Source organism: Streptomyces sp. NPDC052109 (assembly GCF_040680195.1).
Classification (GTDB): domain Bacteria; phylum Actinomycetota; class Actinomycetes; order Streptomycetales; family Streptomycetaceae; genus Streptomyces.
In genome coordinates, this window is the sequence record NZ_JBFAWF010000041.1 from 1 (window position 1) to 41,202 (window position 41,202).

Annotated in this window: 23 protein-coding genes; 17 read left to right on the plus strand and 6 right to left on the minus strand. The window is 73.8% G+C overall.

Annotated features, from left to right (window positions below; translation table 11 throughout):
- The coding region (locus AB0L59_RS40745) for an alpha/beta fold hydrolase (protein ID WP_365592852.1) at positions 1-2,613 on the plus strand (2,613 nt) is incomplete at its 5' end.
- Positions 2,614-2,678: 65 nt separating this feature from the next.
- Here AB0L59_RS40745 and AB0L59_RS40750 read toward each other — a convergent pair.
- Positions 2,679-2,933: a hypothetical protein gene (locus tag AB0L59_RS40750; RefSeq protein ID WP_365592855.1), complete on the minus strand. Its 255-nt coding sequence runs from the start codon at positions 2,931-2,933 to the stop codon at positions 2,679-2,681.
- A 288-nt stretch (positions 2,934-3,221) separates the two neighbouring features.
- On the opposite strand from AB0L59_RS40750, the gene AB0L59_RS40755 reads away from it, so the two are divergent.
- The 6 genes from AB0L59_RS40755 (at position 3,222) to AB0L59_RS40780 (ending at position 10,275) form a co-directional block, all read left to right on the plus strand.
- Positions 3,222-4,025, plus strand: a complete 804-nt coding sequence (locus AB0L59_RS40755) for an ABC transporter ATP-binding protein (protein WP_365592858.1) — start codon at positions 3,222-3,224, stop codon at positions 4,023-4,025.
- Positions 4,025-6,535: an FtsX-like permease family protein gene (locus AB0L59_RS40760; RefSeq protein ID WP_365592860.1), complete on the plus strand. Its 2,511-nt coding sequence runs from the start codon at positions 4,025-4,027 to the stop codon at positions 6,533-6,535. Before AB0L59_RS40755 ends, AB0L59_RS40760 begins: the two co-directional genes overlap by 1 nt.
- Positions 6,536-6,621: 86 nt before the next feature.
- The gene (locus tag AB0L59_RS40765) at positions 6,622-7,920 is read left to right on the plus strand and encodes a sensor domain-containing protein (protein WP_365592862.1); all 1,299 of its coding nucleotides are present in this window, start codon (positions 6,622-6,624) and stop codon (positions 7,918-7,920) included.
- On the plus strand, positions 7,884-8,528 hold the full coding sequence (locus AB0L59_RS40770) for a response regulator transcription factor (protein ID WP_365592865.1): 645 nt from the start codon (positions 7,884-7,886) through the stop codon (positions 8,526-8,528). The genes AB0L59_RS40765 and AB0L59_RS40770 overlap by 37 nt, the downstream gene beginning before the upstream one ends.
- 119 nt (positions 8,529-8,647) lie before the next feature.
- Entirely contained in the window at positions 8,648-9,403 is a 756-nt protein-coding gene (locus AB0L59_RS40775) for an alpha/beta fold hydrolase (protein WP_365592868.1), read from the plus strand.
- A complete protein-coding gene (locus AB0L59_RS40780) occupies positions 9,400-10,275 on the plus strand; it encodes an SDR family oxidoreductase (RefSeq protein WP_365592869.1) in 876 nt (291 codons plus the stop codon). Before AB0L59_RS40775 ends, AB0L59_RS40780 begins: the two co-directional genes overlap by 4 nt.
- A gap of 184 nt (positions 10,276-10,459) precedes the next feature.
- Here AB0L59_RS40780 and AB0L59_RS40785 read toward each other — a convergent pair whose 3' ends face one another.
- The 5 genes from AB0L59_RS40785 to AB0L59_RS40805 form a co-directional block, all read right to left on the minus strand.
- Positions 10,460-11,668, minus strand: a complete 1,209-nt coding sequence (locus AB0L59_RS40785; RefSeq protein WP_365592872.1) for an FAD-dependent oxidoreductase — start codon at positions 11,666-11,668, stop codon at positions 10,460-10,462.
- A 13-nt stretch (positions 11,669-11,681) separates the two neighbouring features.
- Positions 11,682-12,440, minus strand: coding sequence for a methylmalonyl-CoA mutase family protein (locus AB0L59_RS40790; protein ID WP_365592901.1), 759 nt, complete (start codon positions 12,438-12,440; stop codon positions 11,682-11,684).
- A gap of 66 nt (positions 12,441-12,506) precedes the next feature.
- On the minus strand, positions 12,507-12,698 hold the full coding sequence (locus tag AB0L59_RS40795; protein ID WP_365592875.1) for a ferredoxin: 192 nt from the start codon (positions 12,696-12,698) through the stop codon (positions 12,507-12,509).
- A 25-nt stretch (positions 12,699-12,723) separates the two neighbouring features.
- Positions 12,724-13,959 (minus strand): cytochrome P450, encoded by a 1,236-nt coding sequence (locus tag AB0L59_RS40800; protein WP_365592878.1) that lies wholly within the window; start codon positions 13,957-13,959, stop codon positions 12,724-12,726.
- A gap of 44 nt (positions 13,960-14,003) precedes the next feature.
- Positions 14,004-15,236, minus strand: coding sequence for a cytochrome P450 (locus AB0L59_RS40805; RefSeq protein WP_365592904.1), 1,233 nt, complete (start codon positions 15,234-15,236; stop codon positions 14,004-14,006).
- 750 nt (positions 15,237-15,986) lie between these two features.
- On the opposite strand from AB0L59_RS40805, the gene AB0L59_RS40810 reads away from it, so the two are divergent.
- The 10 genes from AB0L59_RS40810 to AB0L59_RS40855 all read left to right on the plus strand — a co-directional run.
- Positions 15,987-16,883, plus strand: a complete 897-nt coding sequence (locus tag AB0L59_RS40810; RefSeq protein WP_365592880.1) for a proline iminopeptidase-family hydrolase — start codon at positions 15,987-15,989, stop codon at positions 16,881-16,883.
- 55 nt (positions 16,884-16,938) lie between these two features.
- A complete protein-coding gene (locus tag AB0L59_RS40815) occupies positions 16,939-17,871 on the plus strand; it encodes an acyltransferase domain-containing protein (RefSeq protein ID WP_365592882.1) in 933 nt (310 codons plus the stop codon).
- A gap of 25 nt (positions 17,872-17,896) precedes the next feature.
- The gene (locus AB0L59_RS40820) at positions 17,897-18,148 is read left to right on the plus strand and encodes a phosphopantetheine-binding protein (RefSeq protein ID WP_365592884.1); all 252 of its coding nucleotides are present in this window, start codon (positions 17,897-17,899) and stop codon (positions 18,146-18,148) included.
- Between the two features lie 26 nt (positions 18,149-18,174).
- The gene (locus tag AB0L59_RS40825) at positions 18,175-19,737 is read left to right on the plus strand and encodes an amino acid adenylation domain-containing protein (protein WP_365592906.1); all 1,563 of its coding nucleotides are present in this window, start codon (positions 18,175-18,177) and stop codon (positions 19,735-19,737) included.
- Entirely contained in the window at positions 19,734-21,260 is a 1,527-nt protein-coding gene (locus AB0L59_RS40830) for an AMP-binding protein (protein ID WP_365592886.1), read from the plus strand. The genes AB0L59_RS40825 and AB0L59_RS40830 overlap by 4 nt, the downstream gene beginning before the upstream one ends.
- Positions 21,257-22,495 (plus strand): type III PLP-dependent enzyme, encoded by a 1,239-nt coding sequence (locus AB0L59_RS40835; RefSeq protein ID WP_365592889.1) that lies wholly within the window; start codon positions 21,257-21,259, stop codon positions 22,493-22,495. Before AB0L59_RS40830 ends, AB0L59_RS40835 begins: the two co-directional genes overlap by 4 nt.
- Complete coding sequence (locus AB0L59_RS40840; protein WP_365592891.1) at positions 22,495-22,947, plus strand: cobalamin-dependent protein; 453 nt, start codon at positions 22,495-22,497, stop codon at positions 22,945-22,947. Before AB0L59_RS40835 ends, AB0L59_RS40840 begins: the two co-directional genes overlap by 1 nt.
- The gene (locus tag AB0L59_RS40845) at positions 22,944-24,224 is read left to right on the plus strand and encodes a methylaspartate mutase (RefSeq protein WP_365592893.1); all 1,281 of its coding nucleotides are present in this window, start codon (positions 22,944-22,946) and stop codon (positions 24,222-24,224) included. Before AB0L59_RS40840 ends, AB0L59_RS40845 begins: the two co-directional genes overlap by 4 nt.
- Positions 24,225-24,315: 91 nt before the next feature.
- Positions 24,316-35,082, plus strand: a complete 10,767-nt coding sequence (locus AB0L59_RS40850; protein WP_365592896.1) for a type I polyketide synthase — start codon at positions 24,316-24,318, stop codon at positions 35,080-35,082.
- 112 nt (positions 35,083-35,194) lie between these two features.
- Positions 35,195-41,202: type I polyketide synthase (locus tag AB0L59_RS40855; protein ID WP_365592898.1), on the plus strand; the 6,008-nt coding region annotated here is incomplete at its 3' end.

Genomic DNA, 41,202 nt, shown 5'->3' on the forward strand with positions numbered 1-41,202 from the left:
CCGGTGTCGGACCGTCCGCGCCGGGCCGGTGTGTCGTCCTTCGGTATCAGCGGCACCAACGTGCACACGATCATCGAAGAGGCACCGGCAGAGGACCGGCCCCCGGCGGACACCGAGCCGGACGCCCCGGCCGTCGTATGGGCCCTGTCCGCCCGTTCCGCACAGGCCCTTCCCGCACAGGCCGAGCGTCTGCACGCCTTCCTCGCGGACCGGCCCGAGCTGCCCCCGACGGCCGTGGCCCGGGCCCTCGGCACCCGGCGCACCGCGTTCGACCACCGCGCGGCCGTCACCGGCACCGACCGGGAGCAGCTCCTGGCCGCACTGCACGCCCTCGCCATCGGTACAGCCGCCGCCACGGCCGCCACCGGAAGGGCCCGGACGGGGACCCGTACGGCGTTCCTGTTCACCGGCCAGGGCGCCCAACGCCTCGGTATGGGCCTCGAACTACGTGCTCGCTACCGGGAGTTCGCCGACGCCTTCGACGCGATCGACGCCCGTGTCGGCCTGGACCTGGCCGGGCTGCTGGCGGGTGACGACGCCGACGCCGTCCATCGCACCCAGTACGCGCAGACGGCACTGTTCGCCTTCGAAGTGGCCCTGTTCCGCCTGCTGGAGTCCTTCGGCGTGCGGCCCGACATCCTGGCCGGGCACTCCGTCGGGGAGCTGGCCGCCGCGCACGTGGCGGGCGTCCTCGACCTGGACGACGCCTGCACCCTGGTCGCCGCCCGCGGCCGTCTCATGCAGGCGCTGCCGGAGGGCGGCGCGATGGTCGCCGTCCAGGCCGGCGAGGACGAGGTGCGGCCGCTGCTGGACGGCCGGGTCGGGCTCGCCGCCGTCAACGGGCCGTCCTCCGTGGTCCTTTCGGGGGAGGAGGAAGCGGTGCTCGCCGCGGCGGAGGGCTTCGCGAAGACCAAGCGGCTCGCCGTCTCGCACGCCTTCCACTCGCCCCTGATGGACGGCATGCTCGACGCGTTCCGGGCCGTGGCCGACAAGTTGACCTTCCGCGCGCCACGCGTCCCGCTGGTGTCCACCCTCACCGGACGCCCCGCCGACCCCGAGCAACTGCGCGACCCCGGCTACTGGGTGCGGCACGTGCGGGAGACGGTACGTTTCGCCGACGCCGTCTCCTCCCTCACCGCAGCGGGCGCCGGGCGGTTCGTCGAACTCGGCCCCGACGCGGTCCTGACCGGGCTCGCCCGCGAGTGCCCGGATGCCGACGGTGCCGTCTTCGTCGCCCTCGGCAGGCGCCACGGCGGCGAGCCGGCGGCCCTGATGTCCGGCCTGGCCCGCCTGTACACCGACGGTCTCGCCCCCGACTGGGCGGCGCTCTTCCCCGGCACGGCCCGCGCCGAACTGCCCTCCTACGCCTTCCGGCACGAACGGTACTGGCTGAACGCGGACGTGGCCTTCACGGCCGGACCGCTCGCCGAGGCCGCGCCCGCCCACGGACCCACCGACGCCGAGCCGTTGCGTCAGCGGCTGGCCGGTGTCACGCCGGCCGAGCAGGAGGTGCTGCTGACCGACGTGGTCCGGGCGCAGACCGCGAGCATCCTCGGGCACCCGGGGCCGGAGGCCATCGAGCCCGACGCCGTGTTCCTGGAGATCGGCATGGACTCCGTCTCCGCCGCCGAACTCCGCGGCGCCCTCGCCGGTGCCCTGGGCACCGACGTGCCGGCCGGTGCCGTCTTCGACCACCGCACCCCGGCCGCTCTCGCCGTAGCCCTGCGCGGACACCTGGCGGGCGGCGGGCCGGCCCCGGCCCAGGGCGCCGGAGATCTCGAATCGGTCAGCGGGCTGGTGCGGCGTGCCGCGGCCGACGGACGGATGCCGCAGGCCATCGAACTGCTGCGCACCGTGGCCGGGATCCTTCCCGGCTTCGCCTCCCTGGCCGAACTCGGGGACATCACCGACCCGGTACGGCTGGCCACCGGTGACGCCACCCCGCGGCTCGTCTGCCTGCCCTCCCCGATGGCGCTCGGCGGCGCCCACCAGTACGCCCGCTTCGCCCGGCACTTCCAGGGCCGACGTGACGTGCTGGTGCCGGCGATGCCCGGCTTCGGCCCAGGTGAGGCCCTGCCGCGTTCCGTGGAGGCCGTGGTGGAGGTGGTCGTCGAGGGCATCCGCCGGGCCTGCCCGGACGGGCGGCCGTACGTCCTCGTCGGCTACTCCTCCGGCGGCCAGTTCGCCCACGCGGCGGCCGAGATCATGGAGAAGGCGGGACAGCCGGCCTCGGGCGTGGTGCTGCTGGACACCTATCTGCCCGGCGACGACGGCAAGGACGACCTGTGGCGGCAGATGTTCGACGGCATGCTGGACCGCGAATCCGCCCTGGGCGGCTTCGGGACCGCCCGCCTCGCCGCCATGAGCCGCTACAGCGACCTGATCCAGCACTGCCTGCCGGGCGCCCTGACGGCGCCGGTGCTGTTCGTGCGGCCCGAGGAGTCCTTCGCGACCGGCACGGCCACCGACGACTGGCGGGCCATGTGGCCCGCCGAGCACGAACCGGTCGACGTGCCCGGCACCCACTTCACGATCCTCGAGGATTGCGCGGAGGCCACGGCCGGGGCGGTCGAGGCGTGGCTGGAGGCCACGGGCGCCACAGGGACTCGCTGAACCCGGGCGGGGCCGAAGGCGATCGGGCGAGGGCGGCCGAAAGGCTTCCCTCGCCCCGCATTTCCTCACTCGCCGGCCTCGCGGAAATGCGCCAACCACGCGTGGATATCGCAACGGATACTGTCCGGATCGACACCTAATTGCAGCGCGATTTCGTCCGCCGCCAATTCCGGCTGCCAGTGGCTGCGCTGGAGCGCCAGCCACATCGTCGTGCCACGTGGGCCGCAACGGTGTCGCCTCCCCGTACGCAGGCAGAACAGCTCCAGATAACCGTCGGGCCGGACCTGCGCGGTCAGCTCCTGGTCAGGCCTCGTGGCCATGGCACTTCCCATCGTTCGTGGATTCTTGGGACGGAATCGAAGGTACCCGCAGACGCGCGCCGGGACACGGGTGGCAACCGGCTCTTTCAAAGAGCAGTCACGTATTCGGACAGGGTGGTGACACCGCTGCACAAAGCTGACGAACGCCCGCCGATACCTGGCGTACCGAGGTAGAGAAACCTCTACCTCGAACCGGCCGGAGAATGCCAATGTGCGGCGGCCGCAGCGTTCCTAATCTGGTCCACAGACACCGCGTGAGAAGCGCGATATCTCGTAGGGGAGCCCGCAGTGCACACTTCACAGGACCTCCGCCGGGCGGAGGCGGTACGGCTGGACGCCGTGTCGAAGACCTATGGCCGGGGAGACAGCCAGGTGGCCGCGCTCCGCGGGCTCACCATGAGCTTCGCCGACGGCACCTTCACCGCCGTGATGGGCCCGTCCGGATCGGGCAAGAGCACCTTCCTGCACTGCGCCGCGGGACTGGTCCAGCCCACCTCCGGCAAGGTCACCGTCGGTGGCACCGACCTCGCCGGCCTGGACGACACCCAGCTGACCAAGCTGCGCCGGGACCGGATCGGCTTCATCTTCCAGTCCTTCAACCTGCTGCCCGCGCTGACGGTCATGCAGAACATCACGCTGCCGCTGCAACTGGCCGGACAGCGCCCCGACAAGGGCCTGATCCGCAATGTCGTCCAGCGCGTGGGCCTGGCCGAGCGGCTCGGCCACCTGCCGTCGCAGCTGTCCGGCGGTCAGCAGCAGCGCGTCGCCATCGCCCGGGCACTGGTGACCCGGCCCGCCGTGGTCTTCGCCGACGAACCCACCGGTGCCCTCGACACCCGTACCGCGGCGTCCGTGCTCGCCCTGCTGCGCGAGTCCGTCGACACCGCCCGCCAGACGCTGGTCATGGTCACCCACGACCCGGTCGCCGCCTCCTACGCCGACCGTGTGGTCTTCCTCGCCGACGGCCGCCTGGCCGGCGAACTGCACCGGCCGACCGCCGACGCCGTGGCCGCCCGGATGACCAGGCTCGGCGCCTGGGAGGACGACACGCAGCGGCAGACGTCGCCGCTCTCCCCCGGGGGGCGTTACTGATGTGGCGCCTGGCACTGCGCACCCTGAAGTTCCGCAGGACGAGCTTCGTCGCGACCTTCCTCGCCATGTTCCTCGGCGCCGCCATCGTCATCGGCTGCGGCGGCCTGATGGAGACCGGCGTCCGGATGGCGGCCGACCCGCAGCGCCTCGGCGGCGCCCCGGTCGTCGTCACCGGTGACCAGACCTACGACTCCACCGCCCTGACCGAACGGCACCGCATCGACCCCGGTCTGGTCGGCACGGTGGCCAAGGCCGACGGTGTGCGCACGGCCGTCGGAGACGTGTCGGTGCCGGCCACCGTCCTCAAGGACGGCAAGCCGTTGACCGGCAAGTCCGACTCCTTCGGCCACGGCTGGGCGAGCGCCCGGCTGACCCCCTATACCCTCGCCGCCGGTGGATCCCCCGCCGCCGGCGGCGAGGTCGTCCTCGACTCGGGGCTGGCGCGCCGCGCCGGCGCCCGTCCCGGGTCCACGGTCGACATCGTCGTCCAGGGCACCACCCGGCAGTTCCGGGTGAGCGGCGTCGCCGAGCAGCGCGGCGACCACAACCCGCACGCCGCCGTCTTTTTTACGGACGACGAGGCGCGCACCCTGGCCGGCGGCCGCATCGACTCCATCGGCGTCCTGCCCGCGCCCGGCAGCAGCGTCGGCGCCGTCGCGGACGCGGTGCGCTCGGCGGTGGGTGACCGCGCCGAGGTGCTCACCGGCGAACAGCGTGGGCTCGCCGAGCTGCCCGGCACCCTCCCCAGCAAGCGCACCGTCGTCATCCTCGCGGCGGTCTTCGGCTCGTCGGTCGTGCTGATCGTCATGTTCGGCGTCGCCTCCACGCTCGGCCTCTCCCTCCAGCAACGGGCGCGCGAGATGGCCCTGCTGCGGGCGGTCGGATCCACTCCGCAGCAGTTGCGCCGGATGATCCTCAGCGAGACCGCCGTGCTGTCGGTGGGATCCGTGCTCCTCGCCCTGCTGCCCGGATGGGCCATCGGGCGGATGCTGTTCGGGGTACTGACCTCCAGCGGCGTGGTGTCCTCGGAGATCGTCTACCACGCCGGCTGGATCCCGATGGCCGTCGGAGCGATCGTCACCGTCCTGGCAGCGGCCGGCGCCACCCGCTTCGCCGGACGCAAGGCCGCCCGCACCGAACCGGTCGCCGCACTGGCCGAAGCCACCGCCGGCACCCGCTGGTTCAGCGTGCCCCGGTTGCTGCTCGCGCTGTTCTTCCTCGCCAACGGCATCGGCCTGGCGATCGCCACCGCCACCGTGATGGACGACGGCCCCACCCTCGCCAGCACCGCCGGGCCCGCCTCCGTGCTGTTCTGCGTCGGCCTCGCCCTGCTCGCCCCCGGCATCACCAAGGTCATGGTGGCACTGCTGCGGCTGCCGGTGCGCGCCTTCTCCGGCCTGTCCGGGCAGCTCGCGCTGCGCAACGCCGCCACAGCCGGCGTCCGCATGGCGGGCGCCGTCGCGCCGATCGTCCTGCTCATCGGCATCGCCACCGGCACCCTGTACATGCAGTCCACCGAGGACCACGTCTCGCGGACCTCCTACGACCGGAACATCCTCGCCGACTACGTACTGGACTCCACGACGGGCGGGTTCGCCCCCGGCGTCGTCGACCGGGTGCGCACCACGCCCGGCGTGGCCGCGGCCTCCGAACTCGTCATCACCCGCGGCTTCGTGGACCGACCGGACGGCCCGGCCGACGCCGACCTGCGCGGGGTCTCCGCCGAGGGCGTGCGCCAGAGCCTGGACCTGCCCGTCGTCGCCGGCTCGCTCGGCGACCTGCGCGGCAACACGGTGGCCCTGTCCGACAAGAAGGCCCGTGAGTACGGCGTGAAGGTCGGCGACCGGCTGCCGATGCACCTCGGCGACGGCACCGCCGTACGCCCCACCGTCGTGGCCCTCTACACCGACAACCCCAAACAGGAGTACCTCACGCTGCCCGCGGCCACCCTCGCCCCGCACACCGGTGACGGCCTGCCGCACCAGATCCTGGTCCGCACCGCGCCCGGCAGCGGCACCGGGGCCCACGACCGGCTCGCCGCACTGGCCGCCCGGGTGCCCGGCACCGAACTGGACGTCAGCTCCTCGCTGGCCGGCCGGAACAACCAGATCCAGCAGATCCTGGTGTCCGCCAACTACACCATCGTCGCCATGATCGTGGGCTACGCCGCCATCACCGTCGTCAACACCCTGGTGTCGGTCACCCGGAAACGACGCGCGGAGTTCGGGCTCCAGCGGCTCACGGGGGCCACCCGCCGCCAGGTGCTCGCCATGCTGACCGTCGAGGGCGTGCTGATCGGCGTCATCGCCACCGTCCTCGGCACCATCGCCTCGGCGACGACCATCGTCCCCTACAGCCTCGTCAAGAGCGGCTCCTACCTGCCCTCCGGATCCATCGGCATCTACCTCGCCATCGTCGGCGGGTCCCTGCTGCTCGTGTTCGGCGCCACCCTGCTGCCCTCCTGGCGCGGTATGCGCACCCCCGCCGTGGACACGGTGAAGGCCGCGTGAGCCACCCCCTGACCGGGCCGTCCCCGCCATCCCCGGGCGGGGGCGGCCCCTCCATGACCGGCACCGAGGGATGGGAACATGAGGGCATGAAGACTGTGCCGGTCATGTGGCGCGCTCGACTCGGCCGCGCCACCCTGGACACCCTGGTCGGCGTGGCGATCGCCGCCGGAGCCCTGCTGTCGATCGTCCTCTTCGTCACCACCACCTACTTCATCGGCATCGCCGTGATCGGCATCGGCTTTCTCGCGCTGCCCTACTGCACCCGGGCCGTGCGCTGGCTGGCCGACCTCAACCGGCGCGCGGCCGCCCACTCCGGCGTCCCGGTGGAGCGGCCCTACCGGCCCGAGCCGGAGGAGATCGAGAAGGACATCGTCGGCTGGATGCGCCGCTGCAAGTGGATCCTCACCGACCCCGCGACCTGGCGGGACCTGCTGTGGCTGCTGCTCAACTGCGTGGTCGGCCTGATCGGTTTCGTCCCGGCCGGCCTGCTCTATTACGCGGGGGAGGGGCTGTTCCTGGCCTGCGGCCTGTGGCAGCCCATCGCGGACGGCGGAAAGGGCCGCTGGTACGCCTTCGTCACCGTCGACAGCTGGGGGGCCGCGCTGACCGCGGGGCTGCTGGCGCTCGTGGTGCTCACCGGCTGGGTGTTCCTCGGCCCGCTGGTCCTCAAGGGATACGCCTACTTCGTCCGGCTCCTGCTGGGCCCGACCCGGCAGTCCCAACTGGCCTCCCGCGTCCAGCACCTGTCGGAGACCCGCTCCGGCGCCCTCGACATCCAAGCCGCCGAACTGCGCCGCATCGAACGCGATCTGCACGACGGGGCACAGGCCCGGCTGGTCAGCCTGGGCCTCCAACTCGGCGCCGTCGACCGGAAGATGGCCCAGGACCCCGAGGAGGCCCGGCGGATGCTGCGCGAGGCGCGCAGCTCATCGGTGCAGGCCCTGAGCGAACTGCGCGACCTGGTCCGCGGCATCCACCCGCCGGTCCTCGCCGAACGGGGCCTCGCCGACGCGCTGCGCGCCCTGGGCCTGGCCAGCCCCTTGCACGTCACGGTGGTGGCGGACCTGCCCGACACACTGCCCGACCCGGTCGAGTCCGCCGTCTACTTCGCTGTATCGGAGCTGCTCACCAACGCCCTCAAACACGCCGACGCCCAGCGCATGGAGGTGCTCGCCTGGTGCGCGGACGGCACCCTGCACGCCCGCGTCGCCGACGACGGCCGGGGCGGCGCCGAGGCTTCGGCCGGGAGTGGTCTGGAGGGCATCCGACGGCGGCTGGCATCCTTTGACGGGATCCTGGAGATCAACAGCCCCCCGGGCGGTCCGACCGTGATGAAGCTGGAGCTACCGTGCGTGTTGTCCTCGCCGAAGACCTCTTCCTCCTGAGGCAGGGGATCATCCAACTGCTGGAGGCGTACGGGTTCGAGGTGGTCGCGGCCGTCGACAACGGCACGGACCTCGCCGCCGCGATCGCCGAGCACCGCCCCGACGTCGCCATCGTCGACGTACGGCTGCCGCCCACCTTCACCACCGAGGGCCTGCAGGCCGCCCTGCGCGCCCGCCGTGAGCAGCCCGGCCTGCCGATCCTCGTCCTGTCCCAGCACGTCGAGCAGATGTACGCCCGGGAACTGCTGGCCGACGGCACCGGCGGCATCGGCTATCTGCTCAAGGACAGCGTGCTGGACGACGAGCAGTTCATCGACGCCGTACGACGGGTCGCGGCCGGCGGTACGGCCATGGACCCGGCCGTGGTCGCCCAGTTGATGACCAGTCACTCCCGTGACGAGCCGCTGGCAGCGCTCACCGGGCGGGAACGCGAGGTGCTGGAGCTGATGGCCGAGGGCTGCTCGAACACGGCGATCGCCCAGCGCCTCACCATCACCGAGGGCGCGGCCGCCAAGCACATCTCCAACATCTTCACCAAACTGGTGCTGCCCCCGTCGAGCGACAGCAACCGCCGCGTGCTCGCGGTGCTCGCCTACCTCAACGCCTGAGCCGTACACCGTCGTTGGGGCCGATAGGGGTGGGCCGGCGGGCAGCCCGCGTGTGAGACTGCCGGGGCCTGCTGCGCGAAGTGCGCCGCGGTCACCGCCAGGAAGGAAACGCCCGCCCCATGACCACGCTCGCCGAGCAGGACCGCCTCTGGATACGCCGCTACCACCCCCGTCCGGACGCGGCGGCCAGGTTGGTGTGCCTGCCGCACGCGGGGGGCTCGGCGTCCTTCTACCGCCCGGTGTCGGCGGGCATGCCGGATTCGGTGGACGTGCTCGCCGTGCAGTACCCGGGGCGACAGGACCGGCGTCACGAGCCGTGCGCCACGAGCATCCAGGAACTGGCCGACCGTGTCACTCCCGTCCTGCTGCCCTGGACGGATCGCCCGCTGCTCTTCTTCGGCCACAGCATGGGCGCGACCCTCGGCTTCGAGGTCGCCCGCCGGCTGGAACGCGACCACGGCGTCGTCCTGCACGCGCTGTTCGCCTCGGCCCGCAGGGCCCCCTCCTGCCCGCGTGACGAAGCCGTCCACCTGCGTGACGACGACGGACTCATCGAGGAGATGCGGCAGTTGAGCGGAACCGACTCGGCGATCCTCGACGACGTCGAACTGATCCGCATGGCCCTGCCCGCGATCCGTGCCGACTACCGTGCCGCCGAGACCTACGTCCACGAGGCCGGCCCGAACCTGAACTGCCCCGTCGTCGGCCTGGTCGGCGACGACGACCCCAAGGTCACGGTGGACGAGGCACGCGCCTGGGCACGCCACACCGACGCGTCGTTCGACTTCCACGTGTTCCGGGGCGGGCACTTCTACCTGACCTACCATCAGAAGAGCGTAATGGACCTGCTGGTACAACAGGCGGCGCGGTCATGACGGCCGTTCTCGTCACCGGTTGCAGCAGCGGCATCGGCCTGGAGACGGCGCTGGCCTTCGCGCGGCGCGGCGACCGGGTGCACGCCTGTGTGCGCACCCCCGCCACCGCGCAGGAACTGCTCCGCCGAGCCCGCGCCGAGGACCTCACCCTCGACGTCCCCGAGCTGGACGTCACCGACGAAGCCTCGGTCACCGCTGCCGTCACCGCCGTGCAGGACCGGCACGGACCGGTCGACGTCCTCGTCAACAACGCCGGCATCGACCGGACCGGCCCCGTCGAGACCATGCCGCTCGACCAGGCGCGCCTGCTGATGGAGACCAACTTCTGGGGACCGCTGCGCATGTCCCGCGCCGTGCTGCCGGGGATGCGCGCCCGGGGCGGCGGCGTCATCGTCAACGTCTCCTCCCTCGCGGGCCGTACGTTCGCCGTTCCGCACGGCGGCGTGTACGCGGCGAGCAAGGCCGCCCTGGGCTCGCTCAGCGAGGCCCTCCACGCGGAGGTCCGGCCCTTCGGCATCCGCGTGGTGTGCCTGGAACCGGGCAGCTACGCCTCCGCCGTCCGGCGCGCGTCCGCGGCGGCCCCGGCCGGCCGTCCGTCCGGGACGGGCCCGTACACCGCCGACCACGCCTGGCTGACCGGATTCCTCGCGCGTGTGGCGGAGGGCGCCGCCGACTGCGCCGAGGCGGCCGAGGCGATCGTCGCAGCCGCAGACGACCCGGGTACCCCGTTGCACACACCGGTCGGCAAGGACGCGGAAGCGGCACTGCGGTTCCTGGCGGGCGTCACCTACGAGCAGTGGCTGCCACGCTTCCTCGACCAGGCCCAGTCCCTCGCGGGCCCCCGCCCCGCTCCGCCCGCCACGGGCGGCTGAGCGGCGGTCCGACCCCGACGATCCGTCCGTCCTGCGACGGGCGGGGCCGGCGCCCGGCCTTCACGATCAGGGCCGGCGACGTCACCGAATCTGCCGCCCCACGCGAGCGGAGCGGGGCACAGCCCGCATCCCCGTCCCACCCTGCGGATCCGGCCGTCCCAGTACACGGCCGGACCCGCCAGGTCTAGGTGTATTGCCCTGCCAGGGCGGCCTCCCACGACGTGCGGGTGGCGACCAGGGAGCGCCATGCGCGCACGGTCCGGGGTGGTACTCCCGCGGCGAGCACGCCGGTGATCCGGTCGCCGGTGCGGTATGCGACGAGCAGGCGCCGGACGGTGGCGTCGCTGTCGAGGACGAGCGCTTCGTCGTGGCCGCGCAGGTACCCGTGGGCCTGGACCTTGGTGTCGTACTGGTCGGACCAGAAGTACGGCACCGGTGCGAACGGCCGCCGCTCACCGCCGCGTACGAGATCGCGGGCGACGGCCATGCCCTGCTCGGCGGCGTTGGTGCGGTGCTCGATCCGCATCGCCGTGCCGAACAGCGGGTTGTACCAGCGGGCCACGTCACCGACCCCGTACACACCGGGCGCGGCGACACAATACTCGTCGCACACCAGCCCGTCCGCGACGGTGAGGCCGCTGCCGGCGAGCCATTCGGAGTTGGGGACGCAGCCGATGGCCACGAGCACGTCGTCGGCCGGTACGACGGTCGTCCCGGCGGCGTCGGCCAGCCGGACGCCGGTCACGCTGCCGCCGGTGCTCAGGACCCCGGTGACCTCGGCTCCCGTGCGCACGCCGACCCCGTGGTCCCGGTGGAGCCCCGTCAGGAACCGTCCGGCCTGCTCCCCGACGGCCGCGGCCAGCGGCACCGGAGCCGACTCCACCAGCGTCACCCCGACGCCCAGACCGCGGGCCACGGCGGCGACCTCCGTGCCGAGGAACCCGGCGCCGACGACCACCAGGCGGCGGCCGGGGAGCAGGCGGGCCCGCAGGGTCAGCGCGTCCTGGAGCGTCCGCAGCGTGTGCACCCCGGTGACACCGCCGGTGCCGGGCAGGCGCCGGGGCCGGACGCCGGTGGCGACGACCAGGTTGTCGTACTCGATCTCGGCGCCGTCGGCCAGCAGGACCGATCGGGCGACCGGATCGAGCGCGGTCGCCGCAACGCCGAGGCGCAACTCCACCGCCAGCGCTGTGAGTTCGGACCGCGAGCGCAGGGCGAGCCGGTGCGGTTCCCAGGCCCCGCTCAGCAGGTGCTTGGACAACGGTGGGCGGTCGTAGGGTGGCTCGGCCTCGTCGCCGACGAGTGTGATCGCGCCCTCGTATCCGGCCCGGCGAAGCGCCTCGACGGTGGTCAGGCCGCCTGCCGACGCTCCGACGACGACGACCCGGTTCACGACTCGGTCTCCATCAGGGTTCCTCCGGGTAGGTGCCCCATGTGTCCCGCAGGGCCGCGCAGATCTCTCCGATCGTCGCGCCGGCCGCGAGAGCCTCTTTCATGGGATACAGCACGTTGTCCTGTCCTGCCGCTGCGCTCCGCACGGCGGCGATGCGACGGTCCACCCGCTCCTGGTCACGCCAGGCGCGGAGTTTGGCGAGGCGCTCGATCTGCCCGGCCTCGATCTGCCGCTGCCGGGAGCCCCGGCAGACGCCCGCCCCGGCCATGGGACGGCCGGCGGGGGCACTCGTGTTCCAACTGCCCGGCTCGACCCTGCAGTAGGTGGACACGTCGCTGGTCAGCCGTAGCGACGGGCCGGGCGGGAACCTGTCCGTGTCTCCTGTGACGCGGCTGCCGGGCATGTCGTTCCGGATCGTCCCGGTGAGCCTGTCGGCCGGGATGCCGCGCTCCTCGGCCACCAGCCGGCACAGCAGCAGCAGGGGCGCGGCCGCGGCGTCGGCCGTCATCGACACGGACACCCGGTCGAGCGGGATGCCGGCCAACAGGACCCGCATGTCGTCGAGGGAGTCGACGGCCACGCCGGTCCTGCCGACCTCACCGCGCGCGGGCGGCGCGTCCGAGTCGTGGCCCAGCCGGGTGGGCAGATCGAAGGCGAGAGACAGGGCGACGGCACCCCGGGCGATCAGCCGGCGCAAGCGGGCGTTGGCCTCCTTCGCCGTGCCGGACCCGGTGTCGTGTGCCGTGCCGGACCCGGTGTCGTGCCGGCTCAGGGGCCGGGGCCCGGCACAGCGGACGGCGTACGGCGCGGGGGAGCGCCGCCTGTCCGGCACCGCTCTTCAGCCGTCGACGCGGAGGGAGCGCGACGGGCACAGGTCGGCCGCCTGGAGGACGCCTTCGCGCAGCTCCTCGCCGGGCTCGTCGCGGAGGACGATCACCAGGCCGTCGTCGTCCTGGTCGAACACCTCCGGGCTGAGCATGGCGCACTGGCCGGAACCCACGCACCGGTCGCGGTCGGTGGTGACACGCATGAGAGGTCTCCGATCGGGTCGGCCGTCACCAGGTGACGGGGAGTGCGTAGACGCCGTAGACCATGGCGTCGTCCTTGAACCGCAGGGCGTCCGGTTCGACCGCGAGCCGCAGGCCGGGGATGCGGCGCAGCAGCGTGCCGTAGACGGTCTCCAGCTCCACCCGGGCGAGGTTGGCGCCGATGCACTGGTGGATGCCGTAGCCGAAGGCCAGGTGGCTGCGGGCCTCCTTGCGGTGGATGTCGAGGGTGTCCGGGTCGGGGAAGACGGACGCGTCGTGGTCGGCGGCGTTGTTCAGGGCGAGGATGCCCTCGCCGGCCCGGATGGTGACATCGCCGACCTCGATGTCCTCGAGCGCGACCCGCGCCGTGCCGGAATCGGAGATGGAGAAGACGCGGAGCAACTCCTCGATGGCGTTGGGGAGGAGAGCGGGATCGGCCCGCAGTTCGGCCATCTGGTCCGGGTGCCGCAGCAGGGCCAGCACACCGAGGGCGATCATGTTGGCGGTCGTCTCATGGCCACCCACCAGCATCAGTCGCGCCATGGTCACCACGTCGACGTGGTCGGCGACCTGCTCGGTGCGGTTCTTCTCCAGGAAGCGGCTGATCAGGTCGTCGCCCGGCTCGCTCTCCTTGAGGGTGACGAGCTTGTCGAGGTACATGTCCAGGGCCTGCACCGCCGCCCCGTACTCGGCCGGGCTCAGATCGTGGTTCATCATCGCCGCCGACCACTCCTCGAACTGGGCGTGGTCCTCGTACGGCACCCCGAGCAACTCGCAGATCACCAGCGATGGCACCGGCAGCGCGACCGCGGTGACCAGGTCCACGGGGCCGCCCGCGGCCAGCATCGCGTCGACGCGCTCGTCGACGATCTCCTGGATGCGCGGGCGCAGCTCCTTCACCCGGCGTGCGGTGAACTCCGGTATGAGCATGCGCCGCTGTGCGGTGTGCTCCGGCGGGTCCATGTTCAGCAGCATCAGCCGGACCTGTGCCAGCATCTCCTCGGGGATGTGGAACTGGTGGGGGTAGCCCGGCAGTTTCAGGTTGGAGCTCACCCGGCCGTCGCCCAGCACCTGCCGGACGTGTTCGTGCCGGGTGACCAGCCAGGTCGGCTTGCCGTTCACCTTCAGAGCGGCGCGCGAGACCGGGGCGTCGGCGCGCAGCTCGGCGTACTCGCGCGGCTCGCTGAACGGGCAGGTGCGCCGCATCGGGAACTGCGGGAGCGGCGACCCCGTTTCGGGCGCGGCGTCGGCGGACTGGGTCATGGCTGCCTTTCGGTGACGGGGTGGGGTGGGTGTGCGGAGGTCTGTCACCAGGTGACGGGCAGCTCGTACAGGCCGTAGACCATGGCGTCGTCCTTGAACCGGAGCTCGTCGACCGGCGTGGCCAGACGCAACGTCGGAATGCGCCGGAACAGGGTCGTGTAGACGACGTCCAGCTCCATGCGCGCCAGGTTCTGGCCGATGCACTGGTGGACGCCGTAGCCGAACGCGAGGTGGCTGCGGGCCTCGCGCCGGACGTCGAGGCGGTCGGGGTCGGGGAAGACCCGCTCGTCGTGGTTGGCCGCGTTGTTCAGGGGGAGGATGCCCTCGCCGGCCCGGATGGTGACTCCGCCCAGCTCGATGTCCTCCATGGCGACCCGCGCGGTGCCAGCGTCGGAGATGGAGAAGAAGCGCAGCAGCTCCTCCACCGCCTTCGGCATGAGCTCCGGCTCCTCGCGGACGGCGGCGAGCTGGTCGGGGTGCTCCAGCAGGGCCAGCACACCCAACGCGATCATGTTGGCGGTGGTCTCGTGCCCCGTGACCAGCATCAGTTTGGACATGCTGACGATGTCGGAGTGCTCCACCGCCGGCGCCGACCGGTTGAACTCGATGAGCCGGCTGATCATGTCGTCGCCCGGCTCGCTCTCCTTGGCGGTGACCAGGCCGTCCACGTACGCGTCGAGCTCGTAGTGCGCACGGCCCCGGTCCTCGTCGCTGATGTCGTGGTTCATGATGGCCCACGCCCACTCCTCGAACCGGCCGTGGTCCTCGTACGGGACGCCGAGCAGTTCGCAGATGACGAAGGACGGCACCGGCAGCGCGAGCGCGGTGACCAGGTCGACCGGGGCACCCGTGCCCTTGGCGAGCATCTGGTCGATCTGCTGGTCCACGATCTGCTGCACCCGCATGCGCAGCTCACGCATCCGGCGGACGCTGAACTCCGGTGCGAGCATGCGGCGTTGGACCGTGTGGTCGGGCGGGTCCATGGACAGGAAGGTCAGCGGCACCGACTGGAGCGTCTCCTCCGGCACCGGAACCTGCAGCGGGTACCCGGGCAGCTTCAGGTTCGCGCTGACCCGCGCGTCGCCCAGCAGCTTCTTGTACAGGTCGTGCCGGGTGATCAGCCAGGTCCGCTTGCCGTCGACCTTCAACCGCGCCCGGGAGACCGGCTCGGTCTCGCGCAGCTCGGCGTAGGCGGCCGGCGGGCTGAAGGGACAGGCCCGCCGCATCGGGAACTCCGGCAGCGCGGCCTCGTCGGCCGGTTCGGCAGGTGCAGTCATCATGTCCTCTTCGCACGGGGTGAACGGAAGTGCCGGCATCGGAGCGGGTCCGGGCTCGGCGCCGGTGCGGCGCTGTCGGCCGTCTCCCGCACGCTAGGCAGCCACGGTCCGGGGCCCCAACCCCTAGGCGCCCCTAGGGCCTGTCGTCGAACTCCCGTCGTCCGCCCGGAGGGCGGGACTCGCGGTGCCACGGGGGGCGGGGTCGGCCGACCGGCGTACGCCCCGACCGGCCGGCCGACGCGAGGGGCTCCGACACCGAGTGGGCTCCTGCCCGTCCGGCCGGGCGCGAGCACATCGTTCCCGAGCGCGCTGCCGTTGGGGGCCGCCGGCCCACTGGCTCGTCCGGGCCCGGCGGTCCGCGGTGCGGGCGCGTCAGTTGCCGAGCGCACCCGGACGTGTGTTGCGCGGCGGTGAGAGGAGGGCCACGAGCCGGCTCGGGGCGCACTCGTCCCAGCCCCCCGCTGGACGGCCGCAGTTCTTCCGTGAAGAGCGCCACACCCGGATCGAAGAGGCCGGTCCGCGCCGGGACGTGGTCGTCGTGCGGGCACCCCTGTTCGGCACCCCTGGCACCGCCTAGGGGCGGCTAGGGGTCTGGTGGCGGGGTGGCGGCGGTTAGCGTCGGCTGCGGACCACGGCAGAGGCACGGACGGCGCAAGGCACGGTTCGCCCATCGCCCCGGCTCTCCCGGTCCCGGCCGGCGGCACTGCCCCGGCCGCCGCCGCGTCCCGCAGCCGAGCAGAGGTGATCAGCGTGTCTCCGGATCCCAGCGCGAAGGGCACAGTCCCCTTCGGGGAGTACCGGACCTGGTACCGGGTGACCGGTGAACTCGGCGCGGGACGGCCGGCGGTCGTCGCGGTGCACGGCGGACCCGGCAGCACCCACGACTACCTGCTGCCGCTGGCCCGCCTCGCCGAGGACGGCTGGCCCGTCGTCCACTACGACCAGCTGGGCAACGGCGGCTCGACCCATCTGCCTGACAAGGGCGCCGAGTTCTGGACCGTCGAGCTGTTCGAACAGGAACTGACCAACCTCATCCAGCAGTTGGGAATCGCCGACGACTACGTGCTGTTCGGCCAGTCCTGGGGCGGCCCACTGTGTGCCCGGCACGCCATGACCGCCCCGCCCGGACTGCGCGGACTGGTCGTCGCCAACGCCCCGGCCTCGTACCCGATCTGGCTGCAGGAGATGGCGCGACTGCGCGCCGAACTGCCACCTGGGGTGGAGGAGACCCTGCGGCGGCACGAGGCGGACGGCACCTACGACAGCGAGGCGTACCAGGCCGCGATGCGGGTCTTCTACGACCGACATGTGTGCCGGGTGACGCCCTGGCCCCGCGACTTCCTTTCGTCCTTCATGGAGATCTACAACGACCCGACCGTCTACTACGCCATGAACGGACCCAATGAGTTCCATGTCATCGGCTCCCTCAAGGACTGGTCGATCGTCGACGAACTGCACCGGATCAGCACCCCGACCCTGCTGATCAGCGGCCGCCACGACGAGGCCACCCCGAAGGTCGTCCAGCCGTACCAGGACCACATCCCCGGGGCCCGGTGGGAGATCTTCGAGGAGTCGAGCCACCTACCGCACCTGGAGGAACCGGAGCGGTTCCTCGCGGTGATGACCGACTTCCTCAAAGGCCTGTGACGGCCCAGAAGCCCGTGACGCTCACGAACCCGTGAAAGGGGGCGGGGATCCCGCCATGGCACACGACACCGCTCTCGTCTTCCCCGGCATGGGACCCGTCCCGTTCGCCGAGGTGGGCAGGTTCATGGTGGCCAACCCCCACGCCCGGGACCTGGTGGCCGTCGCCGACGAGGCCCTCGGCTACTCGCTCGTCGACGCCTTCCGGACCTCCGCCGGCGACTACACCGAGGCCGCCCAGGTCGCCTTCTTCGTCAACTGTCTGGCCTGCGCCCACTGGGCCCGGGACCACCTCGGCGTGGAGCCCGACATCGTCGCCGGACCCAGCTTCGGCGAGAAGGCGGCCTTGGCCTACACGGGCGCCCTCCGGCTGTCCGACGCGATCCGCCTCACCGCCGAGATCGCCCGCTGTCTGGAGGAGTACTTCGCCGAGGAGCACCGGGACATCGTCACCCTGTCCTTCGTCCGCGCCCCGCGCGACGGCCTCGACACGATCCTCGCCGAGCTGGACGAGGCGGGGGAGTGGCACGAGATCTCCTGCCACATCGACGACGGTTTCTACATGATCTCCCTGTCCGAACGCCGCGTGCCGTGGATGGAGGAGCGGCTGCGCGCCGTCGGGAGCCTGCCGCTGTACACCATGCGGCCGCCCATGCACGCCTCGGCGTTCCGGTCGCTGCGCGAGAAGGCCGCGCGCGAGGTGGTGTCCCGCTACTCCTTCGCCGACCCCAAGCTGCCCGTCGTCGCCGACCAGGACGGCAGGCTGCTGCACACCGGCGAGGAACTGCGCACCATGCTGCTCGACGGCTTCGACCACCCGATGAACTGGCCGAGCGTCACCACGGCCCTCAAGGACGCCGGCGCCCGCCGCATGTGCGTGGCCGGCCCGGACAGCCTCTTCGGCCGGGTCCCCTGCACGACCCGCCACTTCGACGTCGTCGCCGCACAGCCGCGGCTGGCGATGACCCCCCGGCGCTCGCGCGCCACCTGACCCGACCGACTCGTTGGAGGCCCCCATGTGGGACGACCAGTTCGAACAGATACTCCGCCCCTTCCTGCCCTTCCTTCCGCCGCAGGAGGAGCTGACCCCGGATGCCGAGCTGAAGGACCTCGGCCTGGACTCGCTCGGCACCGTCCAGCTGCTGGGCACGCTGGAGGAGGCCTACCAGCTCCGCTTCCGTGACAGCGCGCTGACCATGGACACCTTCCGCACCCCCGGCGTGCTGTGGGACACCATGCAGAGCATGCTGCCCAGCGCCGCGAGCTGACAGGACGGCCCTTCGTGGATCCCACCATGGACGGCACGCTGTCCGGCCGGTTCGCGCGCGGCCTGGCCCTCGCCCCGGACCGGCCCGCGCTGCGCGCCGACGGCGTCGACACCACCTACCGCGAACTGCACGAACGCGCTCTGGTCCTGGCCGGCTCCCTGCTGGCCGGGCTCCCCGACGAGCCGCCCGCCGTCGGCGTGCTGGCCGGCAAGGGACCCACGGCGTACACCGCCCTGCTCGCCGGCCTGTACAGCGGCGTCACGGTCGTACCGCTGCAGCCGGCCTTCCCGGCGTCCCGCACCCGGCAGATGATCGAGGCCGCCGGGGTCGGGGCGCTGCTCGCCGACGACGACGCCCTGCCCGCCCTGACCGCGCTGCACGCCTCCGGCCCCACCCTGCCGACGCTGTTCGCGCCCGGCGGGCAGCCCATGCCGTCGCTCGCCGTCGACGCGGACAGCGCCCTGAAGGCGCCCCTGCCGGCCCGGCCCTCCGACATCGCCTACGTGCTGTTCACCTCCGGCTCCACCGGCCGGCCCAAGGGCGTGCCGGTCACCCACGCGAACACCGCGCACTACTTCCACCTGCTCGACGAGCGCTACGACTTCGGTCCGCACGACGTCTTCTCGCAGACCTTCGACCTCAACTTCGACTGCGCGATGTTCGACCTGTTCTGCGCCTGGGGCGCCGGCGCCGCGGTCGTACCGGTCCCGCCACGGGCGTACGCGCACCTGCCGGAGTTCGTGGCCGAGCAGGGCATGACCGTGTGGTTCTCCACGCCCAGCGCGATCACCCTGGTGCGCCGCACCGGCGGGCTCGAGCCGGGCGCGCTGCCGTCGCTTCGGTGGAGCTTCTTCGCGGGGGAGGCGCTCAGCTGCAAGGACGCCGAGGACTGGGAAGCCGCCGCGCCGGGCGCGACGCTGGAGAACCTGTACGGTCCGACGGAACTCACCATCACCATCACCGCCCAGCGCTGGACGCCGGGGCGGTACCTCAACGACATGGTGCCCATCGGCGCCGTACACCCGGGACACGCGACCCTGCTCCTGGACGCCGAGGGTACGCCCACGGCCGACGACGAGGGCGAACTGTGCATCGCCGGGCCGCAGTTGACCCCCGGATATCTGGACCCGGCCGACGACTCCGGACGGTTCCTGGACCAGGACGGCCGCCGGTTCTACCGCACCGGTGACCGGGTCCGGCGAGCCGCCGACGGCGGCTGGCTCTACCTGGGCAGGCAGGACGCGCAGGTCCAGGTGCACGGGGTGCGGGTGGAACTGGCCGAGGTGGACGCCGCCGCCCGCACCTGCCCGGGCGTCGAGGACGCCGTGACCGTGGCGGTGGCCGTGGACGGCACGGTGGAACTGGCGGTCTTCCACACCGGCGAGCCCGTGCCGCCCGCCGGGCTCGCCCGCCACCTGCGGGAGCTGCTGCCGGCCGCGATCGTCCCCCGCGCCTACCACCACCTGGACGCGCTCCCGCTCAACTCCAACCGCAAGACCGACCGCAGGAAGCTCGCCTCCCGGGCCACGGCCATGCGGCAGTCCGCCGGGGCGGGACGCACACACGAAAGGCGGCAGGAGTCGCAGTGAACGGTCAACCGACAGTGCGGGCGCGAACCGGCGCCCGGGTGCACGACCTCCTCGACGAGGCCACCGCCGAGCGCCCCGACGCCCCGGCGGTCACCGACGGCGCGGGCCGCTGGACGTACCGCGAACTCCTCGCCCACAGCCACGCCGTCGACGCCTGGTTGGAGGAGCGCGGCATCGGGCACGGCCACCGGGTGCTCGTCCAGCTGCCCAGCACCCGGGAACTCGTCGCGCTGATGTACGGCACCGCGCGCCGCGGCGCCGTACTGGTCCCGGTGAACACCGGCATGAAGGACTACCACCTGCGGGCGGTCGTCGAAAACGCCGAGCCCTCGCTGGTCGTCGTCGCCGACCCCGCCGTGGACCGGATCGCCGCCGTCGCAGAGGGCGTCGCGGTCCGCGGCCTGGGCGAGGTGTGGCGGGAGATCACCGCCCTACGAGGGCGCGAGGCCCGTTCCGGAGGTGCCGCCGTGGGCTCCGAGGACATCGCCGTCCTCGTCTACACCTCCGGCTCGACCGCCGCCCCGAAGGCCGTGATCTGCCCGCACGGCCGGATGGTCTTCGCCACCGAGGCCATCAACCTGGAACTCGGCTACCGCCCCGACGACGTGGTGTTCTGCCGCTTCCCCATCTCCTGGGACTACGGCCTGTACAAGGTGCTGCTCACCGCCGCCGGCCGCAGCGAACTCGTGCTCGCCGACGGCGAGTCCGACCTGGTGCTGCTGCGCCGCATCCGGGAGACCGGCGCCACCGTCGTCCCGATCGTGCCCTCGCTGGCCACCATGATCTGCGCCCTCGCCGAGCGCGAACCGAGCCGCGAGTCCCGGGTGCGGCTGTTCACCAACACCGGTGCCGCGCTGGCCAAGTCCACGGCCGACGGGCTGCGCACGGCGTTCCCCGGCGCGGAGGTGATCATCCAGTTCGGCCAGACCGAGTGCAAGCGCGTGTCCGTGCTGCCGCCCGCGTACCAGGACGCCAAGCCCGACTCGGTCGGCCGCCCGCTGCCCGGCACCCGCGCCTTCGCCGTCGACGACGACGGCAATCCGCTGCCGCCCTGGCAGACCGGCGAGATCGTCGTCGAGGGACCGCACGTCATGCCCGGCTACTGGCGTGCACCCGAACAGACCGCACGCGCCTTCCGCCCCGCCCCCGGCGGCGGACTCAGGCTGCACACCGGCGACTTCGGCCACGTCGACGAGGACGGCTTCCTGTACTACGAGGGCCGCCGCGACGACATGTTCAAGCACAAGGGCGTGCGCATGAGCACCACCGAGATCGAGGCCGCCGCCACCGACGTCCCCGGCGTGCGCGCCGCCGCCGTCCTGCCGCCCGCCCCCGGCCGCGACCTCGCGGTGTTCGCCGAGGGCGACATCGACCCGCACGCCCTGCTGAAGGAACTCTCGCTGCGGCTGGAACCCGCCAAGGTGCCCGGTGTGAGCCGCGTCGTCGACGAGCTGCCGCTGACCCCGCACGGCAAGCACGACCGCAAGCAGCTCGCCCGCCTCCTGGAAGGAACCACCCCGTGACCGCCCCCACCGAGCTCGCCGAGCGCTTCGGTACCCCGTCCTACGTCTACGACCTGGACCGGGTGGCGGCGGCCCGCGACGACCTGTTCGCCGCGCTGCCCGACGAGGTCGAGGTGTTCTACGCCGCCAAGGCCAACCCGCACCCCGAGCTGCTGCGCGAGCTGCGCTCCGGCGGCGCCCGCGGCTGCCGCGCCGAGATCAGCTCCGTCGGCGAACTCGACGCCGCCCTGCAGGCCGGCTTCCCCGGCGACCGGATCCTCTACACCGGACCCGGCAAGACCACCGAGGAACTGACCGAGGCGATGACCCGCGGAGTCCGCCTATTCTCCACCGAGTCCTACGGCGACCTCCGGCGCGTCGGCGAGGTCGCGCTCAAGCTCGGCCTCACCGCCGAGTGCCTGATCCGGGTCAACAACGCCACCGGGGCGGCGGCCACCAGCATCCGCATGACCGGCGTGCCCTCGCAGTTCGGCTTCGACAGCGAGACCCTGCCCGGCCTCGCCGCCGACCTGCGGGAGGTGCCCGGCACCAGCATCGCCGGACTGCACTTCTTCCCGCTGAGCAACGCCAAGGACGAGGCGAGCCTCATCGTCGAGTTCCGCCACACCATCGCCACGGCCGCCGCCCTTCAGGACGCGCTCGGTGTCCCGTTCCGCTTCGTCGACGTCGGCGGCGGGTTCGCCGCACCCTACGCGGTGCAGGGTGAGCGGCCGGTCTACGGCGACCTGCGCGACGCGCTCGCCGAGGCGCTGGACGAGCACTTCCCCGGCTGGCGCGAGGGCGCCCCGCGGATCGGCTGCGAATCGGGCCGCTACCTGGTCGCCGACAGCGGCACTCTGCTCACCTCGGTCGTCAACGTCAAGGACAGCCGCGGCCAGCGCTATGTCGTCGTCGACGCCGGAATCAACACGTTCGGCGGCATGTCCGGCCTCGGCCGCATCATGCCCGTGTCCGTCGAGCCGTACGAATCCGCGGGCGCCGACGGCACGCCCGCGAGCCTCGCCGGGCCGCTGTGCACGCCCGGGGACCTGCTCGGCCGCAACGTCCCGCTGGCCGAGCCGGCACCGGGCGACCTGCTCACCGTGCCCAACGCCGGTGCGTACGGCCCCACGGCCAGCCTCCTGATGTTCCTCGGCAGGCCCGCCCCCGGCGAGATCGTCGTCCGCGGTGACGACGTCGTCTCCGTCTCCCGAATCCAGCACATACGCACCTACGAACACGGACAGGCCCTGTGATGAGCCCCTTCCCGAGCACCCCCACCCCTGGCGACCAGCCCGTCCTCGTGGCCGGTGGCATCTCCGACTCCCACACCTGGAACCTGGTCTACCTCCAGCTCCTCCTCGAGGAACACGGGCACCGCGTGGTCAACCTCGGCCCCTGCGTCCCCGAGGACCTGCTCATCACCGAGGCCCTGGCCCACCGGCCCGCCCTCATCGTCGTCAGCAGCGTCAACGGTCACGGCTACCACGACGGCATGCGCACCATCACCCGGCTGCGCGAGCACCCCGAACTCACGGGTGTGCCCGCCGTCATCGGCGGCAAGCTCGGCATCGCCGGACCCTGCGGCAGCGAGGAGGTGGCCGCGCTCGGCACCGCCGGGTACGACGCGGTGTTCGACGACAGCGCCGAGGGTGTCGCCGCCTTCCGGCGGATGCTCGACGCGCTGCCGCAGCGGGCCCTGGTGTGACCGGCGCCGGGTTCGGCGCGTTCGTGCGCCGGGCTCACGCCGCAGGCCGGCTGGTGGTCCAGCCCCGGATGGGGATGAGCGGCCCGGACCGGATGCGGGCCGGGCTGCTCGCCACCCGCGACGCCACGGCGACCACCGTCGGCACGATCACCCTGGACAGCTACACCCGGGTCGGTGACCTGGAGTCGGCCAAGCTGGCCGTGCTGGAGGGCGTCGCCCTCAACGGCTACCCGATCGTGAGCCACGAGAAGGCCACCACCCTGAAGGTGCTCGACGGCATCCACGGCCCCGACTTCCCGGTCCAGGTCCGGCACGGCTCGGCCGCGCCGCAGGACATCTTCCGTGCCCTGACGGCCGTCGGGCTGGACGCCTCCGAGGGCGGGCCGGTCTCCTACTGCCTGCCCTACGGCCGCGTCCCGCTGCGCGAGTCCGTCGCCCACTGGGCGGCCTCCTGCGAACTGCTCGCCGCTCTGCGCGAGTCGGGCGCCGAACCGCACCTGGAGACCTTCGGCGGCTGTGTCCTCGGCCAGCTCTGCCCGCCCGGTCTGCTCGTCGCCGTCAGTGTCCTGGAGGCGATCTTCTTCCACCGGCACGGCATCCGCAGCATTTCCGTGAGTTACGCCCAGCAGACCCACCCGCGCCAGGACGCCGAAGCGGTGGCCGCACTGCGCAGCCTGTGCGCGCGGTTCCTGCCGGGGGCCGAATGGCACGTCGTCGTCTACGCCTACATGGGGCTCTTCCCGGAAACCGAGGACGGCGCCTACCGGCTGCTCGGGAAAGCGGCCGAACTCGCCGTCGCCAGCGGCTCCGAACGGCTCATTGTGAAAACCGTCGCGGAATCCCGCCGCATTCCGTCCGTCGCCGAGAACGTCGCCGCCCTCGAATACGCGGCACAGGTCGCCGCCCGCACGCCACGCGCCCCGCTCGACGGCCCCGGCACGCAGACGTACGCCGAGGCCTCGGCGCTGGTCGGCGCGGTGCTGGCGCTGGACGACGACCTCGGCGCGGCGCTGCTGACGGCCTTCGCCAAGGGGCTTCTCGACGTTCCCTACTGTCTGCATCCGGACAACGCCGGATTCAGCCGGAGTTACATCGACGCGGACGGCCGGCTCTGCTGGGCCGACATCGGGAAGATGCCGCTGAACGGCATCGCCGACGTACACCCGGCACAGGCCATCACCTCCGGGGATCTGCTCGATTCCCTGTCCTATGTGCGCCGTTCGTTCGACCGGCACGATCCCGAGGACACAACGGTCCTCGAACGTGCCCGCCCCTAGGGGTGCTTAAGGGTGTGGCCTTTCGGGGGCCGTCACTAGCGTGTGGAAAAAGGTGAGGAAAACGGTGTCGGCCGAAAGTGGAGATGCGTGGATGAACGGGCCCGGATCCGACTCGACTCTGGGACGACGGCTCGCCACGGCCGTACCCTCCCAGCACCGAAGGCTGGTGACCGAACTGGTGCGCACGGTCGTGGCAGAGGCGATCGAAGCGGCCCGGCCGGGCACGCTGGACGCCCTCGACCCGGCCGTTCCGTTCTCCGCGCAGGGACTCGACTCCCTCGCCGCGGTCGATCTGCACCGGCGGCTGACCGAGCGGACCGGGCTGGAGCTGCCGGTCGGCCTCGCCTACGACTGCCCCACGGTCCACGACCTGGCCGCCCGGCTGCTCGCCGAGGTCAACGGCACGGCGGAGGACCACCCCGAGCCGTCCGGTGACGGCGCTGCCGACGAACCGATCGCCGTCGTCGGCATCGGCTGCCGCTTCCCCGGCGGCATCTCCTCGCCCGCCGACCTGTGGCGGCTGCTGACCGAGGGGGGCGAGGTGCTCTCGGGGTTCCCGCAGGACCGCGGCTGGGACCTGGACGCCCTCTTCGACGAGGACCCCGAGGTGCCCGGCAGCGCCTACGTCCGCAGCGGCGGGTTCCTCGACACCGCCACCGAGTTCGACGCCGGGTTCTTCGGCATCAGCCCACGCGAATCGCTCGGCATGGACCCGCAGCAGCGGCTCGTCCTGGAGACCTCCTGGCAGGCACTGGAGGACGCCGGCATCGACCCCACGCGGCTGCGCGGCACCCCGGCCGGCATGTTCTTCGGCGCCGAGGTGCAGGAGTACGGGCCGCGCCTGCACGACGCCCCGGACGGGCTCGACGCCTACCTGCTCGCCGGGAACGCCTCCAGCGTCATCTCCGGCCGGGTCGCCTATGTGCTGGGCGCCGAGGGGCCGGCGGTCACCGTCGACACCGCCTGCTCCGCCTCCCTGGTCGCCCTCCACCTGGCGTGCCGCTCGCTGCGCCAGGGCGAGTCCTCGCTCGCGCTCGCCGGCGGTGTGGCCGTGATGGGCGGCCCCGGCGTGTTCACCGCCTTCAGCCGGCAGCGCGGCCTCGCGCCCGACGGCCGCTGCAAGGCGTTCGCCGCCGCGGCCGACGGCACCGGCTTCGCCGAGGGCGTCGGCGTGCTCGTCCTGGAGCGGCTCGGCGACGCCCGCCGCCAGGGACACCGCGTGCTCGCCGTCGTGCGCGGCTCCGCCGTCAACCAGGACGGCGCCTCCAACGGCCTGACCGCACCCAACGGCACCTCCCAGCAGCGGCTGATCCGCCGGGCCCTCGCGGACGCCGGGCTCACCGCCGCCGACGTCGACGTGGTCGAGGCGCACGGCACCGGCACCCGGCTCGGCGACCCCATCGAGGCCACCGCGCTCCTCGCCACCTACGGCCAGGGCCGACCCGCCGACGCGCCCCTGCTGCTCGGCTCGGTCAAGTCCAACCTCGGACACACCCAGGCCGCCGCCGGTGTGGCCGGCGTGATCAAGACGATCCTCGCCATGCGGCACGGGCGGATACCGGCGACCCTGCACGTCGACGCGCCCACCCCGCACGTCAACTGGTCGTCCGGGGCCGTGGAACTCGTCACCGAGCAGCGGGCGTGGCCCGAGACCGGCCGGCCCCGGCGGTCCGGCGTGTCGTCGTTCGGGGTCAGCGGGACCAACGCACACGTCATCCTGGAGCAGCCGGAGCCGGCGGACGACGACGTCGCCGAGCGGCCGGAGCCCGCGGCCGGCGGCCAGGCGGAGGGGCGGCAGCCCCGGGCGGCCGTTGCCGACACCCGCCCGGCCCTGCCGGCCGGGACCCCGCTGCCCTTCACCCTGTCCGCCCGGGGCGAAGCCGCCCTGCGGGCCCGTGCCGCCGACCTGCTGCCCCTGTTGGACGAGACGGACCCGCTCGACCTCGCCCACTCGCTGGCCACCACCCGGGCCGCCCTGCCCGACCGTGCCGTCCTCGTCGCCGCCGACCAAGCCGAACTGCGCGCCGCACTCGAGGAGTTGGCCTCGACGGATGCGCCGTTCACAGCGCGCGCCGACGGCGAACTCGGCTTCCTCTTCACCGGCCAGGGCAGCCAGCGCATCGGCATGGGCCGCGAACTCGCCGCCACCTACCCGGCGTTCGCCGACGCCCTGGACGACGCCTGCGCCCACTTCGACCTCCAGCTCGCCCGGCCGCTGAAGTCCGTCCTGTTCGCCGAGCCCGGCACCGAGGAGGACGGACTGCTGCACCGTACCGAGTACGCGCAGCCCGCCCTGTTCGCCGTGGAGGTCGCCCTCCACCGGCTCCTGGAGAGCTGGGGCCTCACCCCGGACCAGCTCGCGGGGCACTCCGTCGGCGAGATCGCCGCCGCGCACGTCGCCGGCGTGCTCACCCTCCAGGACGCGACGATCCTCGTCGCCGCCCGGGGCCGGCTCATGCAGCGGCTGCCCGAGGGCGGCGCCATGGTCGCCGTACGCGCCGCCGAGGAGGAGGTGGCACCGCTGCTCACGCCGCGCACCGGCATCGCCGCCGTCAACGGCCCCGCGGCCGTGGTGGTCTCGGGCGACGCGGCCGAGGTGGAGCGCATCGCCGCCGAACTCTCCGCGCGCGGCCACGACACCAAGCGCCTGCGGGTCAGTCACGCCTTCCACTCGCCGCTGATGGAACCGATGCTGGCCGAGTTCCGCCGCGTCGCGCAGGTGCTGGACTACGCCGAGCCGAAGCTGCCGGTCGTCTCGACCGTCACCGGCGGTCCCGTCACCACCGAGCTGTGCGACCCCGAGTACTGGGTGGAGCACGTCCGGGCCCGGGTCCGCTTCCACGACGCCGTCCGCGCGCTCGCCGACGCCGGGGTACGGACGTTCCTGGAGGTCGGCCCCGACGCCGTGCTGTCCGCGATGGGCCCGGACTGCACCGACGCAGCCGGCACCGCCTTCCTGCCGGTGCTCCGCCGCGAGCGGCCCGAGGCACGTGAGGCCGTCACCGCGCTCGCCGCCGCCCACGCCCGTGGCGTCCCCGTCGACTGGCAGCGGCACTTCGCCTCCCTCGGCGGGCGCCGCATCGACCTGCCCCTCTATCCCTTCCAGCGGCGCCGCTTCTGGCTGGAGCAGAGCACCGCCACCGGCGCAGCGGGCCTCGGCCAGCTCCGCGCGGGCCACCCGCTGCTGGCGGCCGTCGTCGCCGTCGGCGCCGAGGGCGTCGTCCTGACCGGGCGCCTGTCGACCCGGACCCAGCCCTGGCTCACCGACCACGTCATCGCCGGGCAGGTGCTGTTCCCCGGCACCGCCTTCGTCGAACTCGCCCTGCGCGCCGGCGACCACGTCGGCGCGGACACGCTGGAAGAACTGACCCTCGGCGCCCCGCTCGTGCTGCGCGCCGACGAGGACGTCGCCGTCCAGGTAGCCGTCGGCGAACCCGACGACTCCGGGCGCCGCACCGTCACGGTCCACACCCGCGCCGACGAGGCGGCCCCCTGGATCCAGCACGCCGCAGGTGTCCTCACCGCGGCCGTCCCCGCCGCCGGGGCCGACCTGACCGTGTGGCCCCCGCGCGACGCCCAGCCGCTCGACACCGCGAGCGTCTACGCGGACCTCGCCGAGCAGGGCTACGGCTACGGGCCGGCGTTCCAGGGGCTGCGCGCCGCCTGGCGGCACGGCGACGACGTCTACGCCGAGGTCGCCCTGCCCGAGGACGCCGCCGCCGACGCGAGCGGGTTCGGGCTGCATCCGGCGCTGCTCGACGCCGCCCTGCACGCCGCCGACCTCGACGCACCGGCGCGTGCCGAGGTACTGGTGCCGTTCGCCTGGACCGGCGTCACCCTGCACGCTTCCGGTGCCTCGACCCTCCGCGTCAAGATCACGCGTGGCGGCGGCGACACCATCGCCCTGCACCTCGCCGACGCAACGGGCGCCCCGGTCGCCGACATCGAGGGTCTGACCTCCCGTCCCGTACCGACGGGCGATGTCCTCTACGCCGTGCGCCGGTCGCCGTATCCCCGACCGGTGACCACCGCACCCCTGCGCACCGCCGTCCTCACGGGCTCCGTCGACGCCCTGCTCGACGGCCCCGCCCCGGACGCCGTCGTGCACCGCGTGCCCGGGCGGGCGAGCGCCGACGCCGCCGAGGCACGCACCCACGTCCACCACGTCCTGCGGCTGCTGCGCACCTGGCAGACGGACGAGCGCCTCAGCGACACCCGGCTCGTCCTCGTCACCGCGCCTTACGGCCCCGCCCACGCGGCCGTCCGCGGTCTGGTCCGCTCCGCCCAGGCCGAGAACCCCGGCCGGTACGTCCTCGTCGAGCACGAGGCCCTGCCCTCCGAGGCCGACCTGTGCCAGATCATCGCCACCGGTGAACCCGAAGTCTCCCTGGCGGACGGCCGGTTCAGCGTTCCGCGGCTCATCGCGCAGCCCGCCGCCGAACCGGCTCCCGCCACGGACTGGGGGACCGTCCTCGTCACCGGTGGCACCGGCGGCCTCGGCGCACTGCTCGCCCGCCATCTGGTCCGCGCCCACGGCGTACGTCGCCTGGTGCTCGTCGGCCGTCGCGGTACGGCCCCCGACCTGCACGCCGAACTCACCGCGCACGGCGCCGAGGTGACCGTCGCCGCCTGCGACGTCGGCGACCGCGAGGCCCTGCGTCGGCTCCTCGACGAACACCCCGTGGACTCCGTCGTCCACGCCGCGGGCGCCGTCCGCGACGGCGTCGTGGAAACGCTGACCGACGAGATGGTCGACGAGGTCTTCCACGCCAAGGCGCTGGGCGCCTGGCACCTGCACGAGCTGACCCGAGGCCGCGACCTCGCCCGCTTCGTGCTCTTCTCCTCCATCGCCGCCGTCCTCGACGGCCCCGGCCAGGGCAACTACGCAGCCGCCAACGCCTACCTCGACGCCCTCGCCGAGCACCGCGCCGCCCTCGGCCTGCCGGCCACCGCGCTCGCCTGGGGCCTGTGGGCCACCGACAGCGGCATGGGCGCCGCCCTGGACGACACCGCCCGCGAGCGCATCGCGGGCTACGGCATCCCCGGCCTGTCCGCCGGACGCTCCCTGGAGCTGTTCGACGCGGCCCTCCGCTCCCGCGCACCCCACCTGGTACCCGTGGAGATCGACGCCGCCGCCGTACGCCGCCGCCCCGACGGCGTACCGCCGCTGCTGACCACCCTCGTCCGTCCGGTCACCCGCCGGGCGGCCGCGAGCACCGCCCCCGCGGCGGCCACGGACGGGCAGCTGGCCGCGCTGCCCGCCGCCGACCGCGACCGCGCCCTGCTCGACCTGGTGCGCACCGAAGTGGCGGCCGTACTGCGGCACGACGGGCCGTCCGCCGTCGACCCCGGCCGGGCGTTCACCGACCTCGGCTTCGACTCGCTGGCCGCCGTCGAGCTGCGCAACCGGCTCAACACCGCCACCGGGCTGCGGCTGCCCGCCACCCTCGTCTTCGACCACCCCACCTCCCGCGCCCTCGCCGACCACATCCGCGACACCCTCTTCGGTACCGGCCCTCAGGAGACCGCCGCCGCCCTCGCCGCGCGCACCGCCGGCGACGGCGACCCGATCGTCATCGTCGGCATGAGCTGCCGCTACCCCGGCGGGGTCCGCTCCCCGGAGGACCTGTGGCGGCTCGTCGCCGACGGCGTCGACGCGGTCGGCGGCTTCCCCACGGACCGCGGCTGGGACACCGAGGCGCTGTACGACCCGGAGCCGGGCGCCCCGGGCCGCACCTACACCCGCGAGGGCGCCTTCCTTTACGACGCGGCCGAGTTCGACGCGGACTTCTTCGGCATCAGCCCACGCGAGGCCACCGCCATGGACCCCCAGCAGCGGCTCCTGCTGGAGGTGTCCTGGGAGGCGCTGGAGCGCTCCGCCATCGACCCGCACCGCCTGCGCGGCTCCCGCACCGGGGTGTTCGCCGGCGTCATGTACCACGACTACGGCACCTGGCTGACCGAGGTGCCCGAGGACCTCGCCGCCTACCTCGGCAACGGCAGCCTCGGCAGCGTCGTCTCCGGCCGCGTCGCCTACGCCCTCGGTCTGGAGGGCCCGGCCGTCACCGTCGACACCGCCTGCTCCTCCTCGCTGGTCACCCTGCACCTGGCGGCCCAGGCCCTGCGACAGGGCGAGTGCGACCTCGCCCTGGTCGGCGGCGTCACCGTCATGTCGACGCCGGACACCTTCGTCGACTTCGCCCGGCAGCGCGGCCTCGCCGCCGACGGCCGCTGCAAGTCGTTCGCCGCCGCGGCCGACGGCACCGGCTGGGGCGAGGGCGCCGGAGTGCTCGTCGTCGAACGCCTCTCCGACGCGCGCCGCAACGGTCACCGGGTGCTCGCGCTGGTCCGCGGCTCCGCCGTCAACTCCGACGGCGCCTCCAACGGCCTGACCGCCCCCAACGGCCCCTCCCAGCAACGCGTCATCCGGGCCGCCCTGGCCGCCGCCGGCCTCACCCCGGCCGACGTCGACGCCGTCGAGGCACACGGCACCGGCACCACCCTCGGCGACCCGATCGAGGCCCAGGCGCTGCTGGCCACCTACGGCGCCGCGCACACCGGGGACAGCCCGCTGTGGCTGGGTTCGATCAAGTCCAACATGGGGCACACCCAGGCCGCCGCCGGCGTCGCCGGCGTCATCAAGATGGTCATGGCGATGCGCACCGGTGTCCTGCCCAAGACCCTGCACGTCGACGCGCCGTCCCCCCAGGTCGACTGGGACGCCGGTGCCGTGGAGCTGCTCACCGAGCAGCGCCCGTGGCGGGCCCCCGGCCGGCCGCGCCGCGCCGGTGTCTCCTCGTTCGGGATCAGCGGCACCAACGCCCATGTGATCCTCGAGGAGTTCCCCGAACCCGAGCCCCTGGAGGCGGACCCCGCCACCGCCCCCCCGGTGCTCGCCCTCCCGGTCTCCGCCCGCTCGCCCGAGGCCCTGCGCGCCCAGGCCCGCCGCCTGCTGGAGCTGACCGGCACCACCCCCGCCGACCTCGGCCTGGCCCTCGCCACCACCCGCGGCACCCACCCCCACCGCGCCGTGCTCCTCGCGACCGGCGACGACCAGGCGGCGACCGCGCTGGACGCTCTGGCCCGCGGCGCCGAGGCACCGGGACTGCTCGTCACCGGCTCCGCCACCGACGGCACCCTCGCCTACCTCTTCGCCGGCCAGGGCGCTCAGCGCCGGGGCATGGGCCGCGACTGGTACGACGCCTTCCCTGTCTACGCCGAGCATTTCGACCGCATCGCCGCACTGTTCGACAAGCACCTGGAACGACCCCTCACCGAGGTCGTCCTCGGCGACGACGCCGAGACCCTGGAGCGGACCGCCTACACCCAGGCCGCCCTGTTCACCACACAGGTCGCCCTCTACCGGCTGCTGGAGTCCTTCGGGCTGCGCCCCGACTGGCTGGCCGGCCACTCCGTCGGCGAGTTCGCCGCCGCGCACGTCGCCGGCGTGTGGTCGCTTCAGGACGCCGTCACCGCCGTCGCCGCCCGCGGCCGGCTCATGCAGGCGCTGCCCGAGGGCGGCGCGATGATCGCCGTACAGGCGTCGGAGGAGGAGGTCACGCCGCTGCTGGACGGTCAGCGGTGCGCGATCGCCGCCGTCAACGGCCCCCGGGCCGTGGTGGTCTCGGGTGACGGGGACGCCGTCGGCGAGATCGCCGCGCGCTTCACGACCACCCGCAGGCTGCGCGTGTCGCACGCCTTCCACTCGCCCCGCATGGAGCCCATGCTCGCCGCGTTCCAGGAGGTCATGGCCGGCATCGAGGCCGCGGAGCCGGCCGTGCCGATCGTCTCCACCCTCACCGGCGCCCCGGCCACCGCCGCCGAACTCGGCTCCGCCGACTACTGGGTGCGGCACGTGCGGGAGACCGTGCGCTTCGCCGACGCCTGCACCACGCTGGCCGCGAAGGGCGCCGACACCTTCCTCGAACTCGGCGCCGCGCCCGTGCTCACCGCCATGGGCCCGGACTGCCTGCCCGACGCCGAGAACACCGCGTTCGTCGCCACCGCCCGCAAGGACACCGCCCAACTGCCCGGACTGCTGGCCGCGCTGGCCGCCGTGCACACGCGGGGCTCGGACGTCGACTGGGCGGTGCTGTACGAGACGTACGCGGGGCGGCGCGTCGAGCTGCCCACCTACGCCTTCGACCACCGCCGGTACTGGCTCCCCACGCCCGCCGTCACCGCCGGCGACGCCGCCGGGCACGGGCTCGCCGCCGTCGACCACCCGCTGGTCAGCGCCCGCCTGGATCTGCCCGGCGACGCGGGGCTGCTGCTGACCGGCCGGATCTCCACCGCCACGCACCCGGTCCTCGCCGAGCACGCCGTGCTGGGCACGGCCCTGGTGCCCGGCGCCGCACTGGTCGACCTGGCGCTGTACGCCGGACGGCTCACCGGACGCCCCGTCGTGGAGGAACTCACCCTCCAGGCCCCGCTGGTGCTCCCCGCGGACACCGCCGTACGCCTCCAGGTCGCCGCGGGCCCGGACGGCACCGTCGAGATCCACTCCCGTGCCGAGAACGCCCCCGAGGACGAGGGCTGGACGCGCCACGCCACCGGCACCCTCACCGGCCCCGCCGTCGCACTCCCGGCCGCGCCCGGCGCCTGGCCGCCGCCCGGCGCCACCCCGCTCGACGTCACCGGCCTCTATCCGCGCCTGCACGCCGAGGGCTACGACTACGGCCCCGTCTTCCGCGGCGTACGGGCCGCCTGGCGGGACGGCGACAGCCTCCTGGCCGACGTCGAACTGCCCGCCGGCGCGGGGCAGGACGCCGCCAGGCACGCCCTGCACCCGGCCCTGCTGGATTCCGCCCTGCATGTCACGTCCCTGCTGGACGGCGCCGCGGAGCCCGGCGAGGGGATCGCCCTGCCCTTCGCCTGGTCCGGAGTCGCTCTGCACGCCCAGGGAGCCCTCACCGCTCGCGTCCGCGTCACACCGGGCGGCGACGGCACCCGCATCGAACTGGCCGACACCGAGGGCCGGCCCCTCGCCGCCGTCGAGTCGTATGTCACCCGTCCCGTCACCGCCGACCGGCTCACCCGGCAGCAGCGCCACCTCTACACCGTCACCGACGAACCGCTGCCCGAGGCCGCCGGGCGCCCCGACCGCCGTACGTGGGCGGTCCTCGGCGACGACGACCTCGGCCTCGGCGCCCCGGTGCACGCCGGCCTGGACGCGCTCGGCAGCACCGTGCCGGACGTGGTGATCCTGCCGGTCACCGCCCCGCGCGCCCAGGGAGAGCAGCTGCCCGGCGCCGTGCGGTCCGTCCTCGGCCGCACCCTGGAGACGCTGCGGAACTGGTCGGCCGACGGCCGCCACGCCGATTCCGTGCTCGTCGTCCTCACCGGGGACGGAATCGCCGACGCCGCCGTCCACGGGCTGGTACGGGCCGCGCAGGCCGAGGACCCCGGCCGGATCCTCCTCGTCCGACGGACCGGGCCCGACGGCCCCGTACCCGACCGGGCCGCGCTGGCCGCCCTCCTCGACTCCGGGGAGCCCGAGGCGCGGTGGCGGGACGGCCGGGGGCACGTCCCCCGACTGGCCCGCGCCGACGACTCGCCGGGGCCGGACCGCCCCTGGGGCACCGTCCTCGTCACCGGAGGCACCGGCGGACTCGGCGCCCTGGTCGCCCGGCACCTGGCCGAGCGGCACGGCGTGACCCGCCTGGTCCTCACGAGCCGCCGTGGGACCGAGGCACCTGGCGCCGCACAACTCCGTGCGGAGCTACGGGCGTCGGGTGCCGCGGCCGATATCGTCGCGTGCGACGTCTCCGACCGCGCCGCGCTCGCCGCCCTCCTCGGCGCGCACCCCGTCGACAGCGTCGTCCACACCGCCGGCGTCCTCGACGACGGCCTGGTCGCCTCGCTCACCCCGGCGCGGCTGGACACCGTGCTGCGGCCCAAGGCGGACGCCGCCTGGCACCTGCACGAACTGACCCTGGAGCGGGAGCTGTCCCACTTCGTGCTGTTCTCCTCCGCGGCCGGCACCATCGACGCCTCCGGCCAGGGCAACTACGCCGCCGCCAACGCTTTCCTCGACGCGCTGGCCGCCCACCGTGCCGCTCTCGGCCTGCCCGCCACCTCCCTCGCCTGGGGCCTGTGGTCCGGCGCCGGCATGGGCGCGGGGCTGGACGCGGCCGAGGTCCAGCGCATCGAGCGCTCCGGCATCGGCGCGCTCGACCCGGACGAGGGGCTGGAGCTGTTCGACGCAGCCGTCGCCTCGGGCAGTCCCGCCCTGGTGCCCGTACGGCTGGACACGGCGGCCCTGCGCCGGCGCGGCGACGACCTGCCGGCCGTCCTGCGCACCCTGGCCGGAGCCGCCCCTCACCCGGACCGCGACGACCGGATCCGCACGCTGGGCGAGCACCTGGCCGAACTCCCCGCCGCCGACCACGAGCACACTGTGCTGGAAGCGGTCCGCACGGAGGTCGCCGCCGTCCTCGGGCACGCCGGACCGGCCGCCGTCGAGCCGCGCCGCGCCTTCACCGAGCTGGGCTTCGACTCGCTCGCCGCCGTCGAACTGCGCAACCGGCTGAACGGGGTCAGCGGGCTGCGCCTGCCGTCCACGCTGATCTTCGACTACGCCACCCCGGCGGCGCTCGCCGGCCACCTCCTCGAACGGCTCCTGCCGGACACCGAGGACCCCGGGCCCAGCGCCACCTCGCACGGCGACGACGAGGTGCGCGACCTGATCTCCCGCATCCCCGTCGCCCGCATCCGGGAAGCCGGCCTGCTCGACAGCCTGCTGAAACTGTCCGAGCAGGGCACCTCCCCCGCCCCCGCCGACCGGGCCATGGACATCAAGTCCATGGCCGTGGCCGACCTCGTGCGCGCCGCGCTCGACCGCAGCAGCACCCACTGACCGCGCCCGGTGCCCGTCGGCGCGCCGCGTCGGGCACCGGGCCCACCCCGTCTCCGGCGCACCCTCCACCGCGTCACCAGCGCCGCCGAACCAGCAGGGAGCGACACCGACCGTGGACACATCCGTCGAGCAGATCGTCGAGGCGCTGCGCGAGTCATTGCTCGAGAACGAGCGGCTGCGCCAGCAGAACGACCGGATCACCGAGGCGGCGCAGGAACCCGTCGCGATCGTCGCGATGAGCTGCCGCTATCCCGGCGGCGTCAGTTCGCCCGAGCAACTGTGGCAGCTGGTCGACGCAGGCACCGACGCCGTGGGCGACTTCCCCCCGGACCGCGGCTGGGATGTCGAGGGCATCTACGACCCCGACCCCGACGCCCCCGGCAAGACCCACGTACGCGAGGGCGGGTTCCTGTACGACGCCGCGCAGTTCGACCCCGGCTTCTTCGGCATCAGCCCGCGCGAGGCCCTCGCCATGGACCCACAGCAGCGGCTGCTGCTGGAGACCGCCTGGGAGGCCTTCGAACGCGGCGGCATCGACCCGCACACCCTGCGCGGCAGCCGCACGGGCATCTACGCGGGCGTCATGTACCACGACTACGGCAGCTGGCTCACCGAGGTGCCCGAAGGCGTGGAGGGCTACCTCGGCAACGGCAACCTGGGCAGCGTCGCCTCCGGGCGCGTCTCCTACCTCCTCGGTCTGGAAGGCCCCGCCGTCACCGTCGACACCGCCTGCTCGTCCTCGCTCGTCGCCCTCCACCTCGCGGTGCAGGCGCTGCGCACCGGCGAGTGCGGCCTCGCCCTCGCGGGCGGCGTCACGGTGATGTCCACGCCCGACACCTTCGTCGACTTCTCCCGCCAGCGAGGTCTCGCCGAGGACGGCCGCTGCAAGTCCTTCGCCGAGGGCGCGGACGGGACCGGCTGGGGCGAGGGCGTCGGCCTGCTCCTGCTGGAGCGGCTCGGCGACGCCCGGCGCAACGGCCACCCCGTGCTGGCCGTCGTGCGCGGCACCGCCGTCAACCAGGACGGCGCCTCCAACGGCCTCACCGCCCCCAACGGACCCTCCCAGCAGCGTGTCATCCGCGCGGCCCTCGCCAACGCCCGGCTGGAACCTCGTCAGGTGCACGCCGTCGAGGCCCACGGCACCGGCACCCCGCTGGGCGACCCCATCGAGGCGCAGGCCCTGCTGGCCACCTACGGCCAGGACCGCGACGAGCCCTTGTGGCTCGGGTCGGTCAAGTCCAACATCGGGCACACCCAGGCCGCCGCCGGTGTCGCCGGCGTCATCAAGATGGTGATGGCCATGCGACACGGCCGGCTGCCCAGGACCCTGCACGCCGAACACCCCACCTCCCAGGTCGACTGGGAGGCCGGTGCCGTGGAACTGCTCAGGCAGGCCCGCGACTGGCCCACCGAGGACGGCGAGCCCCGCCGCGCCGCCGTGTCCTCCTTCGGCATCAGCGGCACCAATGCCCATGTCATCGTGGAGGCCGCCGCCGAGCCCGAGCCGCGCACGGAGGAGCCCGCCTGGACCGGACCGCTCCCGCTGGTGCTGTCCGGCAAGGGCGAGCAGGGCCTGGCCGCGCAGGCCCGCCGCCTCCTGGACCACCTCAGCGCCGGCACCGACCCGGTCCCCGACATCGCCCACACGCTGGCCACCGGGCGCGCCGCACTGGACGAGCGCGCGGTCGTCACCGGCGCCGACCTGCCCTCCCTCACCGCGGGCCTGACCGCGCTCGCCGAGGGCGGCGCCGCACCGAACGTGGTCCGTGGCAGGCCGGCCGGGGAGCCCCGGATAGTCTTCGTCTTCCCCGGCCAGGGCTCCCAGTGGGCCGGCATGGCGGCCGACCTGCTCGACACCTCACCCGTGTTCGCCGCCACCATGGCCGACTGCGCGGCCGCCCTCGCGCCGGTCACCGAGTGGGACCTCGTCGAGACGGTCCGCGCGCGGCAGCCGCTGGACCGCGTGGACGTCGTCCAGCCCGTGCTCTGGGCGATCATGGTGTCGCTCGCCGAGGTGTGGCGCGCGCACGGGGTCCGGCCCGCCGCCGTCATCGGCCACTCCCAGGGCGAGATCGCCGCCGCCTGCGTGGCCGGCGCGCTCTCCCTCGCCGACGGCGCCCGCATCGTGGCCCTGCGCAGCCGGGCCATCGCGCGTGAACTGTCCGGCCGTGGCGGCATGATGTCCGTGGCCCTGCCCGAGGCCCGGGTGCGCGAGCTCGTCACCTGCTACGACGGCCGTGTCGCGGTGGCCGCCGTCAACGGCGCCTCCTCCGTGGTGCTGTCCGGTGACGCCGACGCCCTCGACGAGCTCCGCGAGACGATCGTGGCCGGCGGCGACCGCGCCAAGCGGCTCCCGGTCGACTACGCCTCGCACTCCGCCCATGTCGAGTCGATCCGGGAACGGCTGCTCGCCGAACTGGCGGGCGTGGAGGCCCGGCCCGCCGAGGTGCCGTTCTACTCCACCGTCACCGGCGCCCGGCTCGACACCGCCAGCCTGGACGCCGACTACTGGTACACCAACCTGCGGCAGAGCGTGCTGTTCGAGGCCACCACGCGCACCCTGCTCGACGCCGGGTACGGCGTGTTCGTCGAGTGCAGCCCGCACCCCGTGCTGCTGCACGGCATCGAGGAGACCGCCGACGCCGCGGGCGCCGACATCACCGGTCTCGGCTCGCTGCAGCGCGACAACGGTGGCCCCGAGCGCGTCCTGGCCGCCCTGGGAGGGGCCTTCGTCGCCGGCGTCCCGGTCGACTGGTCGGCCGTGTTCGACGGCATGCCGGTACGCTCCGCCGACCTTCCCACCTACGCTTTCCAGCGCGAGCGGTACTGGCTCGGGCGGTCCGCCTCCGCCGGCGACGTCGGCGCCGCAGGACTGGAGACCACCGGCCACCCGCTCCTCGGCGCCGCCGTGCCGGTCGCCGAGGGCGGCACCCTGTTCACCGGCCGCCTCACCGCTGCCGCCGCACCCTGGCTGGCCGACCACGCCGTGTCCGGCACCGCCCTCCTGCCCGGCACCGCCCTGGTCGAGCTGGCGCTCGGCGCCGGCCACGACCTCGGCTGCGGACACCTCACCGAACTCACCCTCCAGGCGCCCCTGCTGCTGCCCGACCGGGGCGCGGTCCAGCTGCAGCTGCGCGCGGCCCCCGCCGACGACACCGGCCACCGTGCGCTCACCGTCCACTCCCGCCCCGAGGGCGCCGCCGACGCCGCCTGGACCCTGCACGCCACCGGCCTGCTCGCCCCGCAGACCACCGCGCCCGCCTTCGACCTGAGCGCCTGGCCGCCGCGGGGCGCGGAGCCCGTACCGGTCGAGGACGCCTACGCCCACCTGGCCGCCCTCGGCTACGACTACGGGCCCGCCTTCCAGGGTCTGCGCGCGGCCTGGCGGCGCGGCGACGAGACCTTCGCCGAGGTCGAACTGCCCGTCGACGCCGACACCTTCGCCCTGCACCCGGCCCTGTTCGACGCCGCCCTGCACGCCGACGGCCTCGGCACCCACGGCCAGGACACCGCCCGGTTGCCGTTCGCCTGGACCGGGGTCTCGCTGTACGCGGCCGGGGCCACCGCCCTGCGGGTCCGGCTGCACGGCGGCGACCCGCTGTCCCTGCAGCTCGCCGACCCCACGGGCGCCCCGGTCGCAGAGGTCGAGGCGCTGGTCTCGCGGCCCGTCGACCCTGCCGCACTCACGTCGACCGCGCCGGTGGACGACCTGTACCGCCTGCAGTGGCCGGCACTGGCCGTATCCGCGGCGCCCGCACCGGAGCACGCGGTCCTCGACGAACCGGGCGCCGTCGCGCCGGCCACCGTGCCGGGGTGGGTGGTGCTGCGGGCCGGCGGGGACGACGACCCGGTCACCGGCTCCCGCCGCGCGACCGAGCGGGTCCTGGCCGCCGTACAGGCCTGGCTCGCGGACGAACGCACCGCCCCCGCACGGTTGCTGGTGCTCACCCGGGGCGCCGTGGCGGTGGGGGAGGAGGACGTCACCGACCTGCCGGCAGCCGCCGTGTGGGGCCTGGTCCGGGCCGCTCAGGGCGAGCATCCCGGCCGGTTCGTGCTCGTGGACTGCGACAACGGCGACGCGGCTGCCGCGGTGGCCGCCGCCGCGGCGAGCGGCGAGCCCCAGCTCGCCCTGCGCGACGGTACCGTGCACGTGCCCCGGCTGGCCCGCTCCGATGCGCGGGGACAGGCACCGTCCCTCGACCCGGACGGCACCGTACTGATCACCGGCGGCACCGGCGTCCTCGGCGCCCTCGTCGCCCGGCACCTGGTCGCCGAGCACGGGGTGCGCCGCCTGGTGCTGGCCGGGCGCAGCGGCACCGCCGCCGACGACTTCGCCGACGTGGACGCGGACCTCGTCGTGGCCCGCTGCGACGCCGCCGACCGCGAGCAACTGGCCGGGCTCATCGCCGAGATACCGCCCGACCGCCCGCTCACCGCCGTCGTCCACCTCGCCGGAGTCCTCGACGACGGACTGGTGACCGACCAGACCCCCGAACGCCTGGACGCCGTACTGCGCCCCAAGGCCGACGCCGCCTGGCACCTGCACGAACTCACCGCGGACCTGGACCTGGCGGCGTTCGTGTTGTTCTCCTCCGCCGCCGGCACGGTCGACGGCGCCGGACAGTCCGGCTACGCCTGCGCCAACGCCTTCCTCGACGCGCTGGCCGCCCACCGCAGGCACCACGGCCTGCCGGCGCACTCAATGGCCTGGGGCTTCTGGGAGCAGCGCACCGGACTGACCGCCCACCTCACGGACGCCGACGTGGCACGCATGGCGCGCGCCGGCATCCGTCCCCTCCCCACCGAGGAGGGCCTGCGCCTGCTCGACGCGGCCCTCGAGACCGACGAGCCACTGCTGGTCCCGGTCGGCCTGGACCTGGCGACCCTGCGCCGCGCCACCGACGTCCCGGCCGTCCTGCGGGGCCTGGTGCCGGCACGCGCCCGCCGTACCGCGGCCTCCCGCACGGACTCCGATTCGCTCGCCGACCGGCTGGCCGTCCTCGGCCCCGCCGAACGCGACGCCGCCCTCATGGAACTGGTCCGCACCCATGTCGCCGCCGTGCTCGGGCACGCCAGCGACATGACGCTCGATCCCCGCCGCTCCTTCCGCGAGGTGGGCTTCGACTCGCTGACCGCGGTGGAACTGCGCAACCGCCTCGGCAACGCCGTGGGCCTGCGCCTGCCCGCCACGCTCGTCTTCGACTACCCCGACGCGAGCGCGCTCGTGGGCCACCTCAGGACGGAACTCTTCGGCGCGCAGGCCGAGTCGACCACCGAAATGGCCGAGCGGGAAGCGGACGAACCGATCGCGATCGTCGCCATGGCCTGCCGCTACCCCGGTGGTGTCGGCACCCCCGAGGAGCTGTGGCGGCTGCTGGCCGACGGTGGCGACGGCATCGGCACCTTCCCCGCCGACCGCGGCTGGGACCTGGACGGCCTGTACGACCCCGAGCCGGGCAAGGCCGGCCACTGCTCCACCCGAGCGGGCGGTTTCCTGTACGACGCCGCCGACTTCGACCCCGACTTCTTCGGCATCGGCCCTCGCGAGGCCCTGGCCATGGACCCGCAGCAGCGGCTGCTGCTGGAGACGTCCTGGGAAGCGCTGGAGCGGGCCGGTATCGACCCCCAGTCCGTGCGCGGCAGCCGTACCGGCGTCTTCGCGGGCGTCATGTACCACGACTACGGCAGCCGCCTGCACCACGTGCCCGAGGCCGTGCGCGACTACCTCGGCAACGGCAGCCTCGCCAGCGTGGCCTCCGGCCGGGTCGCCTACGCCCTCGGTCTGGAGGGCCCGACCCTCACCGTGGACACGGCGTGCTCCTCGTCCCTGGTGGCGCTGCACCTGGCCGCCCAGGCACTGCGCCAGGGCGAGTGCACCCTGGCCCTGGCCGGTGGCGTCTCCGTGATGTCGACCGTCGACACGTTCGTGGACTTCAGCAGGCAGCGCAACCTCGCCGCCGACGGCCGCGCCAAGTCCTTCGCCGACGCAGCGGACGGCACGGCCCTGTCCGAGGGCGCCGGGATGCTCGTGCTGGAGCGGTTGTCGGACGCGCGGGCGAACGGTCATCCGGTGCTGGCGGTTGTGCGTGGTTCCGCGGTCAATCAGGACGGTGCGTCCAA

Coding starts and splice junctions, on each gene's coding strand:
- AB0L59_RS40840 (WP_365592891.1), top strand. CDS start 22,495: ATGAGCCCCTTCCCGAGCACCCCCACCCCTGGCGACCAGCCCGTCCTC.
- AB0L59_RS40815 (WP_365592882.1), top strand. CDS start 16,939: ATGGCACACGACACCGCTCTCGTCTTCCCCGGCATGGGACCCGTCCCG.
- AB0L59_RS40775 (WP_365592868.1), top strand. CDS start 8,648: ATGACCACGCTCGCCGAGCAGGACCGCCTCTGGATACGCCGCTACCAC.
- AB0L59_RS40760 (WP_365592860.1), top strand. CDS start 4,025: ATGTGGCGCCTGGCACTGCGCACCCTGAAGTTCCGCAGGACGAGCTTC.
- AB0L59_RS40765 (WP_365592862.1), top strand. CDS start 6,622: ATGAAGACTGTGCCGGTCATGTGGCGCGCTCGACTCGGCCGCGCCACC.
- AB0L59_RS40800 (WP_365592878.1), bottom strand. CDS start 13,959: ATGACCCAGTCCGCCGACGCCGCGCCCGAAACGGGGTCGCCGCTCCCG.
- AB0L59_RS40825 (WP_365592906.1), top strand. CDS start 18,175: ATGGACGGCACGCTGTCCGGCCGGTTCGCGCGCGGCCTGGCCCTCGCC.
- AB0L59_RS40820 (WP_365592884.1), top strand. CDS start 17,897: ATGTGGGACGACCAGTTCGAACAGATACTCCGCCCCTTCCTGCCCTTC.
- AB0L59_RS40780 (WP_365592869.1), top strand. CDS start 9,400: ATGACGGCCGTTCTCGTCACCGGTTGCAGCAGCGGCATCGGCCTGGAG.
- AB0L59_RS40750 (WP_365592855.1), bottom strand. CDS start 2,933: ATGGCCACGAGGCCTGACCAGGAGCTGACCGCGCAGGTCCGGCCCGAC.
- AB0L59_RS40795 (WP_365592875.1), bottom strand. CDS start 12,698: ATGCGTGTCACCACCGACCGCGACCGGTGCGTGGGTTCCGGCCAGTGC.
- AB0L59_RS40805 (WP_365592904.1), bottom strand. CDS start 15,236: ATGACTGCACCTGCCGAACCGGCCGACGAGGCCGCGCTGCCGGAGTTC.
- AB0L59_RS40850 (WP_365592896.1), top strand. CDS start 24,316: ATGAACGGGCCCGGATCCGACTCGACTCTGGGACGACGGCTCGCCACG.